At 73.4% G+C, this 57671-nt stretch carries 39 protein-coding genes and 1 pseudogene (1 of these 40 running past the window's edge); 14 read left to right on the forward strand and 26 right to left on the reverse strand.

Translation table 11 applies throughout. The features are described from left to right. Positions 1-231: 231 nt before the first annotated feature. The 6 genes from ACWDRR_RS28605 to ACWDRR_RS28630 all read right to left on the reverse strand — a co-directional run bounded on the left by ACWDRR_RS28605 (position 232) and on the right by ACWDRR_RS28630 (position 8974). Positions 232-1593 (reverse strand): DUF2252 domain-containing protein, encoded by a 1362-nt coding sequence (locus ACWDRR_RS28605; RefSeq protein ID WP_449775134.1) that lies wholly within the window; start codon positions 1591-1593, stop codon positions 232-234. A 225-nt stretch (positions 1594-1818) separates the two neighbouring features. Beyond that, positions 1819-3462, reverse strand: coding sequence for a multicopper oxidase family protein (locus ACWDRR_RS28610; protein WP_449775135.1), 1644 nt, complete (start codon positions 3460-3462; stop codon positions 1819-1821). Beyond that, positions 3459-3941: a hypothetical protein gene (locus ACWDRR_RS28615; RefSeq protein ID WP_449775136.1), complete on the reverse strand. Its 483-nt coding sequence runs from the start codon at positions 3939-3941 to the stop codon at positions 3459-3461. The genes ACWDRR_RS28610 and ACWDRR_RS28615 overlap by 4 nt, the downstream gene beginning before the upstream one ends. A gap of 378 nt (positions 3942-4319) precedes the next feature. Further along, a complete protein-coding gene (locus ACWDRR_RS28620; RefSeq protein WP_449775137.1) occupies positions 4320-6878 on the reverse strand; it encodes an FtsX-like permease family protein in 2559 nt (852 codons plus the stop codon). Further along, positions 6875-7669 carry an ABC transporter ATP-binding protein gene (locus tag ACWDRR_RS28625; RefSeq protein ID WP_449775138.1) on the reverse strand — a complete coding sequence of 265 codons (795 nt, stop codon included), beginning with the start codon at positions 7667-7669 and terminating at the stop codon, positions 6875-6877. Before ACWDRR_RS28625 ends, ACWDRR_RS28620 begins: the two co-directional genes overlap by 4 nt. Positions 7670-7816: 147 nt before the next feature. Beyond that, entirely contained in the window at positions 7817-8974 is a 1158-nt protein-coding gene (locus ACWDRR_RS28630) for a GNAT family N-acetyltransferase (RefSeq protein WP_449775139.1), read from the reverse strand. Positions 8975-9215: 241 nt separating this feature from the next. Between ACWDRR_RS28630 and ACWDRR_RS28635 the strand changes: the two genes are divergently transcribed. After that, positions 9216-10469: a hypothetical protein gene (locus ACWDRR_RS28635; protein WP_449775191.1), complete on the forward strand. Its 1254-nt coding sequence runs from the start codon at positions 9216-9218 to the stop codon at positions 10467-10469. Continuing rightward, positions 10454-11665: a glycosyltransferase family 4 protein gene (locus tag ACWDRR_RS28640; protein WP_449775140.1), complete on the forward strand. Its 1212-nt coding sequence runs from the start codon at positions 10454-10456 to the stop codon at positions 11663-11665. The genes ACWDRR_RS28635 and ACWDRR_RS28640 overlap by 16 nt, the downstream gene beginning before the upstream one ends. Here the strand turns inward: ACWDRR_RS28640 and ACWDRR_RS28645 are convergent. The 7 genes from ACWDRR_RS28645 to ACWDRR_RS28675 all read right to left on the reverse strand — a co-directional run bounded on the left by ACWDRR_RS28645 (position 11647) and on the right by ACWDRR_RS28675 (position 17713). Continuing rightward, on the reverse strand, positions 11647-12303 hold the full coding sequence (locus ACWDRR_RS28645; protein WP_449775141.1) for a response regulator: 657 nt from the start codon (positions 12301-12303) through the stop codon (positions 11647-11649). The genes ACWDRR_RS28640 and ACWDRR_RS28645 overlap by 19 nt on opposite strands. Then, entirely contained in the window at positions 12291-13607 is a 1317-nt protein-coding gene (locus tag ACWDRR_RS28650; RefSeq protein WP_449775142.1) for a sensor histidine kinase, read from the reverse strand. Before ACWDRR_RS28650 ends, ACWDRR_RS28645 begins: the two co-directional genes overlap by 13 nt. 127 nt (positions 13608-13734) lie before the next feature. Continuing rightward, on the reverse strand, positions 13735-14187 hold the full coding sequence (locus ACWDRR_RS28655; protein WP_449775143.1) for a S26 family signal peptidase: 453 nt from the start codon (positions 14185-14187) through the stop codon (positions 13735-13737). Positions 14188-14205: 18 nt separating this feature from the next. Next, positions 14206-16215 carry an ABC transporter ATP-binding protein gene (locus ACWDRR_RS28660; protein WP_449775144.1) on the reverse strand — a complete coding sequence of 670 codons (2010 nt, stop codon included), beginning with the start codon at positions 16213-16215 and terminating at the stop codon, positions 14206-14208. Beyond that, positions 16212-16805 (reverse strand): TlpA family protein disulfide reductase, encoded by a 594-nt coding sequence (locus ACWDRR_RS28665; protein WP_449775145.1) that lies wholly within the window; start codon positions 16803-16805, stop codon positions 16212-16214. The genes ACWDRR_RS28660 and ACWDRR_RS28665 overlap by 4 nt, the downstream gene beginning before the upstream one ends. Positions 16806-16882: 77 nt before the next feature. Further along, positions 16883-17407, reverse strand: coding sequence for a MauE/DoxX family redox-associated membrane protein (locus ACWDRR_RS28670; RefSeq protein WP_449775146.1), 525 nt, complete (start codon positions 17405-17407; stop codon positions 16883-16885). A gap of 105 nt (positions 17408-17512) precedes the next feature. Then, on the reverse strand, positions 17513-17713 hold the full coding sequence (locus ACWDRR_RS28675; protein WP_380572169.1) for a hypothetical protein: 201 nt from the start codon (positions 17711-17713) through the stop codon (positions 17513-17515). A 556-nt stretch (positions 17714-18269) separates the two neighbouring features. On the opposite strand from ACWDRR_RS28675, the gene ACWDRR_RS28680 reads away from it, so the two are divergent. Next, on the forward strand, positions 18270-19475 hold the full coding sequence (locus tag ACWDRR_RS28680) for a carbohydrate-binding protein (protein ID WP_449775192.1): 1206 nt from the start codon (positions 18270-18272) through the stop codon (positions 19473-19475). A 54-nt stretch (positions 19476-19529) separates the two neighbouring features. On the opposite strand, the gene ACWDRR_RS28685 is transcribed toward ACWDRR_RS28680, so the two are convergent. The 4 genes from ACWDRR_RS28685 to ACWDRR_RS28700 all read right to left on the reverse strand — a co-directional run bounded on the left by ACWDRR_RS28685 (position 19530) and on the right by ACWDRR_RS28700 (position 26198). Next, a complete protein-coding gene (locus tag ACWDRR_RS28685) occupies positions 19530-22469 on the reverse strand; it encodes a hypothetical protein (RefSeq protein WP_449775147.1) in 2940 nt (979 codons plus the stop codon). 2 nt (positions 22470-22471) lie between these two features. Further along, a complete protein-coding gene (locus ACWDRR_RS28690; protein ID WP_449775148.1) occupies positions 22472-24361 on the reverse strand; it encodes an HSP90 family protein in 1890 nt (629 codons plus the stop codon). Positions 24362-24449: 88 nt separating this feature from the next. Beyond that, positions 24450-25472, reverse strand: coding sequence for a hypothetical protein (locus ACWDRR_RS28695; protein WP_449775149.1), 1023 nt, complete (start codon positions 25470-25472; stop codon positions 24450-24452). A 45-nt stretch (positions 25473-25517) separates the two neighbouring features. Continuing rightward, positions 25518-26198 (reverse strand): helix-turn-helix transcriptional regulator, encoded by a 681-nt coding sequence (locus ACWDRR_RS28700; RefSeq protein ID WP_449775150.1) that lies wholly within the window; start codon positions 26196-26198, stop codon positions 25518-25520. 120 nt (positions 26199-26318) lie between these two features. On the opposite strand from ACWDRR_RS28700, the gene ACWDRR_RS28705 reads away from it, so the two are divergent. From ACWDRR_RS28705 to ACWDRR_RS28715, 3 genes and pseudogenes are all read left to right on the forward strand, one after another. Continuing rightward, positions 26319-26645 carry a hypothetical protein gene (locus ACWDRR_RS28705; RefSeq protein ID WP_449775151.1) on the forward strand — a complete coding sequence of 109 codons (327 nt, stop codon included), beginning with the start codon at positions 26319-26321 and terminating at the stop codon, positions 26643-26645. A gap of 105 nt (positions 26646-26750) precedes the next feature. Beyond that, positions 26751-26906, forward strand: a pseudogene (locus ACWDRR_RS28710) (hypothetical protein); the annotation flags it as partial. 41 nt (positions 26907-26947) lie between these two features. Then, on the forward strand, positions 26948-27145 hold the full coding sequence (locus ACWDRR_RS28715) for a hypothetical protein (protein WP_449775196.1): 198 nt from the start codon (positions 26948-26950) through the stop codon (positions 27143-27145). 155 nt (positions 27146-27300) lie between these two features. Here ACWDRR_RS28715 and ACWDRR_RS28720 read toward each other — a convergent pair whose 3' ends face one another. The 7 genes from ACWDRR_RS28720 to ACWDRR_RS28750 form a co-directional block, all read right to left on the reverse strand. After that, a complete protein-coding gene (locus ACWDRR_RS28720; protein WP_449775152.1) occupies positions 27301-27969 on the reverse strand; it encodes an enoyl-CoA hydratase-related protein in 669 nt (222 codons plus the stop codon). A gap of 109 nt (positions 27970-28078) precedes the next feature. After that, positions 28079-29680, reverse strand: coding sequence for an AMP-binding protein (locus ACWDRR_RS28725; protein WP_449775153.1), 1602 nt, complete (start codon positions 29678-29680; stop codon positions 28079-28081). A gap of 70 nt (positions 29681-29750) precedes the next feature. Then, positions 29751-30146 carry an acyl-CoA thioesterase gene (locus ACWDRR_RS28730; protein WP_449775154.1) on the reverse strand — a complete coding sequence of 132 codons (396 nt, stop codon included), beginning with the start codon at positions 30144-30146 and terminating at the stop codon, positions 29751-29753. 168 nt (positions 30147-30314) lie between these two features. Next, the gene (locus ACWDRR_RS28735) at positions 30315-31262 is read right to left on the reverse strand and encodes an acyl-ACP desaturase (protein ID WP_449775155.1); all 948 of its coding nucleotides are present in this window, start codon (positions 31260-31262) and stop codon (positions 30315-30317) included. Beyond that, a complete protein-coding gene (locus ACWDRR_RS28740; protein WP_449775156.1) occupies positions 31259-31558 on the reverse strand; it encodes a hypothetical protein in 300 nt (99 codons plus the stop codon). Before ACWDRR_RS28740 ends, ACWDRR_RS28735 begins: the two co-directional genes overlap by 4 nt. 156 nt (positions 31559-31714) lie before the next feature. After that, entirely contained in the window at positions 31715-33157 is a 1443-nt protein-coding gene (locus ACWDRR_RS28745; RefSeq protein WP_449775157.1) for an MFS transporter, read from the reverse strand. Positions 33158-33743: 586 nt separating this feature from the next. Then, positions 33744-34430: a Tat pathway signal sequence domain protein gene (locus ACWDRR_RS28750; RefSeq protein WP_449775158.1), complete on the reverse strand. Its 687-nt coding sequence runs from the start codon at positions 34428-34430 to the stop codon at positions 33744-33746. 388 nt (positions 34431-34818) lie between these two features. On the opposite strand from ACWDRR_RS28750, the gene ACWDRR_RS28755 reads away from it, so the two are divergent. The 5 genes from ACWDRR_RS28755 (at position 34819) to ACWDRR_RS28775 (ending at position 46566) form a co-directional block, all read left to right on the forward strand. After that, positions 34819-35916 carry a serine/threonine-protein kinase gene (locus tag ACWDRR_RS28755; RefSeq protein WP_449775159.1) on the forward strand — a complete coding sequence of 366 codons (1098 nt, stop codon included), beginning with the start codon at positions 34819-34821 and terminating at the stop codon, positions 35914-35916. A gap of 168 nt (positions 35917-36084) precedes the next feature. After that, positions 36085-39186, forward strand: coding sequence for an SNF2-related protein (locus ACWDRR_RS28760; protein WP_449775160.1), 3102 nt, complete (start codon positions 36085-36087; stop codon positions 39184-39186). Continuing rightward, positions 39186-44639 (forward strand): hypothetical protein, encoded by a 5454-nt coding sequence (locus ACWDRR_RS28765; protein ID WP_449775161.1) that lies wholly within the window; start codon positions 39186-39188, stop codon positions 44637-44639. The genes ACWDRR_RS28760 and ACWDRR_RS28765 overlap by 1 nt, the downstream gene beginning before the upstream one ends. Beyond that, a complete protein-coding gene (locus ACWDRR_RS28770; protein WP_449775162.1) occupies positions 44636-45916 on the forward strand; it encodes an AAA family ATPase in 1281 nt (426 codons plus the stop codon). The genes ACWDRR_RS28765 and ACWDRR_RS28770 overlap by 4 nt, the downstream gene beginning before the upstream one ends. After that, complete coding sequence (locus ACWDRR_RS28775; protein WP_449775163.1) at positions 45913-46566, forward strand: hypothetical protein; 654 nt, start codon at positions 45913-45915, stop codon at positions 46564-46566. The genes ACWDRR_RS28770 and ACWDRR_RS28775 overlap by 4 nt, the downstream gene beginning before the upstream one ends. Before the next feature lie 73 nt (positions 46567-46639). On the opposite strand, the gene ACWDRR_RS28780 is transcribed toward ACWDRR_RS28775, so the two are convergent. Both ACWDRR_RS28780 and ACWDRR_RS28785 read right to left on the reverse strand, forming a co-directional pair. Then, on the reverse strand, positions 46640-46852 hold the full coding sequence (locus ACWDRR_RS28780) for a DUF397 domain-containing protein (protein ID WP_380572142.1): 213 nt from the start codon (positions 46850-46852) through the stop codon (positions 46640-46642). After that, entirely contained in the window at positions 46849-47730 is an 882-nt protein-coding gene (locus ACWDRR_RS28785; RefSeq protein WP_380572140.1) for a helix-turn-helix domain-containing protein, read from the reverse strand. Before ACWDRR_RS28785 ends, ACWDRR_RS28780 begins: the two co-directional genes overlap by 4 nt. Before the next feature lie 258 nt (positions 47731-47988). On the opposite strand from ACWDRR_RS28785, the gene ACWDRR_RS28790 reads away from it, so the two are divergent. The 3 genes from ACWDRR_RS28790 to ACWDRR_RS28800 form a co-directional block, all read left to right on the forward strand. After that, positions 47989-48486 carry an ATP-binding protein gene (locus tag ACWDRR_RS28790; protein ID WP_449775164.1) on the forward strand — a complete coding sequence of 166 codons (498 nt, stop codon included), beginning with the start codon at positions 47989-47991 and terminating at the stop codon, positions 48484-48486. 336 nt (positions 48487-48822) lie between these two features. Beyond that, positions 48823-55557: a DEAD/DEAH box helicase gene (locus ACWDRR_RS28795; protein ID WP_449775165.1), complete on the forward strand. Its 6735-nt coding sequence runs from the start codon at positions 48823-48825 to the stop codon at positions 55555-55557. After that, positions 55554-57671: the 5' portion of a UvrD-helicase domain-containing protein gene (locus ACWDRR_RS28800; RefSeq protein ID WP_449775166.1), read on the forward strand. It continues 204 nt past the right edge of the window; only the first 2118 of its 2322 coding nucleotides appear in the window; it begins with the start codon at positions 55554-55556; the stop codon falls past the right edge of the window. The genes ACWDRR_RS28795 and ACWDRR_RS28800 overlap by 4 nt, the downstream gene beginning before the upstream one ends.

The following is a 57671-nucleotide window of genomic DNA, read 5'->3' on the forward strand; positions in this document are numbered from 1 at the left end:
AGGCATGTCCAAGAAGGACATCACACGCTGCCTCAAGCGCTTCGTCGCACGCGAGATCTACAACGCACTGACCAGGCCACCAGCACCACAAACCAACAAAGCCGACCTTGCCCCCGCAGCTTGACGTCTATAGGAGCATCCCCGACCTGGCCTGGCCCTGAGCCGGTCTGACCCCGAGCCGGCCTGACCGCTCCGGGGCGACAGGGCCCGCCGGCGAGGCCGCGTCCCGGGTCAGATGCCCCGCTTCGCCGTGATCACCCGGTCGTCGATGGCGGCCAGCAGGGCGGCGTAGTCGGTCTCCGTCTGGTCGGCGTAGCGAACGGCGAAGTCGGCGATCGCCTCGGCGAAGGTGTCGGCCGTGCCCAGGTAGCCCGCGATGGCGAGCCGGTCGCCGGAGCGGGCGTGGGCGCGGGCCAGGGCGCGGCCGCAGAGGTCCGCGTAGGCGCGCAGGCCGGAGGTGGTCATGTCGGCGACCTCGGCCGAACCCTTCATGTCGCGCAGTTGGCGGCCGTAGAAGTGGCGGCCGGCCGGGCCGGTGGTCCAGCCGAGGAAGATGTCGCTGGCGGCCTGCATCAGGTGCTGGCCGACGACGACCCGGCGGCCGCCGTGGGCGGCGTTCACCTCGGCGTCGGCACGGTTGCCGGCGGGCAGGTGGTCCTCCAGCACGGACCGGGTGGCCTCCTTGATCTGCAGGAAGAGCGGGTCGCGGGCGTCTCGCCCCTCCAGCAGGAGGATGTAGCAGCGGGTGCCGACGCTGCCGACGCCGACCACCTTGCGCGCCGCGTCGACGAACTGGAAGCGGTCGAGGAGGACGCGGCGGTCCTCGCTGAGGGTGGCCCGGTAGTCGCTGAAGATCTGTCCGACGCTGCTGTACTCGTTCTTCGACAACGGCTGGATCAGCGGCGGATCACTGATGATGTGCCGCCCGCCGTCCCGCTCCTCGGTGAGCTTGCCGAACGCCTGCATGCTGGTGCGGCGCCGGGCGTGTGCCATGCCGGCCTCGACCCGCTTGCGGCGCTTGGCCTTGCCGATCAGCGGGAGGAGGTCCTCGGTGTCGATCCGGGCGTACCAGACGTCGAGTTCGCTCATCACCGCCAGCCGCCGCATCGCGGTGGCGTAGCCCAGCACCGCGGCGAGCGCGGCCCGGCGGACGTGCTCCTCGTCGTTTCCGTTGTCGCGGGCCGCGACGGCGACGCTGGCGGCGAGCCGTTTGACGTCCCACTCGAACGGGCCGGGGTAGGTCTCGTCGAAGTCGTTGAGGCCGAAGAGCAGCGCCCGCTCCGGCGAGGCGTACATGCCGAAGTTCACCAGGTGTGCGTCGCCGCAGAGTTGGACGGTGATGCCGGTGTCGGGGACGGCCGCGAGGTCGGCGGTCATCACGGCGGCCGCGCCGCGCAGGAAGGCGAAGGCGGAGTCGGCCATCCGGCCGTAGCGGATCGGCAGCAGCTCGGCGACCCGGTCCGCCCCCTGGCGTTCCAGCACCGCGATCGGGTCGGGCCGGTCGGCGGCGGGGATCCAGCGGCCGTGGGCGGAGCGCGAGACCCGCTCACGGGCGGCCCGGCCGCGCCGGCGGCGTTCGGCGGGACTGGTCATGCGCTCGCTCCTCGGTCGGACGACGGGGCTGGGGCGCCCTCATCGCGACGCTAGGTCAACTGCGGGGGCCCGGCATGTCGAAGCGCCGGCGGGCGTGGAGCACGCCCGCCGGCGCTCGGCCGTTCGGATGACGGACCGGGACCTCGGGAACGGACCGGGACCTCGGGAACGGACCCAGGCGGAGGGAGCGGACCGGGCGGAGGGGCGGGACCACGCCCGCGCGCCCTACTCCACGACGAAGTCCGCCATCATCGCCATGTCCTCGTGCTCCAGGTTGTGGCAGTGCAGCATGTACGTCCCCGGGTAGTCCGTGAAGCGGACCAGGAGCTCCACCGACTCCGCCGGCCGCAGGTCGACGGTGTCCTTCCAGCCGGCGTCGTAGCGGCCGGGCTCGGCGCCGTTGCGCGAGAGCACCTGGAAGGGGTCCAGGTGGAGGTGGACGGGGTGGTGGACGTCGGTGAAGAAGCGCCAGATCTCGGTGCTGCCGAGGGCGGTGCGGGCCAGTGAACGGCCGGGTTCGTAGGGCTGGTTGTTGATCGTCCAGCCGTCGTTGCGGCTGCGGCGGAAACCGAAGGTCCGGGTGGTCACGGCGGCGGCCGGGTCGAGCCGTTCGAGGGTGCAGAGCCGCTCGGGGACGGCCGAGTCGTCGGTGACGGTACGGGACGACACGTCGAACAGCATCACCTCGGCGGTCCGGTCGCTGCCGAACCGATTCATCAGGCGGACGGAGGTCCCCGGCGGGTAGCGGGAGAAGTCGACCACCAGGTCGAAGCGCTCGGCCGGGGCGATCTCGACCGCGTCGTGCGCGATCGGGGCCTCCAGCAGGCCGCCGTCGCTGCCGATCTGCACCAGCGCGTCGCCGCCGGAGGGCTGCGGATCGAGTTCGAGGCGGTAGAGGCGGGCGTTGGAGGCGTTCAGCAGGCGCAGCCGGTAACGGGCGCGGTCCACCGTGAGCCGGGGCCAGGGGGCGCCGTTGACCAGGATGACGTCGCCGAGGACGCCGTTCATGTAGTCGTCGGTGACGCCCGGGACGGCCAGCGTGGCGTCGACGGCGGGGTACTGGAAGGAGCCGTCCTCGGCGAAGGAGCGGTCGGCGAGCATCAGCGGGAGGTCGCGCTCGCCGCGCGGCAGCGGCAGCGCGTCCTCCTCGTCGTCGTGGACCAGGTGGAAGCCGGCCAGGCCGCGCCAGACGGCGGGGCCGGTGAAGCCCATCCGGTGGTCGTGGTACCAGAGGGTGGCGGCGCGCTGCCGGCCGGGATAGGTGTACGTGCGCTCGCCGTCGGTCGTGCGGCCGGCGGGACCGCCACCGTGGGCCATGCCCGCCATACCCGCCATCCCCGCCATCCCCGCCATCGCGTCCATGCCGGGCATCCCCGCCATCGCGTCCGTGCCGGGCATCGCCTGGGCGCCCCGGGCGCCGCCGGCGCCGACCGGCAGGAGCAGGTCGATCGGGTAGCCGTCGCTGTCGGCGGGGGTGTGGCCGCCGTGCAGGTGGACCACCGAGGGCACCGGCAGCTCGTTGCGGTGGCGCACCACGGTCTGCCGGCCGGCGCGCACGGCCAGGGTCGGGCCCGGGTAGCTGCCGCCGTACGTCCAGGCCTCGGTCCGCAGGCCGGGCAGGATCTCCAGCCGCGCGACCTGCTGGGTGATCTCGTAGTGGTCGGTGGTGCCGTCGCTGCGGACCGGCCGCAGCACGGGCGGCAGCGGGAGCGGCACCTGGAACGGCGGGGGCGGCTCCATCGCACTGAGCAGCAGCAGGCCCGGACGGCCCTCGGTCAGCAGCCGCGCGGCCGAGGGGAGGGCGAAGGCCCCCAGCGCGCCGGTGCCGACCACGGCGGCGCCGATCCCCAGGAACCGGCGGCGGTTCACTGGGCGACCTCCACGGGCCCGCCCGGCCGGGGAAGCCGGCCGGCGCCGTCGGGGGCGGCCGCGGCGGTGCCCGCACGAGGGGGCAGCGGCAGCCGCCAGGCCCCGACCAGGCCGAACAGGACGCCGCTGACCAGCAGCACGCCGAGCACCACGTGCAGACCGACCGCGCGGTGGTAGCCGGCGGCGATCTGCAGGGTCACCCCCGCCGCCAGCAGGGCGGCCAGCCCGAGCGGCCCGAGCGGTCCGCGGCGGTCCCGGCCGGCCAGGCGGACCAGCGCCCCGGCCACCAGCTGGCAGAACGCCGCGGTGGCCATGGCCGTCGCGGTGCTCTCGTGCAGCGCGAGCGACTCGTAGTGGCCGTTGAGGTAGCTGCCGGCCAGCAGGGTCTGCAGCAGGGCCAGGGCGGCCAGCGCGGTGGCGCTCGCCCGCAGCAGGATCAGCGGCCGGCGGGGCGCGGGGGCCACGGGAGGACTGCTCATGGGTGGGCTTCTCTCTGCTCGGCCGTGAGGCGGGAACGGGTGCAGGGGGCCGGTGGGCGGGGGAACGGGAAACGCCTCCGGAGGCGGCTCGGCCCCGGACGGCGCGGCCGAGAGCGTAACTGATCGGACATCACGATCAGCGGCACCGAACCGGGTTGAGGTCGATCACCACTCCGTTGCCCCGGCCGGGGCCGGGGCGGTCACCCGAACGGGCGGTGCGCCACCCTCGCGCACCGCCCGTCCTCCCGGGGACGCCCCGACCGTCTGGCTCGTCCCGACCGTCCTGCCCGTCCCGCTCGTCCCCGGCCGGGGACGCCCCGACCGTCTACCCGTCCCGCCCTCGTACCCGGAACCCCGGGCCCGGCGGCGGCTCCCCCGCTACTGCCGCCCGCCGCCGGCCGCCACCGGGTGGGCCCGGAGCAGCAGGCGGGCCGGCAGGCCGGTCGAGCCGAGGCAGAGCAGCACGGCTCCGGCGGCCAGCGGCAGAGCGAGGCCGGCCGGGACGTGCGGTGCGGAGCCGGCGATGCCGCGGGTGATCGGCATCAGGGTGATCCAGGCGATCACCGCGCCGACCGCCAGCCCGGTCGCGGCGACCAGCAGCGCCTCCCAGCGCAGCATGCCGCGCACCTGTCGGCGGGTCGTCCCGGCCAGGCGCAGCAGCGCCACCTCGCGACGGCGGTCCAGCACCGTCATCGCCAGGGTGTTGGCGGCGGTGACGGCGGCGAAGCCGCCCAGCACGCCGGCCATCACGGTGTTCGCCCAGGCGCCGATCTCCTGGGCCTTGTCGGCCTGGGCGACGAAGCCGGCCCGGTCGGTGACGGTGGTCGCGCCGGGGCCGGCGAGGCCGGTCAGCCCGGCGGCGACGGCGGTCCGGTCGGCGCCGGGGGCGTCGGCGACCAGCACCTGGCTGTCGTAGCCGGCGGAGACGTGCTCCGCGACGGCCGCCCGGGGCAGCAGCGCCCGGCCGAGGCCGAGGCCGCGCTCGTAGGTGGCGACCACGGTCGGCTTGACCGGGGTGCCGTCGCCGAGCCAGAGCGGGGCGCGGTCGCCGACCTTGACGCCGAGGGCCTCGGCGAGGCCGGCGTCCAGGGCGACGGTGTCGGCGGAGCGGCCGAGTTCGGCCAGCGAGCCGCTCTTCACACCGAGGTCGAGCACCCGGGGCAGCTTCGCCGGGTCGCCGCTGATGCCCAGCGTGTTGGCGGTGCCGAGCACGCTGCCGTCGCGGTAGACGGTGCTGGTGCGCAGCACGCCGACGGCGGCGTCCACGCCCGGCACCTTGGCGGCGCGCTCGACGCTGCCGGCGGGCAGGCCGGGGCCGGTCGGGCCGACCACGTGGTCGGCGGTGATGCCGGTGCGCACCTGCTCGCCGGTGACGTGGGTGATGGTGCTCTGCATGAAGAGCAGGGTGCCGCAGAAGGCGGTGACCATGACGATCGGCGTGATCGCGGAGGCCAGCCGGCGGGCGTTGGCCCGGGTGTTGTCGGCGGCCAGCGAGCCGGGGGCGCCGGCGCCGGCCCGCAGCGGGACGCCGAGCAGCCCGGCGGCGAGGCCGGCCACCCAGGGGCCGAGCAGGGCGACGGCCATCAGGAAGCACATCACCACGCCGAGCGCGGTGTTGGCGGCGTTCGAGCCGTCGAGTCCGGCGGCGACGGCGGCCAGCGCGACACCGCCGGCGGCGAAGAGCAGCCCGACGACGGTCCGCACCACGCCGGGGCGGCCGGCCTCGACCGCGGCCGCGCCGAGGGCCTGGCTGGGCCGCAGCCGGGACGGGCGGCGGGAGGCGAAGAAGCCGGCGGTCAGCGCGGCCAGCGTGCAGGTGCCGACGGCGGCGAGCATCGGGATCGGCCCGACGTCCAGCGACAGGGCCTCGGGGACGGCGCCGCGGTCCGCCAGCTCGCCGAACCACCAGCGGGCCAGGGCCAGTCCGGGGAGGATGCCGAGCGCGCCGGCGACGGGCGCCACCAGCATCGCCTCGGTGGCGATGGTGCGGCGGATCTGGCGCGGGGTGGCACCGATGGCGCGCAGCAGGGCGAACTCCCGGGCGCGCTGGCCGGTGGCCAGGGCGACGGTGCTCATCACCACGAAGACCGCGGTCATGGTGGCGATGCCGCCGAAGGAGCCGCCGAGGGCGGTGAGCATGGTCCGGCTCTCGGCGAGCGCGGGCTGCTCGACGCCGCCGCGGGCGCTGCCGGTGAGCACCTCGGCCTCGCCGCCGACGGCCTGGCGGACCTGTGCGGCGAGGGTCTTGGTGTCGACGCCGTCGCGGGGGGCCACGGCGATCGCGTCGACCCGGCCCGGGTGGCCGGAGATCCGGTCGGCGACGGGGTCGGCGAACCAGGCGGTGGCGGCCGGCTGCTGCGGGCCCGCCGCCGGGGAGGCGGCGAGGCCGGAGATCCGGTAGGTGCCGGCGCCGCCGGGGGCGGTCAGCGCGACGGTGGCGCCGGGCGCGAGGTGGGCGGCGTGCGCGGTGTCGACGTCCAGGACGACCTCGCCGGTGCCGGGCGCCCGGCCCTCGACCAGCTTCTCGCCCGGTCCGGCGATGCCGAGCGCGGCGATGCCCCGGCCGGTCAGACCGGGCAGTCCGGCGGCGGAGCCGGCCGGGATCGGGAAGGCGGTGTCCGGACGGGCGGCCGCGACACCGGGCTGGGCGGCGATCCGCCCGGCCAGCGCCGCGTCGACCCGGGCCCGCTCGGGGACGGGCAGCGACTGGGTGTCGACCTCCTCGCCGGTCTTGACGGTGATCTTGACGGTGGCGTCGGCCGCGACCACCACCGGGGCGCCGGCGTACCGGGCCGGCGGCACGCTCGCGGTGATCCCGGTCTGCAGCAGCGTGCCGCAGGCCGTCACCACGGCCGCGCCGAGCAGCAGGGCGAGGAAGGTGCCGACGAAGGAGGCGGGCCTGAAGCGCACCGAGGCGCGTGCGAGTCCGTTGCTCATGCCGCCGCTCCGACCGGGCGCGCCGCCAGCGTGACCATGCGGTCGGCGACGGCCTTCGGGTCCGGGTGGTACAGCTCGCCGGCGAGCGCGCCGTCGGCCAGGAAGACGGCGCGGTCCGCGAACGAGGCCGCCACCGGGTCGTGGGTGACCATGACGACGGTCGCGCCCATGGTGTCCACGGCGCGGCGCAGCAGGCCGAGCACCTCGTGGGCGGTGCGGGTGTCCAGTGCGCCGGTCGGCTCGTCGGCGAAGACCACGTCCGGGTCGGTGATCAGCGCGCGGGCGATCGCCACGCGCTGCTGCTGACCGCCGGAGAGCTGCCCGGGCCGCCGGCCGCCGTGCTCACCGAGGCCGACCTGGGCCAGCAACTCCCGTGCCCGGGCGCGGTCCTGGCGCTCGCCGGCGAGGCGCTGCGGGAGCAGCACGTTCTGCTGCACCGTCAGCGAGGGCAGCAGGTTGAAGGACTGGAAGATGAAGCCGATCCGGCTGCGGCGCAGCTTGGTGAGCCGGTTCTCGCTCAGCCGGGTGATCTCCTCGCCGCCGAGGCGGACCTCGCCGCTGTCCGGGCGGTCCAGGCCGGCCGCGCACTGCAGGAAGGTGCTCTTGCCGGAGCCGGACGGGCCCATGACCGCGGTGAAGCTGCCCCGGTCGAGCGACAGGTCGATGCCCCGCAGGGCGTGCACGGTCTCGCCGCCACGGCCGTAGCTGCGCCGCACCGCCCGCAGCTCGATCGCTGCATGGGCGGCGGGCTGCCCGTACGGCTCGGTCCGGACGTGCTGGCGGCGTGCCATGGTGGGCCTTCCTTAGGGGATCGTCGCTGGTCGTCGACGTGTTCCAGCCTAGGAACGGCGTGCGGGCCGGACCATGGAGGCCGCTGGCGGACGGAGCGGGGGGTTATCCCCACCCCGTTCCTGGGCCCGGCCCCCGGCTCGGTCCGCTCAGATCCCGTCGCCCTCGATCCGCTCGGACGCGGCGAGCCGCCCGGGGTCGGCGGGCGCACCGGCGCCGCCGGCCACGGGCACCCCCGGCGTCGGCGGGCCGCCCGGCACGGTGGGCACGGGGCCGGGCGGGGTGGCGGGGGCCGGGCGGGACCGGAGCGGAGCCGGCACCTGCGGGGCCGGGGCGGGCACCTGGGAGGCCGGGGCGGGCACCTGGGAGGCCGGCCCGGGAGCCGCCGGCTCCGGCCCGACGCCGACCGGCCGGTAGGGGGTGACGACGCCGCGGCCGGCCTCACGGGCGAGCTGCTCGAAGTGCTCGATCTTGTACGCGAGGCCCTCCGGCTCACCGATGTCGGCCCAGCGCCAGGCCTCCGCCCACCGTTGCGGACCGCGCACCAGCGGCCGTCCGGCGAGCGCGAGGTGCAGGGCGAGCGTCGGGCGGGCGAGGTCGTGCACCCACCCGTCGCTCTGCCGGTAGGCGGCCGTCTCGTCCAGGCGCAGCCAGCGGCCCTCGCGCCCGGCGGCGAGCAGTGGCACCCAGCCGTGCCGGCCGTCGGCGACCAGCAGGAGCAGCCGCCCGTCGTCCTCGCGCACCCGGTACGGGGGCAGTTGCGGCATCCGGGTCAGGCCGAGGGCGTGCTTCCAGGAGACCACCCAGAGCCCGCGCCGCAGGTAGTAGCGGACGGCGTGCTGCCAGGTCCAGTGCGCCTCCAGGCGGTAGCCGGGCAGCCCCTCGGCGGCCGCCGCCCGGTACACCTCGTCGAGCACGGCGGCGGCGAGGCCGCGGCCGCGCGCGGAGGGGCGCAGGTAGAGCGAGGAGACGAACAGCTGGCCCCGTCCCCTGGTCCAGTTGTCGACCGCCACCGTCCCGGCCGGCGGACCGTCCCGGCCGTCCGGGCCGAGCACCCAGTAGCGGCGGCGGTAGAGCCCGTCGTCCGGCCACTCCCGGCCGCTCCCGCCGAGCCGCTCGCGCAGCCGGCGCTCGCCCCCCGGTGTCAGCGCGTCCGGGTCCACCCGTTCGCCGAGCTCTCCCTCGGCCCGGGACGCCAGGTCCCAGAGCTCGAACCGCCGGCCGGCCCAGCCGTCCGCCACCCGCAGCCGGGGCGCCGCCGCCAGCCGCTCCTGTGCCCGCTCCACCGCGGCATCCCACGACCTCACCACAGGACAACGATAGCGAGCGTTCACCACCGAACGTGACTTCGCAGACACCGAACGTCAGCACGAGCGGCCCGGACGGCGATGGTAGGGAAAACCCGACCCCAGGTCTCGACCTGGCCGTCATGACCCCGTTGAACCCCGCCGCTGGAATGAAGGGGTGCTGAATCACCGAGGCCGTCCCGACCGCCGCGACCAGGAAGACCCCAGGTCGCTCCACAGCCAACTCCCTTACAGGTCAAGGCTGTTCGACCGCCGGGCGGCGTGGTGCGCCGGCTGGACGGTCGCCGCCGGGTGGGCGGCGGCGTTCCCGCTCGTCTCCGGGCTCGGGCCGCACCGCAGTTGGGGCGTGATCGCCGCAACCGGGTATCTGGCGGCGGCCGTTGCCGTGCTCGCACTGCCGTGGCGGCGGGCGCGCTCCTGGTCCGTGGCGGTGGCGCTCGCCGGGGCCCTCGTGGCGCCGCTGCTCTGGCTGGTGCTGACCGGTCAGGGGCAGAGCGAGGTCGCCGTGATCGAGCGGTCCGGCGAGTTGCTGCTCCGGCACGGCACGCCCTACCTGGCGGAGCCGCGCACCGTGCCCGAGTACACGCCGTACCTGCCGGGCATGGCGCTGTTCGGGCTGCCGCGCGCGGTGCTGGGGGCGCAGGAGTGGCCGGCCCGGCTGCTCGGCGATGCCCGGCTCTGGTGCGCCGCCGTGTTCCTGGGCTGCCTGCTCGCCGCCCGCCGCCCGCACCGGACGGGGCTCGCGGCGCTCACCGCCTCGCCGCTGGTCGCGCTGCCGCTCTGTGTGAGCGGGGTCGACCTGCCGATGACCGGGCTCTGCTGCCTGGCCCTCGCCCTGGCCGCCCGGGCCCGCCCCGGCGGCGCCGGGCTGGCGCTCGCCGCGGCCTGCGCGCTCAAGTGGACGGCCTGGCCGGCGGTCGCGGTCGTCGCGGCGCTGCTGGCCGTCACGGCGGGCCGGCGGGCGGCGCTGCGCGCCACGGCGGTCGCGGTGGCGGGCACGGCCGTCCTCGTCCTGCCGGCGGCGCTGCGCTCGCCCGGACCGATGTTCCACCAGGTGTTCGCCTTCCCCACCGGGCGCGGCACGCTGCCCACCCCGGCCGGCAGCCCGCTGCCCGGCCGGCTGCTCGCGGACCTCGGCCCGGCCGGCTGGTACGCGGCGGTGGCGCTGCTGCTGCTCGGCGGGCTGGCCGTCGCCGCCTCGCTGGTGCTGCGCCCGCCCCGGGACGCCGTCGGCGCCGCCGACCGGCTCGCGCTCGGGCTCTGCCTGGCCTTCCTGCTCGCACCGGCCGGGCGGTTCGGCTACCTCGCGCTGCCGCTCGTGCTCGTCCTCTGGGCCCGGTTGCAGACCCGCCCCGGCCACGGCGGCGCCGCGCGCACCGATCCGCGCACCGATCCGCGCGCCGGTACCCGCACCACCCCGCCCACCCCCGCACGCACCACCGTACGCACCGATCCCCGAACCGAGGTTGCACCGACCCCATGGCCAGCACACTGATCGTCACCAACGACTTCCCGCCCCGGCAGGGCGGCATCGAAACCTTCGTCCACGCCATGGCCACCCGCCTGCCCGCCGCCGAGGTCGTCGTCCTCACCTCGGACGAGCCCGGCGCGGCCGCTCACGACGCGACCCTCCCCTTCCCGGTGATCCGCGACCGGTCCCGGCTGCTGCTGCCCACCGGCCGGGTCACCCGGCGGGCCGCCGAGATCGCCCGCGCGCACGGCTGCGACCGGGTCTGGTTCGGCGCCGCCGCCCCGCTCGCCGCGATGGCGCCCGGACTGCGGCGGCAGGCGCCCGGGATCGCCCGGACGGTCGCCACCACGCACGGCCACGAGATCTGGTGGGCCCGGACGCCCGGGGCCCGCCGGCTGCTGCGGCGGATCGGCGACGGCGTCGACGTGGTCACCTACCTCGGCGAGTACACCCGGGCCCGGATCGCCCCGGCGCTCGGGCCCCGGGCCCGGCTGGAGCGGCTCGTCCCGGGCGTGGACACGGAGCTGTTCCGCCCGGCCGGCGCGGACGAGGCGGCCCCGGACGAGGCGGCCGGGGTGAACGAGGCGACCGGGGCGACCGGGGCGACCGGCCCGGTGATCCTGTGCGTGGCCCGGCTCGTCCCCCGCAAGGGCCAGGACGCCCTGATCCGGGCCCTCCCCCTGATCCGCCGGACCGCCCCCGGGGCCGTCCTGGTGCTGGTCGGCCGGGGCCCGGACGAGCGGCGGCTGCGCGCGCTCGCCCGGCGCCACACCGAGCCCGGCTCGGTGGTCTTCGCCGGCGGCCGCGAACACGCGGCCACCCCCGCGTACTACGCGGCGGCGGACGTCTTCGCCATGCCCTGCCGCACCCGGCGGGCCGGTCTGGAGGCGGAGGGCCTCGGCATCGTCTTCCTGGAGGCCGCGGCCGCCGGGCTGCCGGTGGTCGCGGGCCGCTCCGGCGGCGCGCCCGACGCCGTCCTCGACGGGGTCACCGGCGCGGTCGTCGACGGCCGGAGCCCGGCCGCCGTCGCGGCGGCGGTCGGCCGCATCCTCGGTGCCCCGGCGGCCGACCGCGCCCGGATGGGGGCGGCGGGGCGGCGCTGGGTCCGGGAGGAGTGGTCCTGGGAGGCCTCCGCCCGCCGCCTCGCGGAGCTGCTCGACCCGGCGGGGGCCGGCGCCGGGGGCACCACGGCCCCGGCGGTCTACTCCCCCCGCAGGTGAGCCAGCACCGCGAGCACCCGGCGGTTGCCCTCGGCCGGGTCGAGGTCCAGCTTCATGAAGATGTTGCCGCAGTGCTTGACCACCGAGGCCTCGGTGATGCTCAGCCGCCCGGCGACGGCCTGGTTGTTCAGCCCCTCCGCCATCAGCCCCAGCACCTCCCGCTCGCGCGGGGTCAGCCGGGCCAGCGGCCGGTCCGCCGCCTGCTGGCGGAGCAGCACCCGGACCACCTCCGGATCGATCACGGTCTGACCGGCCGCCACCCGGCCGAGCGCGTCCAGGAAGTCCGCCACCTCGCCGACCCGGTCCTTCAGCAGGTAGCCGAGCCCGGCCGGCTGCGCGCCCGCCGCGCCGAGCAGCCGGGTGGCGTACGGGGTGGCCACGTACTGGGAGAGCACCAGCACCGGCAGACCCGGGTGGCGTTCGCGCAGGTCCAGGGCGGCGCGCAGGCCCTCGTCGTGGAAGCCCGGCGGCATCCGGACGTCGGTGACCACGATGTCGGGCCGGTCCGCGTCCACGGCGGCGGCCAGCGCGTCGCCGTCGCCGACGGCCGCGACCACCCGGTGGCCGCCGCGGGTGAGCAGTTCGACCAGCCCGGCCCGGAGCAGCACGGCGTCCTCGGCGATCACTACCCGGAGCACGGCACCTCCACCCGGAGCCTGGTCGGCCCGCCGATCGGACTGGTCACCATCAGCCTTCCTCTCAGAATCGCGATCCGGTCCGCGAGCCCCTGCAGCCCGGCCCCGGCGGCCGGATCGGCCCCGCCGCGCCCGTCGTCCGTCACCTGGAGCACCAGGCGGCCGTCCGCGATCCGGCCGCGGACGGTGATCGCGGTCGCGCCGCTGTGCTTGGCGGCATTGGTGAGCGCCTCGGTGACGGTGAAGTAGGCCGTCGTCTCGACCGGTCCGGGCAGCCGCTGCGGCAGCTCGATGTCCACCTCGACCGGGATCGGGTGGCGCAGCGCGACCTCGGCCACGGCGGCGGCCAGCCCGTGGTCGGTGAGCACCTGGGGGTGGATGCCCCGGACGAGGTCCCGCAGCTGTTCGAGCGCCTGGCGGGCCTCGCCGCGCGCCCGGTCGACCAGCGCGAGCGCCGGGTCGTCGCCCTCGCGCCCGCGCAGCTCGTAGGCGGCCAGCCCGAGCGTCATGCTGAGCGCGACCAGCTGCTGCTGGGCGCCGTCGTGCAGATCGCGTTCGATCCGCCGGCGCTCGGCCTCGAAGGCGTCGACCAGGCGGGCCCGGGAGCGGGTGAGTTCGAGGACCTGACGGCCGAGGCCCTCCGGCCGGGGACCGAGCAGGCCGCGGACGAGCCGGACCCGGACGGTGGTCAGCAGCGCGCCCGCGTACGCGCAGACCAGCAGGCCGGCCAGCCCGACGGCGCTCGCGGGCAGCGCCGCGACGGGGCCGGAGACCGCCCGGCCGGGGATCAGCATCACGGTCTCGGGGGCCAGCGCCCAGACCACCACCGGGCTGACGACCAGCGTCCCGCAGAACGCCAGCAGCGCCGTGAAGGCGAGATCGACGGCGCTCAGCACCAGGGCGAACAGGGCGGTGTAGCCGAGCTCGCGCCAGGTCGCGCGCTCCCGCAGCCTGGTCCGCAGCCGCGCCCGGCGGCCGACCCCGGGCAGCGCGCGGTGCGGGTCGGGCACGGGCACCGGCTCGACCAGTCGCAGCCGGCGGCGCTCCAGCGCACCGACCGGGAGGCCGGCGAGGGCGACCCCCAGCAGGACCGGCAGACCGACCCCGACGACGGACAGACCGAGGCCGACCAGCAGCAGGGCGGCGAGCACGACCAGCAGCAGCGGCCCGAGGACCGCGCCGCCGAGCAGATGGCCCCAGCAGCGCCAGGGGGCCGGGGTGAGCGGAAACCGCAGCGGGTGCGCCCGCAGGGCCGCCCCGACCGCAACGGTCTGCCGCCCCTCGTCCGCCCCCCGCTCCCCGTCCACCCGGCCACCCTAACCGACCGGCCCCGACCCGCCCCGACCTCCCTGACCTGCCCGTCCACACCTGTGCCGCCCTCAGGGCACCCCCCGGCCCACGGGCTGACGAGCCGTCCGGCCCGGTCCGGCGGGGTCAGCTCCGTAGGGTGACGCCGTCCAGGACCACGCCCACCACGCTCGTGGCCGGGACGGCGCCCCACAGGCGGGAGTCGGTGCTGTAGGCGGGGTTGTCGCCGAGCAGGACCACCCGGCCGCCGGGGACGACGGGGGCGCCGACGGCGGCGCGCGCGGGATCGGGCACCGGGTCGCCCGGGAGGGCGGCGAGGCGCTTCACCAGGAGCCGCTGCGGGCGCCGGCCGGCCGGGTCGGCGGGGAGGTCCAGGGCCGCCGGGGAGACCACGACGATCCGGCCCGGCCGCAGCCGCGCCCAGCCCCGGCGCAGGACCAGGACCCGCTGCCCCGGCCGCAGGGCCGGGGCCATGCTCGGCCCGGCGACCACCACGACCGACAGCGCGGCGCGGGCCAGCACGGCGGCGGCCACCGACAGGGCGGCGAGCGTGCCGCCGACGGCGAGGAGCAGCTGCATGACGGGGACTCTCCTCCGCTAGTGGGCCGACGGCCCGGGCACGGGTACCCGGGCCGGGCCGGCCGTCGGATCGGGCGCCGCGTCCGGGTGGCCCGGCTGGTAGCCCTCGGCCTGCAGGGTGAACAGTTCGGCGTAGCGCCCGCCGAGGGCCATCAGCGTCGCGTGGGTGCCCTCCTCGGCCACCCGCCCGTCGGCGAGGACGACGATCCGGTCGGCGTCGCGGACGGCGGCGAGCCGGTGCGACACGATGATGCTGGTCGCCCCCCGGCGCAGTTCGCGCAGGCTGTCGTGGACCTCCTTCTCCGCGGCCGCGTCCAGCCCGGCACTGGGCTCGTCGAGGATCATCAGGTCGGCGTCCCGCCGCATGAACGCCCTTGCCACGGCGAGCCGTTGCCACTCACCGCCGGAGAGCGAGTGACCCCAGCCGGTGCCCGCGCCCTCCGGCAGGAAGATCCGGCTGAGCAGCGCGTCGTAGCCGCCCTCCAGGCGGTCGATCCGCTTGTGCACCCCGGCCGCCCGGGCGGCCCCGGCGATCCGGTCGGCGTCCTGGAGGTGGTCGAGCCGGCCCAGGCCGATGTTCTCGCCCGCGGTCAGGTCGTAGCGGCAGTAGTCCTGGAAGACCGCGCCGATCCGCTCCCGGTAGGCCTCCGGCGTGAACTCCCGGATGTCGACGCCGTCCCAGAGGATCCGGCCGCGCCCGGGGTCGTAGAGCCGGCAGAGCAGTTTGACCAGGGTGCTCTTGCCCGCGCCGTTGAGGCCGATCAGCGCGGTCACCGAGCCGGCCGGGACGGTCAGGTCGACGCCGCGCAGCGTCCACGGCGCGTCCTCGTGGTAGCGGAACCAGACGTCCCGGAACTCGATCGTCCCGCCGAGCGGGCCGGGCGCCGACGGCACCGCGGGCAGGGCGAGGTCCGGTTCGGCGGTGCCCAGGGCGCGGTAGTGGGCGAAGGTGATGGCCGCCTGGTACGCGGCCGCGCCGGTGCTCGCGAGCTGTCCGACGCCGGCCTGGATGCCGGCGACGGCCGCCACGCAGACCGAGACCTGCCCGATCGACAACTCGCCGGCACCGGCGGCCCGGACGGCCCAGACCAGGCCGAGCCCGTACACCGCGACCCCGAGCAGCAGGGCCGGCAGCCGGTGGGCGAGGTTCTGCCGGTCGGTCCGGTTCTCCGCCTCGGCGACCGCGACGAGTTCGGTCCGCGCCCGCTGCTTGAAGAAGTCCTGCAGGCCGAAGAGCCGGATCTCCTTCACCGCGTCCACGTCGGCGATCAGGCTGCCGTAGAACATCTGCCGGCGGTTGCGCGGCATGGTCTCGCGCAGCACGGCCGCCCGGCGGCGCCCGGCGGCGAGCTGGACGCGGATCAGCGGCAGCGTCAGCACCAGGGTGAGCGCGCCGAGGGCCGGATTCACGACGAACAGGGTGCCGAGGAAGCCGGCCACCGTCAGCAGCGCCTGCAGGCTGCTGAACGCCGAGCCGACCAGCAGGTCGGGGGCGATGCCACCGGCCTGCTGGGCCAGCCGCAGCTCGTCCTGGAAGTGCGGGTCCTCGAAGCGCCGCAGACCGGGCAGCCGGTTGACGGCGTCGAACAGCTCCTCCTGCACCCGCAGTCGGACGGCCCGGCTGCTGCGGGCCCGGGTGAACTCGCCGAACGCGGGGGCGAGCGCCAGGCCGAGGCTCGCCACGATCAGCAGCACGCAGGTGCGGACCGGCACACCGGCCGGGGCGCCCCCGCCGGCGGGGGCGGTGAGGGCGTCGAACAGGTCGCTGACCAGCAGCGCCGTACCGGCCGGCAGCAGGCCGCCGACCAGGCTGCTGAGCAGCGAGAGCAGCAGGGCGGAGGGGCTCGCGCGCCAGGCGAGGGCGCAGGCGGCGGCGCCCGAGCGGAGCGCCCGCCGCCCCTCCGCCGGGACGGCGGGCCGGTGGCCGGCCGGAGGTCCGCCAGGAGGTCCGAGGGGCGGCCCGGGAGGCGGCCCGAGGGGAACTGCGGGCGGCGCCTGCGCCGGTGGCGCGGCCTTGGGTCCGGTCACAGCGAGGCGGGTGCGACGACGAGTTCGGCCGGAAGGAGGCGGTTGGTGATCCGCCCCGCCGCGTCGATGTCCACATAGCTCGGCCAGCGGACCACGCCGAACGCCTCGGCCACCGAGCCCTCGCCGACGCCGGCGGGCTCGACCACCACGCGCGCCACCGGTTCGAGGATCGCGACGAGGTTGTCGCCCACCGGGCCGGTGCCCTTGACGACGGCCACCACCCGCTCCCGCCCACCGGGGTAGCCCGTGACGGCCTTGACGAAGTCCGGGGCCTGTTCGAGACACGATCCGCAGGTGGTGGAGAAGAATCCGACGACCGCCCGGTCACCGGTCAGGTCATTCCCGGATATCGGACCGTCGGAATGCGAGACCGTCCGGAAATCGGGCATCGGGGCACCGTCCGGCAGCCTGTTGTCCGGAATCGAGACACCCGTCAGGACACTCCCGGCGGCACCGCCGTGGGAGGCGCCGTGGGAATTCCCGTGTGCGCCGCCGTGGGACAACTGGGTGATTTTCCTGGCCAATGCCAGGGTCAGCAGCAGATTGAATACCGAAAGACAGCCGACCAGAATGACGGAGACCGTGGTCATGGTTATCTGTTCCTCGTTCCAGCGCGCGGTCGTACGAACGGATGCAGGGGTGGCGAAAAGGGCCGGGAGAACAGCGGTCAGCGGGCGGCCGAGAAGAGTTCGACCAGCGTGTCGGTGGCGATGATCAGGATGCTGGCGAAGACCGCCACCAGCAGGGCGACCACCGCCCCGGTGACTCCGAGGCCGCCGGGATCGGCGGCGGTGCTCGCCGACAGGCCCGCTCCGGCGATGCCGAGCAGGACCAGGTTGCGGCCCACATGGGCCCGGCTCACCGGCACTCCGGACGCGCCGAAGCACGAGCAGGAGACGTCGAGCCCGCGCCGCAGGACCGAGACCAGGACGGCCGCGAAGACCGCGAACATGACGCCGGAGAGCACGAAACCCCAGGTGGCGAAGGGCTTCGGCGCCCACACCAGGAGGCCGGCGGCGACCTCCGCCACCGGGACGGCGGCCGCCGTCGCACCGGTCAGGCGCCCGGGCACGACGGCCATCGCGCGCAGCGCGGAGGCGAACTCGCGCGGCGCCCGGAACTTGGCCAGGGCGGAGACGGCGAACACGGCCGCGAGGACGCAGCGGCCGCAGAGCAGCAGGTATGCAGTCATGGCTCCCCCGTCACCGGTGCCCCCGCCCGGGTGGGCGGGGGCACCGGCGGACTCGTGTGTCAGTCGACCGATTTCGTCAGGGCGAATGGTTCGCCGGGACGGGGATCAGCAACCGCCGATGATGCCGTACGTCTCACAGGACGGGGCGACGGCGCAGTTCCAGGAGCAGCACGTGCGGACGTACAGGATCTCGTTCGAGCACCACGAGCTGGTGCCCGCGGGGCACTGGCAGTACGCGTCCGCGGCCTCTTCCTTGAGGCCCCGGGAGAAGGTGCGGTCCACCAGGTTGAGAATCGCCTGAACCATTTGTTCCTCCACGCTGCGGTAGATGGATACGAGCGGCTGTGCACTTACTGACGAGATCTCGCGTCGGGAAACGTAACCGAAACATGAACAGCTTGTCTAGACCAACTTCGATCATCCTCGGAACCGAATTCGGAACAGGAGAGTCCGCTTCCGAAAGGACTGGGAATCGAAAGGGGCAAAAGGGAATCGGGAGGGGGGAAATGAATGATCCGGCATTTCGGGTCACCCCGGGCGAACGGCCCGGCGGCCGGCCCGGCCGGCCCCGGCGCCGCCGCGGGAGCCCCGCCGAGGCTTGACCGTCCCATTGGTTGACGGCGGTTTCCGGACAGGTCTATACCAGTGGAGGCCGTCCGCACGCTCCTCCCGCGGTACGGCCGTCGAGCCCCGCGCGTCACCCCCACATCGACGCGGGCGGGCCTTCCCCTGCCGTTTCCTGGAGAGGTTTCCGATGGAACGTGCTCTTCCCCCACAGCAGTTCGCCCGGCCGACCGGACCGCAGCACCGCAAGCCCCGAGCCCGCCGGGCCGCGGTGGCGGTGGCCGGGGCCCTCGGGCTGGTGGCCGGCGCGGCGGCCGCGCTGGCCGGCGGCGGCGCCGCCGCCGCCGACGTCACGGCCCCGGCCGCGGGCCTGGGCAGCAACTGGTACGCCTCGGCGCCGTACCTGATGCCCGAGGACAACAGCCCGCCGGACGCCGCGGCGGTGATGGACGCGACCGGTCAGAAGGCCTTCCAGCTGGCGTTCATCCTGGACAAGGGCGGCTGTTCCCCGGCCTGGGGCGGCACCTCGTCGATCGACACCGACACCACCATGCCCGCGGTGATCCAGACCATCCGGGCCAAGGGCGGGGACGTCTCGGTCTCGGTCGGCGGCTACGGCGGCAACAAGCTCGGCCAGGGCTGCGGAACGCCGGAGGCCACCGCGGCCGGCTACCAGAAGGTGATCACCAAGTACCAGCTGAAGGCGATCGACTTCGACCTGGAGGAGCCGGAGTACGAGAACACCGCGGCCATCCACAACGAGATCGGGGCGGCCCGGATCCTCCAGCAGAACAACCCCGGGCTCTACGTCTCGATCACCACCGCCGGGACCGGGGCGGGCACCGGGTGGTTCGGGCAGCAGATGCTCAACGAGGCCAAGGCGCAGGGCTTCACCCCGGACAACTACTCGATCATGCCGTTCGACGGCGGGTTCAACGGCGCGGCCGCGCAGACCGACGCCCTGGTCAAGTTCAACGGGATCCTGCGGACCACGTTCGGCTGGACGGAGGCCCAGGCCTACGCGCACGAGGGCGTCTCGCTGATGAACGGGCGCACGGACGCCGCCGAGTACTTCCGGCAGGCGGACTTCCAGACCGTGCTGGACTTCGCCCTCGCCCACAAGCTGGCGCGGTACACCTACTGGTCGGTCAACCGCGACCGCCAGTGCCCGGGCCCGGTCGACCCGGGGCTGTCCGGGTCGTGCTCCAGCGTGGCCCAGAACGACTGGGACTTCACCAAGTTCACGGTCCGGTTCGCGGGCGCGACCCCGCCCACCACGCCGCCCACCACTCCCCCGAGCAGCCAGCCGCCGACCAGCCAGCCCCCGACCAGCCAGCCCCCGGGGGCCTGCACCGACCCGGCGTGGAGCGCCACCACCACCTACACCAACGGCAACAAGGTGTCCTACGGCGGCCACAAGTACCACGCCAAGTGGTGGACGCTGAACGAGAACCCGTCCGCGAGCGGGCAGTGGGGCGTCTGGTCCGACGACGGCCCCTGCTGACCGCGACCGCCCCGCGGTGGGCCCGCCGCCGCGCGTGCGGCGGCGGGCCCACCGTCACTGCTCCTGCCGCCCGATCCGCTCCCGCAGACCGTCCAGGACGGCGGCCGCCTCGTGCAGTCCGAAGCCCCGGCAGCGCTCGGCGGCGGCGGCGAGCCGGGCGCGGGCCGCCGCCGTCCGCCCGAGGTCGGTGCCCTCGATCAGCCCGGCCAGCCGGACGGCCTCGGCGCGCGGCGTCTCGGCCGGCTCGCCGCCCGCCTCGTAGGCGGTGATCGCCAGCTCGGCCTCGGCCAGCGCCGACTCGTACCGCCCGGCCACCGCGTACACCCGGGCCCGCTCGTAGTGGGCGGCGCCGCGCAGGTACCACGGGGCGTGCGGCTCGCCGTCCCGCTCGGCGGCCTCGCGGACGGCGTCCGCCTCGGCCAGCCGCTCCAGCGCCGCGTCCAGCCCGTCCGGGCCCTGCGCGTGCATGGTGAGCCGGGCGAACTCCCGGAGCATGCCCGCGATCTGGTCCGGCCGGGGTGCCCCGGCGTGGGAGGCGAGAGCGCGCTCGCGGGCCGCGTGGGCGGCCTCCCAGCGGCCGGCCTCGGCCAGCGCGAGGACGGCCTCGCCGGCGACCACGGTGTGGGTGTGCTGCTCCTCCCAGCCGGCCACCTCGTCGGCCAGCCGCAGGTACTCCTCCGCCGAGTCGCGGAACTCCTCCAGCGCGAACAGTCCGCGCGCGAGGTCCAGCCGGGCCTGCGCGAGCAGCCGCACGTCCAGATCGGGTGCGGCCGGGTCGAGCAGCACCGACTCCAGGACGGCGACCGCGTCGGCCGCCCGGCCGGCGTCCCGCAGCAGGTCGGCGAGCTGGAGCCGGACCTGGGCGGCCTCCTCGGCGCCCGCCGGGCCCTTCCGGTCGAACCGCGCGGCGGCCTGGGAGAGCGCCCGGACGGCCGCGCCGTTGTCCCCGAGGTGGGCGCAGGCGTGACCGAGCATCAGGTACGTCGCCCCGAACGGGTACGAGTCGTCCGCCCAGCGGGTGGCCTCGGCCAGCGCCCGGTGGAGGACCTGGACGGCCTCGGCCTGCTCGCCGCCCTGCAGCAGCACCTGGCCGAGCAGCCCGAGCACCCGCGGTGTGTGCCAGGGCAGCTCGGCGGCGTCCAACTGCTCCAGGGAGCCGCGCAGTTCGGCCACCGCCTCGGCGGTGCGCCCCTGCCGGGCCGCGATGTCGGCGGCGTACTGGCGGGCGGTGGCCGAGCGGCGGAGCGATCCCCGCTCGGTGCTCTCCCGCCGGTAGGCGGTGACGGCGCTCTCGAAGCGCTCGGCCGTGCCGGCCGGGGGCTCGGGCAGCGCCCGGACGAGGTCGTGGTGGGCCGCGAAGGCGCGGCACTGCAGGACGATCAGGTAGTCGTCCGTCGTGAGAGCCGCCCCGCCACCGGCCGGCCCGGCGGCGAGCAGCGCCTCGGCCCCGGCCAGCGCCGCGTCCAGCGCCGGCCAGTCCGACGTCGCACCCTCGACGTCACCGAGCTCGACCACCAGCGCGCGGGTGCGCACCACCAGGGCCTGCCCGGCCAGCCCCTCCCGCTCGAACAGCTCGCCCGCCTCCAGCAGCGCGACCCGGCCGCCCGACCAGTCGTCCCGGTCGAGCGCCAGATGGGCCCGCTGCTCGGCGAGTTCGGCCCGCAGCCGCCCGGCGCTGCCGGCCCCGGTGCCCTCGGCGTGGACGTAGTCCGCGGCGGTGAAGCGCTCGGCGACGCGCTGCCAGAGGCCGTCCGCGTCCGGGTGGCCCAGCAGGTCCAGCTCGCGGGCCCGGACGACCAGCGCGGCGAAGTCCGCCGGCTCCGGCTCGGCCGCGCGCAGCGGCACCGGCGGGGTGGCCGACCCGGCCGCCAGCTCCGGGGCGGCCGCGGCCCGCACCCCGAGCGCGAGCGGCTCGGCGAGCAGCGGCCGGCGCTCCAGCCGGACCCGGCGGCGTGCGCTCACCGCGTCGGTGCCGTTGCGGGCGTCGAAGCGGGCGGCCAGTGCGTCCGCCTCGGTGCGCAGGTGGGCGAGGAGGGAGTCCACCGTCCAGGTCGTGCCGGGCGGGCCGCTGACGGCGAGCCCGCCGTGGCCGCCCCGGGCCAGCGCGGCGATCAGCACCTCGACGCCGGTGAGGAAGTCGAGCCGGCCGACCGGGTCGCCGGTGACGGCGAACAGGTCGCGGTTCTCGGCGAGGATCTCCAGGCCGCGCGGCTCGTTCCCGGAGAGCGCGCAGAACTCCACGTGCAGGCCGACGGCCCGGGCCATCCCGGACTTGCCGCGGGCGAAGCGGTAGCCGACCAGGTGGCTGGAGCGCGCCTCGTCCGGCCTGCCCTCGCGCAACAGCGGCAGCAGGGCGTGGGCGTGGCTGAGGTAGGGCTCCTCGGCGCAGGTGCTCTCGCCCGCGAAGACCGGCCGCCAGGCCTCCAGCGCGCGCCGGTCGTCCCCGGCCCGCACGTGGTGGCCCGCCTGGGCGCGTATCTCGCAGGCCCGGCAGTCGCTCAGCTCGCTGCGCGGGCGGGCCGCCCACAGCTCGAAGGCGTTCTCGGTGTCGACCCCGGTGTGCGCGGCCAGGTGGTACCGCTGCGCGTAGTACGGCTGCAGGCCGTGGCCGGCGGCGCGGTAGCGGTCGTGCATCTCGGTGTGCCAGCGGCGCACGGCGTCCAGCGGGACGTCGGGCGTGCCGAGCAGTGCGGTGGCCACCCACTTGAACCGCCAGAACACCTGCTGGGCGGCCCACTCGCCGAAGCCGTCCCGGTCGGTGTCCCAGAGCCTCAGCACCCGGGCGAAGACCACCGGGGCCTTGCTCCGCTCACCGTCGTACTCGTAGGCCTCCATCAGCTCCAGCAGGGCCATCGCACGGACCCCGGTGTCGTCGAACTGCTCGGCGGCGTCGACGAGTTCCTCGGCGGTCACGGTCCGCTGCCGGCCGTACGGGCGGGCGTCGTTCTCGCGCAGCGCGGCCATCACCGCGTCGACACTGTCCAGCACGTCCACGGTCAGGACTCCTTCTGCGGGTCGGCCGCGTCACGGCCGGCGGACGGCCGCCCGGCCGACTCGTGGCCGAGCATGGCGTGGTCGAGCAGGCTGATGAACGACCGGTTGAGCAGGGCGCTCTCGCTGGACTTCAGCGGGCGGCGGGTGAGCAGGACGGCCTGGCCGTACAGCGCCTCGACGGCGGTGACGGCCAGTTCGCGGTCACCGATCGAGGCGGCCCGGCGGACCAGCGGGTTGAGGTGGTTGAGCACCAGCTGGGCGCGGGGCACCTCGGCGCGCAGCGAGCCGAGGATGTCGGCCCACAGGCCGTCGGCCTCGTCGGCCAGCTGGGCTCGGGTGCGCTCGTGCCGGGCCTCCCGGTTGTCCAGCAGCAGCGCGGGCGCGCTGGTGGGGTGGAAGCTGCGCAGGGCGACGTCGCAGTCGAACCGGCCGACCACCTCGCGCGCGACGGTGAGGAACGCCGACGCGGCCAGCTCGGCCGCCGGGTCGACGGTGTCCAGGTGGGCGGTGACAGTGCCCGGGTCGAGGTCGGCCACCGACGTGCCGGGGCGGATCTCCGGCAGCCGGTGGACGAGGTCCCGGTCGTAGGTGTAGCCGCCGTTGACGACGCCGAGGCCGGCAGCGGCCGCGATCGGGGCGACCTGGCGGAACTCCTCGACCGTGCGCGTCACCAGGACGACCGGGTGGGCGCGGGCGAACTCGTCCAGGGTGACATTGCCGTCGGTGGTCTCGAACGGCAGCCAGGGCAGCAGCATCCGCAGCAACTCGTCGTCGTAGCGGGCGAGTTCCTTGACGGCGAGGTGGTGCACCGAGATGAAGCGGTGCAGCAGGGCCGGGTCGCTGGCGGAGAGCCCGGTGAGCCAGTCGCGGATCCGCGCGCCGAGCGCGTCCCGGACGGCGGCGAGCGTCTCGTCCGCGTACAGGCCCTCGCGGGAGGCGGTGGGGCGCAGGCTGTCGGTGTCGACCACGCAGCGGACGAAGAACGCCCAGTCCGGCAGGAGTTCGTCGGCCTGCTCGGAGAGCAGCATGCCCTTGAGGTGGACCCGGTGACCGGAGCGGCGGGACGGCGGCACGGCGTCCGGCAGGACGTAGGCGACGCCGCGCAGGCCCACCACCGGCAGGTCCAGCTCGATGGTGTCCAGCGGGGTGAAGTCGAAGGTGGTGCGGCAGTACGCGGCCAGCGCCTCGCGGCGGGCCAGCGGGGAGCCGTGCCGCTCGGCCCACGGCGGCGTGCGGTTGACCCGGGTGGCGGTGCCCCGGCCGTCGACCACCGTCACCTCGTGGCGCAGCAGGCTGCCGAAGTCGCGGGCGAGCGAGAGGACGCGGTCGGCGCGGGTCCACTCGGCGGCGTCGGCGCGCGGCGCCAGCCGGACGGTGGTGCCGGGCTCGGGCTTGGCCTCCGCCGGCAGGGTGCGGATGGTGTAGCGGCCGTCGGAGCCGCCGCGCCACTCGATGACCGGCGCGTCCGGGGTGGCGGCGGAGCGGGTGACGACGGTGATCTCGTCGGCCACCACGAAGCAGGCCAGCAGCCCGATGCCGAACTGGCCGATGAAGTCCCCGCGGGCGCGGGCCAGGCCGGCGCCGTCGATCCGGCCGTCGGCGTCGCGCTTGGAGCTGCGGCCGATGGTGGCGAGGAAGGTGTGGACGTCGGCCTCGGTGAGGCCGATGCCGGTGTCGGTGACGGTGAGGTCCTCGTCGGCGTGCACGGTGATCCGGGCCGGCGCGGACGGGTCGAGCGCCTGCCGGGCGGAGATCGCGTCCACCGCGTTCTGGAGCAGCTCGCGCAGGTAGACCCGGGGGCTGGAGTAGAGGTGGTGGGAGAGCAGGTCCACCAGGCCGCGCAGGTCCACCTGGAAGGTGTGCGCACTCGTCGGGTTCTCGGAAGGGGACACCGCAGGCTCTTTCGATCGCGTCGGGTGTGGCGGGAGTTCTGGTGCGCCGGCCGGGGCCGGCGGGGCTGTCTGCGCCGGCGGGCCGGGCCTAGCGGGCGCAGCGGTCGCGGTGGACGCGGAAGATCTCGACCGGGTCCCCGGCCAGGTAGTTCCACGGCGACTCGGTGACGGCGCCGTCGAGGGCCTCGAACAGGAGGTGGGCCGTCCGCGGCTGGTCGGCCAGCGAGAAGGCCATCGCGAAGGTGTTGAAGGCGCCCTGCCAGCCGCGCGGCCGTGCGTAGTCGGCGTGCAGGACGGACCGCCGCAGCGCCTCCTGCAGCTCGGCCAGCACGGCGGGGCTGGTGAGGTAGGCGTGGTCCTCGCCGTCCGGGAGGTCCAGCCAGTGCTCCAGGTGCGCGAGGGCGACCAGCTCGCCCAGCGGGCTGCCCTCGGGGGCGGCCAGCATCGCGGCGCGGGCGAAGGCGTGCATCTCCTCGTGCGAGCCGCCCCACTTGGCGCAGAGCTGCTGGAGGCGCTGCCGGTGCGAGCCGGGGTGGCCGGGGTCGCGGCGCAGCGCGGCCTCGAAGCGGTGCCGGGCGATGTCCGGGCCGAGCGAGGCGCCACGGCCGCTGATCTGCAGGAAGTACCAGGGGGCGAGCCACTGCGGCTCGCGCTCGGCCACCGCGAACAGCTGCTCCTCGGCGGTGTCCAGCCGCTGGTGGAAGAGCTGCCACTGCTCCTCGGTGACGTCCTTGGCCCGCCGGCCGGTGCGCGCCTCCCAGGCCCAGGAGACGTGCCGGGCGCCGGAGAGCAGCAGCGCCAGTGCGTCCTCGGGCCGGTCGGCGGCGGCCTCGGCCGCCCATTCCTCCACCCCGGCGACATCGGCGAGCGCCACCAGCAGCCGGGTGAGGTCGGCCCCGTCCGGGACGGCGGCCAGCGCCGGGCGCAGCGCCACCCAGTCCCCCGCGGCCGCCCGGGCGAGCAGCAGTCGCAGCTCCTCGTCGCCGCCGGCCGGGTCGAGCACCGGCGGCACGCCCGCGCGCACCGCGGGGCGCCGGCCGAAGCCGAACCCCCGGCGGCCGTCGGCGCCGCCCGCGGCACCCTCGCCGGAACGGCGTCGGAAGAACGACATGGTGTGGCCCCCTAGGAACAGCGTCGGCATCTTTCGTACGGCCGTTCACCGGCCGCCCCAGACGCAGTACATATCACGCGCGGCTGACATCCCGTCTGCCAGCCCGGCCTCGAACCCCAGGTCATAGCGGGTGGGCATACCCCGATGCGGTATCGAGACGGAGCACGGCGGGCGCGCGGGCCGGGCGCAGTGCGCGGGCCGGACGCGGTGCGCGGGCCGGGCGCGGTGCGACGCCGTTCGACCGAGCGGCGCCCTCACCGCGGTCCCGCACGCCCAGCGCGAGGTGGTCCCCCCGAGCCGGCCGAGCGCGGCGACCTGGATGCCGGCCCGGAACCGGCTGCGGGCGTCCATCCGGACCATCAGATCGGCCGTCATCCGGCGGACGGTGCGCAGCGAGACCCCGAGCCGCTGCCCGGCCCGCTCGTCGGTGAGCCCCTCGGCGAGCAGGCGCAGCAGCTCGCGCTCCTGGGAGCCGAGGCCGTGCGGGTCGCGCCGGCCGCTCCCGCCGAGCGGGTGGGCCTGCTCCCGGATCTGCTCGAAGAGCGCGCGCAGGGCGGCGATCACCCCGGGGCTGGGCAGCAGGCCGGCGCCCTCGCGCGCGTCCTCCGGGATGATCGGGACGATCGGGACGATCGCGGTGGCGTTGTCAGAACGCTTCTGCGGACGAATATGTCGGCCCGGCGCGTGAACGGTGAAGGGGGTCGGCCCGATCGGCCGCGCGACCACCGCGGCGGAACCGGAGCGCGGCGGAGGTGCCCCGCACGACGGTGACATGTTGCTGCCAGTCAGAAGTGTGCCACCGGCACGCCCGGCCAAGGGAACTGTCGAGCCGTCACGCTGTCGTAGGTGTACGTGATACGCGTCCAGCTGGAGGCGCCGGGCGGTCGACCGCCCGCCGGACCGGTGGAGGCGGCCGCCGTGCGGGACGGCCTGGAGCGCGCGCTCCGGGAGCCGGCCCGGCTCGACCACGCCCGGTTCCGGGCGACGGCGGGAGCACCGGACGGCGTGGCCTTCGTGTCGGCCCCCGGCCTGCTGGAGGCCGAAGCCGGGCTGCGCGCCGCCTGCGCGGAACTGGTCCGCCCGCAGGGCCCGTTGGCGGGCTGGCTGGTGCGACACTGCGAGGCCGACCCCTGGCTGGCACTCGGCCTGCACGAGCAGCCGACGTACCGCTGAGCCCGCCCGCCGACCGGCGTCACCGCCGCCGGGCTGCCCACCGTCCTCGGCGCGGCGCCGCAGGTCGACGACGCCCCGGCGCCCGCCGACCCGCTGCTCCTGGCGGTGCCCCTGCTCGCCGACTTCCTGCTCTTCGCACTGCTCGCGGCCGCCCTGTCCGGTCTCACCCCGAGCGCCGAGGCCGCCCCGATGGTCGCCACGCCCGTGCTGCTGCTCTCGATGTTCGCCGGTGGCGTGGCCACCCCGCTGAACTCCCTGCCCGACTGGTTGCGGGGCCCGCGCACGCCCTCCCGCTCACCCCGGTGGTCGAGACCCTCCGCACCGCCTGGTTCGGCCGCGCGTTCGGCGGCGAGGGCTGGTCCGGGCCGCCGCTGCCCCCGCTCGGCCTGCTGGACACCTGGCCGCACGCCGCGCCCGCCCTGCTGGTGTCGGCCGCCGGGACGGCCGCCGCCGTGATGCTCACCCGCCGCCTCTTCCGCCGGGAGCCCCGCCACGCCTGAGAGCGGCCTCCCGCGGTGCACCGAAGCCCCGGACCGGGCGGTCCGGGGCTCGGGGGCGGCCGGTGTGACGGCCGGTCGCACGCGGACCGGTCACCCCGCGGCGCGGGTCACGGGCCGCTCGGGTCACGGGCCGCTCGGGCCACCCGCCGCCCGGGTCACGCGACCGTCGGCGTGCGGAGCGAGGCGAGCGTCTCCGAGTACAGCATCTCCTTGATCTGCCCCCGGACCGGCCGGGTCTTGCCGGCCAGCGCCCGGGCCCGCTCGACGGCGAGCCCGAGCAGCCCGTCCAGGTCCGCGATCTCGTCGACGATCCAGGCATCGAGCGCCTCGCCGCCGCCGTAGCGACGGCCCGTGGTCATCGCCTCGTGCGCGACCTGCGGCGCCAGCCGGGCCCGGATCAGATCCGACATGCCGCGCTGGAAGGGCAGGTCGAGATCCACCTCGGGCAGGCAGAAGTACCCGCGGTCGGCCCGCATCACCCGGACGTCGTGGGCCAGCGCCCACATCGCCCCGGCCGCGAAGGTGTGCCCGTTGAGCGCGGCGACGGTGACCACCGGCGAGGCCAGCGTCCGGGCGAGCAGCGCGTGCACCCGGTCCAGGTAGCCGGCGTACTGGTCGCCGTGGTCCAGCAGCCAGGCGAGGTCCAGGCCGTTCGACCAGAACTTGCCGCTGCCCACCGTGACCAGCGCGCGGGGCCCCTGCGCGCCCTCCACCTCGTCGAGCGCCGCCTCCAGCACGGCGAGCCGGTCCGGATGGAACAGGTTCTCGTCGTCGGGGTCGAGCTGCAGGACGAAGACCTCGCCGTCCCGCTCCAGCTTCGGCATGCGTCGCTCCTTCGCGTAGTGGCGGCCCCGACCGCGGGCGCGGGCGGGGCTCCGATGACCGCGGCCGGCCGGACGCCGACCCAGGTGGCCCGAGGGCCCGGCCGCCCGGTCAGCTCCCGGGCGGCCCGGCCAGCGTCAGCCCTTCGAGCCGCCCCTGCTCGTACGCGGCCACGATCGCGCGCCGCTGCAGCTTGCCGCTGCTGGTGCGCGGCAGCTGCCCGGGCTTCAGGTAGTGCACGTCCTCCGCGCGCACGGTGACGCCGATCGCCCGCACCAGGTGCTCGACGATCCGCGCCCGGCTGCCCGGGACGTCCTCGCGGGCCTCGCGGTCCACCTCGGTCAGCACCACGATGTCCGTCCCGATCTGCGCGACCGCGGTGCGGCCCTCGCGAACGAACGGGAGCTGCTCGACCGCCTGCTCGAAGTCGGCGGCGAACAGGCTGCGGCCGCCGACCTTGATCCGGTCGCTGATCCGGCCGGTGATGAAGAGCTCACCGGCGTCCAGGAAGCCGATGTCCCCGGTGGCGTAGTAGCCGTCCGGCCCCCCGATCGGGCCCGGCCGGTCGAAGTAGGCCCCGGCGAGGCTGCCGCCGGCCAGCTCGATCTCGCCCAGCTCGTTCTCCCCGCAGACCCGCCCGTCCTCGCCGCGCAGCCGGACGGTGAACTCCGCCATCGGCGGACCGACCGAGATCGCCGGGACGCCGGACGGCGAGGTCGCCACCCGGATCTCGCTGCCCACCGGGCGGCTGGCCACCAGCAGGACGGCCTCGGCCATGCCGTAGCAGGGCATGAAGACCTCGCGCCGCAGGCCCGCGGGCGCCATCAGGTCGAGGAACGCCTCCAGGTTGGGCAGGTTGATCGGCTCGCTGCCGAGGTAGATCGACCGCATCCCGGCGAGGTCGAGCTCGGCGATCTCCTCGGGGTCGAGGTCCTGCATCAGCTTGAGCGAGTAGTCGACGGCGAAGTTCGGGATGACCGTGCCGATGGCCCGCTCCCGGCCCATGTGCTCCCACCAGCCGCGCGCGTCGAACAGGAAGGTCACCGGCTCGGCGAGCAGCAGGTCGCAGCCGACCGCGAAGCAGGACAGCATGCCGCCGACCAGCCCCATGTCGTGGTAGAGCGGCAGCCAGCTGCTGACCCGCTCCTCGGGCCGGCGGCCGTCGGTGCGGGTGATCATGGTCAGGTTTTCCCGGAGCCGGCCGTGCGTCACCGGGACGCCCTTGGGGAAGGACGTCGACCCGGAGGAGAACTGCACGAAGGCCAGTTCCTCGTCCCCGGGCGTGCGCAGCCGGGCGCCGGCCCGGCGCAGGCCCGCCGGGGGCAGCGCGAGCACCTCGACCGGCAGGTCGACGGCGGCCAGCGTGGGGACGTCGAGGATCCGGGCGGCGTCGAAGTCCGCCGCGACCCGGGCCAGGAACTCCTGGTAGCCGTCCTTCGGCGTGTTCAGCACGAACGGCTTGACCGAGAGCGGCACCGCGCCGATCTCCATCAGCGCCAGGAACGCGAAGACCACCGGGACGGACGTCTCGAACGGGAAGACCACCCGGGTGCCCGGTCCGATCCCCTGGTCGCGGAAGAAGTCCGCGCAGGCGGCGATCTGCTCGGGGAAGTCCCGGTAGGAGGTGAACTCCGCCGGGTCGCCGTACTTCTCGTACAGGTGGAGCCCCCGCTCGGGCGGGCACTCCTGGTTGCGCTGGATGTGTTCGAGCACCGGACCCCTCCTACTCGTTCATTGTCTGATACCCGCACTGCACCTGCCGGCCAACGGTCCTGACGGACCGTCAGGCAGGCGTGGAGGCGGCCAGGAAGTCCTGGAGGGAGACCAGGCAGCGCTGCCGCGCGTCCAGGAAGGCCACCGTCACCAGGGCGTCCACCGCCGGCCGGTCCACCTCCGGCAGGTGGATGCGCTGGCGGAACCTGGCCCGGAAGGTGATGCCCTCCTCGTCCCACTCCTCCTCCGAGGGGGACGCGAGTTCGGTCCGCACCTCGACGAGGCCGCGCGGGAGCTCCGCCAGGTAGTCGATCTCGGTGCGGGCGACCACCGCGATCAGCCGGTCGCCGTGGACGAGCCCCTGGCGGCCGAGCCAGTCCCACCGCCCGGCCTCCAGGTACTCCAGTGCGACCGCGTTGTTGACGTGCCCCAGCGCGTCGAGGTCGTTGGGGCGCACCGGGAGCATGAGGCGTGATTCGCCGAAGAACACGTCGGACCGTCCGTTGTGATCGTGCCGAAAGGACCGGCCGGGGGCCGGGAAGCGTACGGGTGGGCCTGGGCTGGGCCGCCGTACCGGCGCCCCGGGGGCGCGTTCCGCGCGGGGCGCCGGACCGGGCCCTCGCCGGGCCGGGCGTCAGCTGTCGAGGAGGTCCATCCAGGTGTCCTCGACCTCCTCGCGCGAGTGCACCTCGATCCCGGTGATCTTCTTCAGAGCGCCGCAGACCAGCTGCTCCTTCTTCTCGATCGCCTCGGGGCGGTAGCCGGTTTCGGCCGTGTCCAGGTGGTCCCACCAGTTGACGTGGGTGCCCCGGTCCTCCTTCTGGTCCCGGGCGCTGCCCAGGAGTTCGCCGTCCTCGCGGAGGAAGAGGTGGGCCACCGCGAAGGCGTCCTTGGCGTGGTACTCACCGCTGTCCACCAGCGCCTTGGCGAAGGAGACGAAGTAGTTGCGGTGCTGGATCTCGTCGGCCGCGACCTGCTTGAAGATCCGGCGCAGGCCCTCGTCCTGGATCACGTGCTGGCACTGGCCGTAGTTGACGGCGGCCGTGATCTCGGAGATCGCGAGCAGCACCAGGGTGCGCAGCATGTCGTCGTCCGGGAAGACCTTGCGGAACGCGAGGAAGGTCTCGTCGTCGATCGGCTCCATCCCGCTGACGTCCGCCAGCCGGTTGAAGACCGTCTCGTGGTGGGCCTCCTCCTCGTTCCAGTAGCGGCTCCAGGTGCCGCACGCCTCCATGACCGCCGCCAGCGCCGGGTTGCTCTTCTCCCAGCGGCGCACCTCGGCCTCGGCCTGCCGCTCCAGGCGGTCGGCGCCCGGCTTGGTGGTCAGCTCGGCCCGGCCGGCGTTCCAGACCAGGTTGCGGTCCAGCGGGGTGAGGCTGTCCAGGTCGACGGCGGACAGCATCTCGACGACGCTCCACCGGCGGGACTCGTGCAGCCGCTGCTGCTCCCAGGTGACGTCCACGAGGGACATCCGGCGCACCGTCAGCGCGTCCCAGAGGTCGGTGATGATGGCCGGCGGCTCGGCGGGGACGACCGCCTTCCGGATGACCGGGACGGCGAGGTCCGTCTCGACGATGCTCACGCGGCCGCCTCCTTCGCCTTCTGCTTCTCGAACTCCTCCAGGAACACCTTCAGCACCATCGGCGTGGGGGTGTCGAGGGGCAGCGCGGGCAGCCGCACCCGCACGCCGTAGTCCTTGCGTAGGCCATTGGCGGTCCTGGCGAACGCCTCCATGAGGTCAATGCTGTTGGTCATTGTGGGGCTGCGGCCGATCACCTCGGCCAGCGTCACGTCGTCGGCGAAAACCTCCTCGTCCGCGAGGCCGGCGTGCTCGCCGAATTTCTGCCGGATGTAGGACTCAACTTCGGGCGTCACCATGGCTCAGAATCATACAAGTTGTCGATTAAGCAGGCCAAGCGATCGCAGTTACATGGAAGTTAACGAATCGTCAGATCTGATTCGTGCCAACACCGATGAGCCCCCTGCCGGAACAGGGGGTCGGGTGTCGGGATTGGCTGCGGAATTCGGCCGAAATTACCGGACACCTGGTATGTCGACGGGCGCCGCCGCGGCCGGAATCCGGCGGATCGTCACCGCGGCGAGCAGGGCGACCGCGAGTGCGAAGCCGATCGCCAGGTACCAGGTGTCACGCGCCGCGCCGAGCGCGTCGGCCGCCGAGGCGGTCACCACGGAGACCGCGAGGGCCGTCCCGAGCACCGCGCCGAGCTGCCGGAAGGCCGCGTTCGCCGCACTCGCGGTGGCCAGCCGGGCCGGTTCGACCCCGGCCAGCGCGACCGCGCCCAGCACCGGCCAGACCAGTCCGGCCCCGGTGCCCATCACCACTGCGCCGGGCAGCCAGTGGGTGACGAAGTCGGGCCCCCGGCCACCGCCCTGGAGCAGCAGCAGCGTCCCGCAGGCGTAGATCAGGCAGCCGGCGATCACCACCGGGCGGTCCCCGAACCGCTCCGCGAGCCGGCTCGCCGGGCGGGCGACCAGCGCGGTGGCGATCGGCGGCGGCGTGGTGGCCAGCCCGGCCGTGATCAGCGACCAGTGCCAATGCCCGGTCAGGAAGAGGATGTTGTTGAGGATGACCATGTAGAAGGTCACCGAGAAGAGCATCGACCCGAGATTGCCGCCGATGGCGCTGCGCGAGCGCAGCAGGTCCAGCGCGATGACCGGCGCCGGGTGGCGGGCGCTGCGCAGCACCGCCGCCACCGCCAGCAGCAGGCCGCCGGCCAGCGCACCGAGGGTGCCGGGGCTCGTCCACTCCCAGTCCGGGCCCTTGACCAGGCCCAGTGCGAGCAGGCCGAGCGCGCCGCCGAGCAGCGCCGCGCCCGGCACGTCCGGGGTCGGACCGCCGCGCTCGCGCTGTTCGGTGAGGGACCTGGAGGCCCACACGGCCACGACCCCGATCGGGATGTTCACCAGGAAGACCGCCCGCCACGACCAGTGCTCGGCCAGCAGCCCGCCGAGACCGGGCCCGATGCCGGCGGCCAGCGCCGCCGCCGCGCCCCAGACGGTGATCGCGATCAACCGCCGGGCCATCGGGAACATCGGCATCAGCAGGGCGAGCGAGGTCGGCACCAGGATCGCGGCGCCCACCGCCTGCACCAGCCGGGCCGCGATCAACACCGCCGCCGAACCGGCGACCCCGCAGACCACCGAGGCCAGGGTGAAGACCGTGAGGCCGACCGCGAACGACCGCCGGCAGCCGAGCCGGTCGGCAGCCCGGCCGGCCGGCATCAGGAAGGCCGCGATCACCACGTTGTAGCCGTTGAGCACCCAGGAGAGCGTCGGCAGGTCGGAGTCGTCGAAGGTCTTGGCGATGTTGGGGAACGCCACGTTCACGATGGTGCTGTCCAGGAAGGCCACGAAGGCCCCGAGACAGCAGAGCAGCACCGCCCCGACGGGCGGCCCGGCGGGCGGACTCGCCACGGCGGCCTGTCCCTCGGCGGGCGCGACGGGCAGATCGGCCATGCGGGCGTCCTTCCTGGGCGACGGGGCGAGCGGTCGGTGCGCCGTCGGGGCACCGCGCCGCAGCGGGCCGGCTCCTTCCGGAGCGCGCCCGCACACCGCCGTCGAGTCGCCGGCCCCCCGGCCCGCGTCTCTCCCCCTCGGGGCGCGCCTGCTCGGCACGCCCTCCACCGCACACCCCGGGGGCGTGTGCGGACACGCGGAACCGGCAGTCCCCCCGCCTGTGAGCCGAGTGCGCGACGCCACAACTCGTCGCACCGCGAACCGCATTGGCAGCGGCACGGGCCGCACTCGACCCCCGCACACGCCGGTGGGCCTGATCAGATTGCGCGTTGTTACCCGCCAGTGTCAATCCCCTCCCGCCCACCGGACACGGCCGGGCGAGGCCTCCCTGACCGTCTGTCAGCAACGCTCCACCCGCCCCCACCGGCCAGGACGCCGACCGGTGCCGCCCCGGCGGGCGGGCTCGGCCGCGGGCGCTTCGCCCACGCCCGGCCGGCGGACCGGCCCCGCCCGCAACGACCGCGGCCCCGCAGGAGACTGCGGGGCCGGTCGTCCGCGCCGGGCCGTCGAGCGGCCCCGGCCCGGATCAGTTGACGAGGACCGCCGGGCCGCCGGGCTGGGTGGTGTCGGTGACCGGCCCGTAGGTGGCGGAGAAGTAGCCGTCCGCCGGGCAGAGCGAGGATCCACCGCTCTTGGCGAAGTGCTCGTTGCGGAAGGCCATGCTGTGGGCGGCGTTGTCGGCGTTGCCGGTGAACGCGCCGCTGAGCTGGTAGGTACAGGTGAGGGTGCCGAACCAGCTGTTGAGCACGGCGGTGGCCTGGATCGGCCCGGCGCTACCGCCGGTGAGGGTGACCGGCAGGCCCGGGCCGTCGTCGACGGCGATGACGTGCGGGAGGTTGCCGACGGTCAGGCTGCGGACGGAGGTGACCCCGGTGACGTTGCTGGTGCAGGAGCCGAAGGTCAGCCCGGTCAGCGACTCGGTCGCCGTACCGGGCGCCGCCGGGTTGGTCAGCACCTTGGCGGCGAGCTGGGAGGTGGCGCAGGTGACACCGGTCGTGCTGGTCGCGGTCGAGTAGAAGGTGGCGCGGGTGCTCGCGGCGAGCGGCGCGGCGAGCGCGTCGCCCGCCGCGACGGCGACGCCGCCGGCGGTCAGCACCGGGGTGGCGGCGGCGGGGCCCGGTGCCGCGGACGCGGGGGCGGCGCCCAGCGCGAGGGCGGCGGTGGCGGCGAAGGTGGCGGTGACGATGGCGGCACGGTGACGGCGAAGGCGCATGGGAAAGCCTCTTCCTCGGTGAGGGGGAATCGAGAAGACGAACTTTCGCTGCTCCCCGGCGGTGGGGGATCGGGGAGCTGACTACGTTGTAGAGCCGTGTCCATGCACCGTCAAGGCATGGCGGGGAACTTGCTGACTTTTCGTCAGCAAGAGCGGAGGCGGCATCCGGCGTCACGCGTCGGGAGAGAGTCCTCCTTCACGACCGCGAACCTGTGGCCCCCGAGCAGCGTCACGGCCCGTCGTGGTCGCCTCGTCTGCGATGGAGGGGCCAGCACCGGTTCACGCCCTCCGTACACGACAGGTGTGCGGTACCACTAATCTGGCCGACGGCGTCCGCGGTGTTCGGAGATGCCATGGAGATACGAGAGGGCGTGTGATCATGCCGGGAATGCCCGAGCGGATCGGCCGGTACACGGTGGCGGACACCCTCGGGTCCGGTGGCATGGGGGAGGTCTTCCTGGCCTTCTCCCCGGCCGGCGACCCGGTCGCCGTGAAGCTGATCCGCGCGGACCGGCTGGATCCGGTGACCCGGGCGCGGTTCGAGCGGGAGGCGCGGGCCGCGCGGAAGGTGGTCGGCACCGGCCGGGTGGCGCGCTTCCTGGACGCCGACCCGTACGCGGACCGTCCCTGGATGGCCATGGACTACGTGCCGGGCCGCACTCTGCTCGAGGAGATCGACGCCCGCGGTCCGCTGCCCGCGGTACAGGTCGCAAGCCTGGGGGCACTGTTGGCGGAAGGTCTCGCCGCGGTGCACGCCGCTGACCTCCTGCACCGCGACATGAAGCCGCAGAACGTCATCATGGGTGACTACGGTCCCGTGATCATCGACTTCGGACTGGCCGCCTTCACCGACGCGACGCACGAATCCCTCTCGCACAGCGGCATGATCGTCGGGACGGTGCGGTGCATGCCGCCCGAGCAGGCCGCGGGCCACCCACACGTCACGGCAGCGGCCGACGTGTACGCCCTCGGCACCGTCCTGCTCTACGCGGCGGCCGGCCACTACCCGTACGACGGCACCCGGTGGGAATCGATCGTCGCGCAGGTTGCCAACCCGGACCAGGCTCCGGACCTGAGCAGCGTGCCGGAGACACTGCTCCCGCTCGTCTCGTCCATGTTCGCGCACGAGCCTCAGGACCGACCGACCATCGAGCAGGTCGCGGACGCGTGCGGCGCCGTAATGTCCGCGTTCGGCATCCCCCCAGCCTCGGCGCGGCAGGCGCTGATCGCGCGCACGGGCAGCGGTTCCGAAGGCGCGGACCGGCTCACCATCGAGGTCGAGGACCGCCTCCCGACGGTCCCCGCGCCGACCCCCGGTGCGATCGAAGGCCCGGCGGAGTCCACCGCGGCGGCCGATCTTCCCGAGGCCCCGGAGGCCGAGCCGGCCCCGGTCGGACCTTCCGCACCGGCCCGTCCCCGCGTGCCGGCCTCGCAGCGGGTCGCCGAGGAGCTGCGCAAGGCTTACGCATCCATGCCCGCGCTGTAGGACGCCCCGGGTCGATCGTTCAAACGGTGCCGGTCCGGGCCCCGGCCTGGTTGGATAGCACGGTGGCGTCGGCTGCGCTCCGCGTGTGTGCGGCGCAGCGGTGCACAGCAGACGGCGAGTGCAAGTGAGTGGGAGTGCGGCGTGGCGGTCGACGCGGAGTCCGGCGGCATGACAGCGACCGAATCAGCGGGAACCGCGCCGGCAGAGGCCGGGTGGACGGCCTGGGAGCCGGAACCGGAGCCCGCTCCCGGTGTCGGCGCCCCGGCCACCGGGCCGGGATTCGCTCCCGGCTCGCAGGTCCTCGTCCGGGACGAGCAGTGGCTGGTCCGCAAGGTCACCTTGACCACTCACGACCGTTACATGGTCGAGGTCACAGGGGTCTCGTCGTTCGTCCGGGGCACCGAGGCGGTCTTCTACAGCCGGCTGGACGACATCCAGGTCCTCGACCCGCACGAGACGACGCTGGTGGCGGACGACTCCCCCAACCACCGCCGCGCCCGGCTGTACCTGGAGGCGGTGGTCCGCAAGTCCTTCCTGCCGCAGACCGAGCACGGCCTCGGTCTGGCCGACAACTTCCTCATGGACGCGCAGACCCACCAGCTGCGCCCCGCCGAGCTGGCCCTGTCGATGGCCAATCCGCAGCCGCGCCTGCTGATCGCGGACGTGGTCGGCCTCGGCAAGACGCTGGAGATCGGCCTGGTGCTGGCGGAGCTGATCCGCCGGGGCCGCGGTGAGCGGATCCTGGTGGTCACGCCGCAGCACGTGCTGGAGCAGTTCCAGCGGGAGCTGTGGACGCGTTTCGCGATCCCGCTGGTGCGGCTGGACTCGACCGGTATCCAGCGGATCCAGCAGGAGATCCCCTCGGGCCGTAATCCCTTCGCCTACTTCAAGCGCGTGATCGTCTCCGTCGACACCCTGAAGCGCGACGGACAGTACGCCCACCACCTGGACAGGACGGAGTGGGACGCGGTGGTGATCGACGAGTCCCACCGCCTGGTCAACCGGGGGACGGACACCAACGCGCTGGCCCAGCTGCTCGCCCGGCAGACCGACGCGCTGATCCTCGCCTCGGCGACCCCGCACAACGGTGACGCCCGCTCCTTCGCCGAGCTGATCAAGCTGCTGGACCCGGCGGCGATCGTCGACCCCGACCGCTACGAGGTGGCCGATCTGGAGCACCTCTACATCCGCCGGACCAAGACCACGCCCGAGGTCCGTGACTCGCTCAAGGGCGCCTGGGCGGACCGCGGACCGTCGGTGCCGGTGCACGCCGCCGCTAGCGAGGCCGAACTCGCCGTCTTCGAGGAGCTGGCCACCCGCTGGATCCCCCGCGAGGGCGCCGACGCGTCGGCGGCCTTCAGCCAGCTCGACGCCTACAACTTGCTCAAGTCGTTCCTCTCCTCGCACCGCGCTCTCCTCCAGACCATCGGCACCCGCAAGAAGACCCTGGGCGCGGCCGCCGATCCATCAGCAGAACCCGGGCAGGAGGCCCCCAAGGCCGGGCGCCGCAGGCGCACCGCCGAGGAGACCGCGAGCGAGCTCGCCGCCCTGACCGAGCTGGAGCGGCTGGCCCGCCAGGTGGGCGACGACGACTCGGCGAAGCTCCGGGCGCTGGTCGCCGAGCTGCGCGAGCTGGGTGTCGGCCCCGGCTCGGACGTTCGGGTGGTGGTCTTCTCCGAGCGCATCCCGACCCTGAAGTGGCTGGCCGAGGCGGTGCCGGCGGCGCTGGGCTTCTCCAAGGGCCCGAGCCCGGACGACCGGAAGCCCTGGCTCGCCTACGGCCACGGCCGCGGCGGCACGCACGCGGTGCAGGTGATGCACGGCGAGGCGACCAGCGACCAGGAGCAGATGAAGATCATCGAGGCCTTCGGGCTGCGGGACGACCCCGTCCGGCTGCTCTTCACCGGCGACGTCGCGTCCGAGGGCGTCAACCTGCACCAGCAGTGCCACCTGCTGATCCACTACGACCTGCCCTGGTCGCTGATCCGGATCGAGCAGCGCAACGGCCGCATCGACCGGTACGGGCAGAAGCGCCCCCCGCAGTTCCGCGCGCTGGTGCTGACCAGCGACCTGACCTGGCGCACCGATCCGGTCACCGGCGAGCCCCGCACCCTGGACGACCGCCTGGTCGGCGAGAAGCTGCTGCGGCGCGAGGAGGAGGCCCACAAGATCGACGGCTCCGCCGAGGCCGCCACCGGCCTCTACCGCGCCCAGGAGGAGGAGAACCGCCTCACCAAGGACCTCATCGCCGGGCGCACCGTCGAGCAGTCGATCAAGGCCTCCCGCCAGGCCGGCGGCGGCATGCTCGCCGGACTGCTGGCCCAGGTCGGTGCCGCCCCCACCCGCCACGAGGTGCCGCGCGCCCAGATCCTGCGGCTGTTCCCCGACACCGCCGCCTACTTCGAGACGGCGCTGCGGCAGATCTGCCGCACCAACCCGGAGGACGAGCTGTCGCTGCGCCGGGACCCGGACGGCACCATCGCCTTCGAGCCGCCGCGTGACCTCGCCTACCGGTTCCGGGCGCTACCGAAGTCCTATCTGGACGAGCAGCGGATCCTTCCGCGCCGCGACGAGCCCGGACGCCTGCGGGTGACCTTCTCGAAGGACCTGGCCGGCCGCCGCCTGGAGGTCGCCCGCGACTCCTCGGAGTCGCTGTGGCCGAACGTCTCGTACCTCACGGACATCCACCCGGTGATGGACTGGCTCACCGACAAGGTGCTGGTCGAGATCGGCCGCCACGAGGCGCCGGTACTCGCCGCCGCCGTCCCCGCCCCGGTCTTCCTCGTCCAGGGCATCTACTCCAACGCACTCGGCCGGCCGACCGTCGTCGAGTGGATGGCCGTCTCCGGACTGCCCGGCGACCCGGCGGTGGAACCGCTCGACAACGCCTTCCTCACCCGGGCCGGCGTGGACCCCGCCATGCCGGGCCGGGCCGCGCCACGGGACCTGCCCGGCCTCCAACAACTGGTACCGGCCGCGATCGACGCCGCTACCGGCTACCTGGAATCCCGCGAGGGCGCCTACCGCGAGCAGGTCGACGCCACCCTCGCCCCCTACCGCAAGCGGCTGACCCACTGGAAGCAGGAGGCGCTGTTCACCGGTGGCACCGCCGGCAAGCAGCAGGCCGCACTGACCGCGAGCCGCCGCTTCGACCTGGTCAAGTCGCTGGAGACGGCCGGCGCGCCGATGCTGCGCCTGCTGGCCGTCCTGGAGCCCACGGACAACGGCACCGCACCGGCCGGGCCCTCGCACCTGGAGACCTCGCACTGATGAGCACCGTCCACGACTCCTTCGGCAACCGCGGCGAGTACTTCGCCGCCCACTACTTCGCCGAGCAGCTCCCGGCCGACCTCAAGAAGCATCTGTTCGACACCTGGACGCTGCGCGAGGGCGACGAGCACGACCGCCGGACCACGGCCCGCGAGCGGGTCCGGACCTTGCGCGCCGCGTACTTCGGCGACGACCTGCGCCCGTACTTCGCCGAGGCCGACCGCGCGGACGCCGAGGACGCTTACGTCCGCCGCACCTACGGCAACATCGACTGGACGAAGCGGGTCGCGGAGTGGCACCAGGAGGTGCTGCGCGCCCTCGGGTTCGACGACGGCGGCCCCACCGAGCTGACCGTCCACCGGGCGGGCAAGGACCACGCCGTCCAGGTGGCTTACCACGGGCACGGCGTCGTCGCCCTGGACTGCGGGTGGGCCGCGGAGAACGACGCCGCGCTCGACGCGGCCGGCCCCGGCCGACTGCTGGCACCCCTGCGGGTGAGCGCCGCCGAGAGCTACACGGACGGCGCCGCACTCGCCTCCTGGCTCTTCGCCGGCAAGATCGGCGGGCCCGAGGGAAGCCCGCCGCGGTTCGTGCTGCTGCTGATCGGCGGCGTGCTCGTCCTGGCCGACCGCAACAGCTGGGGCGAGGGCCGGTACCTGGCCGTCAACCTGGATGCGGCACTGGAACGCAACGACCGTAGGCAGGGCGGCGAACTCGCCATGCTGGCAGCCCTGTTCGGGCAGGAGATGTTGCGCCCCGGCGACAACGGCGCCGAGCCGCTGCTCGACACCCTCCTCAAGGCCTCCGCCACCAACGCGGTCGGCGTCAGCGGCGAACTGCGCAGCGGGCTCCAGCGCTCGGTGGAGATCATCGCCCAGGAGGTGCTGGACCGGCTCGCCGACACCGGGCTGACCCCGGCGGACCTGGAGGACGGCCGCACCCCGTTCGCCAAGCGGCTCACCCGCGAGACCCTGCGCTACCTGTACCGGATCCTCTTCCTGCTCTACGCCGAAGCCCGGCCGGAACTCGGCATCCTCCCCGCCGACGACGGCAGCTACGAGGCCGGGTACTCGATGGCGCGTCTGCGCGAACTCGTCGCCCGCGACGAGGAGCTGGTCGAGCCCGCCGCGCGGGAGGGGTACCACCTGTACGCGTCGCTGGACGTCCTGTTCCACAAGGTCAACCACGGCCACCGCCGCTACGGCAGCGAGCCCGACGACGACCTCCCCGGCGACGACGAGGACACCAGGAAGGCCAAGGCCGCCCGCCGCAGCGAGGACCGCGGCCTGCGCTTCGAGCCCCTGCACAGCACGCTCTTCGAGGACCGCTCGGTCACCCTGATCGGCGGCAACACCCTGGACCCGCGCGCCGACGACGACTGCCCGGCCTGGCTGGACCTGCGGCTGCGCAACGCCGCCCTGCACGAGGTGCTGCGGCTGCTGACCATGAAGAACGCCAAGCGCGGTGAGCGCGGCGGCTTCATCTCGTACCGCAACCTGGGCATCAACCAGCTCGGTGCGGTCTACGAAGGCCTGATGTCGTACACCGGCTTCATCGCCGACCAGGAGCTGCGCGAGGTCGCCAAGGGCGGCGACCCGAAGGACGGCTCCTGGATGATCCCGGCCGACTGCCAGGGCGAGTACCCGGACGACGTCTTCGTCGAGTACGACGAGCGGGATGCCCGGAAGGGCCTGCGCGGGCGGAAGGTCTACTCGGAGGGTTCGTTCGTCTATCGGTTGGCGGGGAGGGAGCGGCAGACCACTGCCTCGTACTACACGCCGGAGTCGCTGACGAAGGTCACGGTCGAGCTGACGCTCAAGCACCGGCTCGACCAGGAGAAGGACGAGAACGGGCAGGCGATCCCGACGCGGGCGTCCGAGCTGCTCAAGTACCGGATCTGCGAACCGGCCCTCGGGTCGGGAGCCTTCCTGAACGAGGCGATCAACCAGGTGGCGAAGGAGTACCTGCGCCGCCGCCAGGACGAGCTGGGCGTCTCGATCCCCACCAGCCGGGCGCTGGAGGAGGAGCAGCGGGCCAAGGCGTACATCGCCCTGCACAACGCCTACGGCGTGGACCTCAACGCGACCGGCGTGGAGCTGGCCGAGGTCTCGCTCTGGCTCAACACCATGCACCCCGGCATGCAGGCCCCCTGGTTCGGCCTACACCTGCGGCGTGGCAACTCGCTGATCGGCGGGCGGCGCGCGGTGTTCAGCGGGGAGGACGTCGGGGCGAAGGAGAAGCTCTGGCTGAAGAGCAAGGGAGCGCTGGGGCCGACGCCGCTGCCGTTCCTGGGCGAGGACGGCGTCACGCGGCAGGAGCTGCCGGAGGGTGCAGTGCACCAGTTCCTGCTGCCGGCGCCGGGGTGGGCGGCTGTCGCGGGCGAGAAGGAAGCCCGGGCGCTGGCTCCGGAGGAGGCGAGGCAGCTCGGGGCGTGGAAGAAGGGCATCCTCAAGCCGCCGACGGTGAAGGCGGCGCGGGGGCAGAAGCTCTCGCAGCTGGCCCGGCTCCAGGCGGTGGCCCGGCGGGCGGAGTTCCTGTGGGAGGTGGTCGTCCGGCGGATGGAGGAGTCCGAGAAGGAGATCTCCCGCCGGATAGACCTGTGGGGCGCGGAGCCTACGGGCGGCGAAGACCCGCAGGAGTATGACTTCCTGCGTCGCCCCAAGGGTGCGGTGCCGAAGGAGAAGGTGTTCCGGGACCTCTTCGAGAATCCCGGTTCTCCGTACTGGCGGCTCAAGACCATGATGGACGCTTGGTGCGCCCTCTGGTTCTGGCCGGTGGAGCACGCCGGACTGCTGGACGGCAGTTCGGCGGTGTACGAGGCGCACGACGACGAGCTTGCGAGGGCTGCGCTGGCGGCCCTGCCCCAGGTGGGCAGCGAGGAGCCTGCCGTGGTCGACAGTGCGCCGACGCTCGGACTGGGCATCGCGGAGCAGGCTTCCCTGTTCAGCATCGGCAACGAGCAGGAATCCCTGCTGTCGGCACTCACCGACGCCGCGCCCGCAGCAGTGGCCCGCAAGGCTCCGACCGGGACACGGCGGCGTATCCCGGCACCCGTACGTCGGCCGGTCATCGCGCTGGCGGACTTCGCGGACTGGCTGGACTTCGCCGAGGCGTTGCTCGGCACCTACGACCAGCCCGAGGGCACCATTGTCGCCGACCTCGGATCGCTCGACACGATCGAGGGATACGAGCAGGGGCTTCCGGGCTTCATGGGCATGGACTCGGTACCCAAGCTCGACGAACGCTTCCCCTGGCTCGCCGTCGCCCAGGAGATCGCGGAGCGCCAGGGCTTCCTGCACTGGGAGCTCGACTTCGGTGCGGTCTTCGCACGCCACGGTGGCTTCGACCTCCAGGTGGGCAACCCGCCGTGGGTACGGCCTCGTTGGGACGAGCCGGCGGTGTTGGCGGAGCATGAGCCGTGGTTCATGCTCACAGAGAAGGCGTCCACGACGGAGAAGCAGCGCCGGAAGGGCGAGTTGCTGCGGTCGGCAGAGGTTCAGCGTTACGTGCTGGACGAGTTGACTTCCACCAGCGCCCAGGTCGAGATCTTCGGCTCGGAGCAGGTGTATCCGCTGCTGACAGGCACGCAGCCGGACTTGTACCGGGCGTTCATGAGCCAGGTATGGGCGCACAGCTCGGCTACGGGGACAGCAGGGCTGGTACATCCTGACACCCATTTCTCCGGCGACAAGGAGCGGGAGCTCCGGGAACGGGCCTACCAGCGACTGCGGGTGCACGGGGATTTCGTTAATGCAGGCCAGCGCTTCTTCCCTGAGCCCGTCGGGCACACCACACACTTCGGCGTTCACGTCTATGGTTCAACCAAGGAGATCGGCTTCGACCACCTCTCCTGGCTCGTCTCCGCCGACGCCCTGCTTCGTTCGGCAGGCCACGACGGGTCCGGCGACGCCCCGGGGGTCCGCTATCGCAACGGGGAGTTCGACGAGCGCCCACATCTCTCCCGGGTGGTTCGCGTTGATCACAAACAACTCGCGATCTGGCAACGGCTACTGGGCGAGAAAGGCTCACCTGTAGAACAAGCACCGCTGCTATTCCCCGTCAGTACAGCAGAGGCCGCAGCGATTGAGGCCCTAGCGAACTACCCGCTACGCCTGGGCTCTCTCCATCCACAGATCTCACCCGGCTACCACGAGACCGGAGCAAAGTCTGCAGGACTGATCGATTACAATAGATCCGAGGGTCCGGAAGGAGTTTCCCAACAGCCGAATCGCTGGCGCCAGGTGATCCTCAAGGGAACTCAACTGAGTATCGCCACACCCATCTTCAAACGCCATGACGCCAACAGCAATGACGCATTCGGGGTCGATCTCCTCGCGCTCGACGATGACTTCGTCCCCGACACCGCCTATGTGCGAGTGAGAGGGAATAATTCGCAGTACTTGTCAGCCCAGGACAGATGGATCGACTACAAGTCACTTTCTCGCCTTCGTTCCGATGGGGTAGCAGCATCGGCCGCCCGAAAGGCCGTGGCGGCGCGCGAGCAGATTGCCGAGGAAAGAGTTACAGCGGAGCAGGTTGACGCTGCACTCATCGCCCGATCTCGCCGACGCTACGCGATCTTCCACCGGCTGGCATGGCGTCGCCAGGTCGCACCGAACACGGAGCGGGCACTATACGCAGCACTTATTCCTCCTGGCACCACACACATTCACACAATGTACGACCTCGCCATGCCCGACACACGGCTTACCGCACTCGTTGCTGGCTTCTGGGCTTCGTTGCCCTTGGACTACTTCCTCCGAGCCACTGGTCGCAGCGACCTCGTGGTGAAGGGTGCCAAGGCCATGCCCGCCCCCTCCGCCGACCATCCCCTCGCTTCTGCCCTCCTCCTCCGCACCCTGCGCCTGAACTGCCTCACCAACGCCTACGCCGACCTATGGTCCGAGCTGTACGACCACACCTGGCCCGCCTACGAGCCGTGGGCTTGCGACTGGCCTGGCCTCCAACCGCTGCAGGACGTCACGCCCGAATGGCACTCCGGCACCCCGCTGCGTTCCGAGCGAGCACGCCGGTCCGCGCTCGTGGAGATCGATGCGCTCGTCGCGGTCTGGCTCGGCATGGACGCGGACGCGCTGATCGCCGCCTATCGCGGGCGGTTCCCCGTCCTGCAGAAGTACGAGGCTGTCACCTGGTTCGACGCTAACGGGTGGAAGCTCGCCGGCAACGCACGCACCTCAGGGCAGCGTCAGTCCAAGGAGAGCTTCGCCCAGCTCACCGCGCACCTGGCGGACTCGGACACCGCCCCCGTCCCCACCGGTTACACCGCCCCGTTCTACAAGGCCGACCGCGAACGCGAGATGCGGGAGGCGCACGCCGTGTTCCAGGCGCGCCTGGACGCAGAGGTCGCCCGCGGCAGGTGGGATCCGGTCCGCCAGGAGGTTCCGGGCGCCTCTGCCGGGGCCGCTGACGACGACAGTAGGGTCGGGCCATGACAGACCGCCGGCTTCTTCGACTCGAGGTGGAGAACTTCCGCAGCCTTCAGCGGATCTCCCTACCCCTCGGCGACCTGACCGTGCTGGTCGGGCCCAACGGCGTGGGCAAGTCGAACGTCCTCCAGGTGTTCCGTTTCCTCTCGGACATCATCAACTCCGACCTCGACCCGGCTCTCTCCTCTCGGGGTGGCTTCGACGAGTTGGCGTTCTGGGGCGGGGAGCGGCCGCCGACGACGATGCGGATCGGCTTGCAGGCACGCTGGACCTCGCACGCGTCCGCCGCCGCACCCGACGAGTACGAGCTGACCATCCGGCGGCGGAGCGACAAGCGTGTGGCTGAGGGCTTCACCATCTCGCGCAGTGAGTCGTTCCGGTTCAAGCGGACGAAGGGGCGCGGGCGCCGCATCACGGTTTCCGGCGAGGAAGCTCTGGTCACCGACATCGCAGCCGACAGCCAAGGTCGGCTCGACGACTCGGGCGAGCGAAGCTTGGGCATCAGCAAGCTCAGCAGCGGCCTGTCAACACTCCCCCGATTGGCCGCCGCGGAGGGCGGCGAGGAAGTGGCCACCATGGCCCGGGGCCTGTCGTCCTTCCGTGTGTTCGATGTCGATGTCACTGCCGCCCGACGTCCGAATAGAGTGGCCCGCATCCTGGTCAATAGGGATACCGGTCGGGAGATCAGGATCCGGACCTCCCCTCGCGGTCGACCGGTCGAACTCGCCGACGACGCAGGAAATCTGGCATTGTTCCTGGTCGACCTGTCCTCGGACCTAGTCATCTGGGAACGGCTCATCGACGATGCCCGGACAGTGCTGCCCAATCTGGAGGACATCCAATTCACCTCGTTCGGTGGCGCTGCCCAGTACGTCTCGGTTGATCTGATCGAACGGGGCCTGCGTCGCCCGACGCCGCTCGCCGATGCCTCTTTCGGCACCGTGCGTCTCCTCAGTCTGCTCGCCATGCTCTACGACCCGGCGCCGCCGGCGCTGACCTGTGTGGAGGAGTTGGACCACGGCTTGCACCCGCAGGCGCTCGAACTGCTGGTGGAGCGGCTGCGCGAGGCGAGTGAGCGGAGCCAGTTCATCGTCACGACGCACTCCCCCGCCCTGGTGGACCGGCTCGAACCGGAGGAGTTCGTGGTCTGCGAACGCGACCAGAACGGCGCCTCGCTGATCCCGTCGCTGAGCACCGAGGAGGTCCACAGCATCCGGGCGGCGAGCGAGGGACTTCCACTCGGCGAGCTGTGGTTCACGGGGGCTCTCGGCGGCGGCCTGTGAGCAAGCCGTCCAAGGGGGCAAAGGGCGGCGGAAGCACGGCCCGGATCATCGTCGTAGCGGGCGAGAGCTCAAACGACCGGGAGGCGCTCACCCACCTTGTCAGAGCCCAGCTGAGCACCTTCACCGGCAAGGTCGCCTCCATCAACGACCCGGTCGCCTTGAAGGACGCCACGGGAACGAACCTCTCCTCGCGGGTCACCAGGCTGGTCCAGAAGGCCAAGGCGGTGGCGGCCAAGGAGAAGGCCGACCTACACGGTCTCGCGATGCACCTCGACCTCGACGAGGTGTCGCGCGACCGCTACGACGCCGTACGGGCCAAGCTCCGAAAGGAGTTCGCCGACCGCTGCCCCGTCCCGCTCGCCCTCGCGTTGGCGACCTGGGAGACCGAGGGCTGGCTGTTGCTCTTTCCCGACGCGTTCCCCAAGGTCCACTCGGCCTGGAAGGTGCCGCAGCAGCTCCGGAACCGGGACACGGCACAGATACGCAACCCGAAGGAGGAGTTGCAGCGCCGGCTCGGCGCACCGCGCTACCGGGAGAGCGACAGTCAGACGGTGGTCAAGGCCGCCGTCAGGCTCGGCCACGCACCGGCGAAGCCCACCGGCAGCAACCACTCGTACCGCGACTTCCTCGACGATCTGGGTGCTTGGTAGGACCGGGCTCACAGACAGCTGTGCGGGCCGTGATCATCCACGGCCCGCACGGACGATTTCATGCCGCCGGAACTCAGGCGAGCGGGAACTCCCCCGCCCTGAGGGCAGTGACGAACTCCGCCCAGGCGTCACCGGCGAAACGGAGGACAGGCCCGGCGGGATCCTTCGAGTCGCGGACCGGTATGACACCGGGCAGGCCGTCGGCAACCTCTACGCACTCGTTGTCGGGCCCGCTGTAGGTGCTCTTGCGCCACACGACAGCGGCAGCGTCAGAGATTGAGGTCATGTACCGAACTCCTTGATCGAGTTGATCAGCTCCAGCGATTCCACCGGAGACAGTGCCTTCGTCCGTACGTCGTCCCAGAGGTCCGAGTAGGTCGCGATCTCCGGCGGCCGTTCCAGCCACATCGAACCCGATGGATTGTCGAGCAGCACGACGTCCATCGCGCTGGTGGACGGGAAGCTCAGGATCACATAGGGGCCGACCATGCTGGCATGTGCCCCGACTCTGAACGGGACCACCTGCACGGTGACGTTCGGGCGAGCCGACATCTCGGCCAGATGGGCAAGCTGGTCCCGCATGACGACGGGTCCGCCGACCTGCTGCCGCAACGCACCCTCCGCGAGTACCGCCCACACCGACAGCGGCTCCTCGTCCGTCAGCCGATGCTGCCGCAGGAGTCGGACCGAGACGAACTGCTCGATCTCCTCGGGCCGGGACCAACGCCGGCTCGCGACCGACAGAGCACGCGCATAGTCGGGCGTCTGGAGCAGAGCGGGGACTATCTGACTCTGGTACGTGCGGACCGACGACGCAACGGCTTCCAGCGCGATGAAGTCGCGGTAGGTGTCGGCCAGGACGCCACCGTACTCGTTCCACCACCCACCGCGGCGGCGCTTGTTGGCCGCACGTGCGAGCTCGGCAAGGCGTTCTGCCGTGGCGGGGTCGTCCTGGCCGTAGAAGCGGAGCATCGCGGTGAGGTCGGGCGCACGAAGTGGCGAACGACCGTTCTCGATCCGGGAGATCTTTCCCTTGGTGCAGTCCAGCTCGGCGGCAACGTCAGCAGTGGTCATGCCTGCTCGCTCCCGCATGGCGCGCAGCTCGTCTCCCAGCTGACGTCCCAGCACGGTTGACGGTGCGTTGGGCGTCTTCTCCTCTGGCACCAAACCTCCTTGAGTCGGCTTCAGTCTGCTATCCGGCGGATGCGCCGAGCAACAGAGTAGGCGTCGTCAACGTTTCGCCAGGAAACGTTGCACAGATCCCTCGCCCTGGAGCAGACTACATCCAGTAGTCGCTCGATCGACGCAAAGTGATCACGGCGATCTACTGCCGGGCATCCCCATGCCCGATCCACGGCGCAACGGCCGATCTCCGGCCGCCCGGTCGTCACCACCACTCGCACCACCGAAGGGCGATCAGCCATGCCCGAAGCCTGCAACGGCCTGCCCCCGGCCGCCGGCCCGTACCAGCAGTCGACCTGGCTCCCCAAGCACCGCCGCTCGGCCGGGACCGTCCGCCTCCTCCTCCGCGAGTTCCTCCGCCGGCGACCCGACCTCGCCGAACGCTTCTCCGACGTCGGCGAGCTGCTGCTCAGTGAGCTGGTCGCCAACGCCGTGCAGCACCCCCGGGTACCCGCCGACCGCCTCCTCCTCGTGCACTTCGTGCTCTCCCCCGCCGAGCTGCGCATCGAGGTCCACGACGCCGGCGACGACCTCCCCACCCGTCCCGCGGCCGCTGCCGCCCTGCCCGACCACGATGCCGAGGCCGGGCGCGGACTCTTCCTCGTCCAGCACCTCTCCCGAAGCTGGGGCTGCTTCCCCCGGCCCGGCGGCATCGGCAAGGCCGTCTGGTGCGCCATCGCCCCCGACGACGCCCCCGACCCCGTCCGCTCCCCCGCCGGTGCGAGCGAAGCCGCGTGACCGGCCCCGCCCTCCCCTGCCACCAGTAGGGCGCCGCCCGTCCTGCCCGCGCCCGGGAAGAGGCTCGGGCAGGAGGCGCGCTACGAGCGGGCCCACGGGGAAGAGCAGCCGCCCACCCGGCGGCCGAGCCACCCCGACCGGCACGAACGATCGGTTCCGGTTCCGCAACAACCCCGTCCCGCCGTCCCACCGCCGCAGTAGGCTCGGGGCCCGGCAGGTGCCCCTTCGGCGCCCCCGGGCCCGGCCGCGACGACTGTCCGTGTCCGACCGTAAACTTCACTCCGCGATCACCACCCGAACACCGGCGGGGAAGAACACGAGGGGGACCGTCACACCGTGAGGCCGACGCTGGAGGCGCGGGCGCTCAAGGAGAGCCTGCTGCAGTACCTCTCGACCACCTACGCGCTGACGGACGAGGGTGCACGGCTCGCGCTGCACAGCTTCCTCGGCGACGAGACCACCGGCATGTTCCGGGGCCCGTTCCTGCGGATCCGCACCCCCTTCCTCCAGGCCGGTCCGGGCTGGCGCGACTGCCTCGACTGGGCACCCGGCGACGGCTGGACGCCGTACGCGCACCAGGCCGAGGCCTTCACTCGCCTGTCCTCCGCGCACGGGCACGTGCCGCAGCCGACCATGGTGACCACCGGCACCGGCTCCGGAAAGACCGAGTCCTTCCTGATCCCCGTCCTCGACCACTGCCGCCGTGAGAAGGCCGCCAGCCGCCGCGGGGTGAAGGCCGTCCTGCTGTACCCGATGAACGCGCTGGCCACTGACCAGGCGCTGCGCATCAACGACTACCTCCGCGAGAACGACGAGGCCCTCGGCGGCGTGACCGCCGGCCTCTACATCGGGGACGTCTCGAAGACCCGCTACGAGCGGGTGGAGACCAACCGGGGGAACATGCAGATCTCCCCGCCCGATATCCTGATCACCAACTACAAGATGCTCGACCTGCTGCTCCAGCGCAGCGACGACGCCCCGCTCTGGAAGGAAGCGGACCTGCGGTACGTCGTGGTCGACGAGTTCCACACCTTCGACGGCGCGCAGGGCACCGACGTGGCGATGCTGCTGCGCCGACTCGCCTCCGCGCTCGGCGTCTCCGAGCGGGACCGCCCGCTGGGCCCGATCTGCCCGGTGGCCACCTCGGCAACCCTCTCCTCCGATGCCGGACCGAACAGTGCGGACGAGATGCTGCGCGTCGCCGGCGAGGTGTTCGGCACGCCGTTCACGGCGGACGCAGTGGTCGGCGAGCAGCGGCTCACTCCGGAGGAGTTCATCCCCTCCGAGACGATCGACCTGCTGCCGGTGCCGACCCCTGAGAAGCTGGCCGCGATGGCCGACCCGGCGCTGAGCGAGGAGGCGTTCGAGGCCCTGGTGGAGGCGTTCACCGGCGAGCGCGGGCTCGACGCGTTCGCGCTCGGGGCGAAGCTCAAGGTGCACATCCTCACCCAGGCGGTGATGCTGGCGCTCGGCGGCGAGCTGAAGTCTGTCGACGAGATCCTCGCGGTGCTGTGGCGGGCGGGCGCGTACTCCTGGGGCCAGGCGATCACCCGCCAGCCGGAGCTGGCCGCCGAGGCGCTGGCCCGGTTCGTCGCCCTGCTGTCGGCCGCGCGCGCACCGGAATCACGGGACACGAAGCCCCGGCCGCTGGTCCAGATCGAGGTGCACCAGTGGGCGCGTTCGGTGTCCCGGGTGCTGCGCGGGGTGCTGCCCTGGCCGAAGGCCCAGTTCCAGTGGGACGCGGGCGACGCACCTCAGGAAGGCGGACCGGAGAGCGTACGCAGCGCCCCGGTGACGACCGCCACCGGTGGGGAGGCGGCCAACCTCTTCCTGCCGGCCGTCTACTGCCGTGACTGCGGCCGCTCGGGCTGGGCGGTCTTCACCCCGGAGAGCGACGACCTGGAGGTGGAGGTCAACCCGGCGAAGATCCGGCGGGCCTCCACCAGCCAGGACCGGATCCGGGTCCGCAACCTGATCGCCGCGACCGACGAGGAGGCCCGGCGCGCCTCTGCCACGGCGCCGGTGCCGGCCTCCGCCAGGGACTCCCGGGGCGGGCAGCTGCACGGCGCGGGCGGCGACCTGATGGTGCTGGACGGCACCCGGCACCGACTGCGCCTGCCGGACCCGGTGAAGGACTTCGACCCCGCCACCGGCGAACCGCGGATCGGTGTGCCCGACTCCGCCTTCGTCCTGGTCAACCAGGGTGCCACGGCCAACACCGCAGCCAAGGAGGACTGGTGCCCGGCCTGCGGTGAACGCAACGCCATCCGCTACTTGGGCACCGGCCAGGCCGCCCTCGCCGCCGCGTCCATCACCCGGCTGTTCACCGGCGGCGAGCTGGACGAGGACACCGGCGAGTGCAAGACGCTGATGTTCAACGACTCGGTGCAGGACGCCGCGCACCGGGCCGGGTTCGTCGCCAACCGCTCGTACACCTTCTCTCTGCGCGCCCTGCTGGTCGCGCACCTGTCGGAGAAGCGCCCCACCGCGCTCAACGACCTGATCGCCGAGGTGATCGCGAACAGCACCGGGGCCCGGACGCTGGCCGCCGTCGTCCCGCCGGACCTGCACGACCTGCGAGGGGTCGCCCGCCTGCTGTCCGGAAAGTCCCGCGGCGGCGACCGGGCCACCTGGGAGCTGATCGGCGAACGGCTGGCGTTCCAGACGCTGCTGGAGTTCGGCCTGCGCGCCCGGCAGGGCCGCACCCTGGAGCTGACCCGCACCGCCGCCGCGCACGTCCGCCTCGCCGACCCCGCGGCCGCCGTCGCGCTCGTCCGGAAGGCGCACCTGGAGAGCGTGCGGGGAGACATGCTGGAGCCGGTCGAGGACGCGCGCTACCTGGCGTTCCTGCGGATCTTCCTGGAGCGGCTGCGCTGGCGCGGCGCGATCAAGCACCGCTGGCTGGAGAAGTACCTCTCCGAGACCGGCACCAGCCGCTACTTCATCTGGGGACAGCGCCCGTCCGGGATGCCCGCGTTCCCCAAGGGCGTCGCGGCCCCGGTCTTCCTGCTGTCCAGCCCGAAGGAGGGCAGCGAGTTCGACGCGGTGACCGGCCGGCTGGCCTGGCACGAGCGCTGGGCCGGACGCACCCTCGGCCTGCCGCGCGAGCAGTCACCCGAGTTCTGGAGCCGGCTGCTGCCTGCGCTCCACGACGCGAGGCTGCTCTCCGCACGCACCGCGAAGGACGGCGCCACCCGCATTCACGGCCTCCAGCCCGGGGCGATCGACGCGCTGTTGCTCTCCGACGAGGACGTGGAGACCGCGTACGTGCGCTGCCGTGTCTGCTTCTGGGAGCAGACCGTTCACCCCTCCCTGCTGGAGCAGTGGCACGACGCGCCCTGCCCGTCCTACCGCTGCACCTCCGGGCGGCTGGTCGCCGGCACCCACGCCCGGGAGTCGGACGTCCACGCCCGGGACCGGCAGTACCGGGACGACTACTACCGCCGGCTGTACCACCGCGCGGGCCCCTACCAGGTGGTGACGGCCGAGCACACCAGCCTGCTGGACCGCGAGCGGCGCGAGTCGGTCGAGGCGGCCTTCCGCCGGGCACCCGGCGAGGGCCGGGCCTTCAACGACCCGAACGTGCTGTCCTGCACGCCCACCCTGGAACTGGGCATCGACATCGGCGACCTGTCCGCCGTGGTGCTCGCCTCCCTGCCCCGCAACGCCGCGAGCTACGCCCAACGGGTCGGCCGGGCCGGGCGCCGGACCGGCAACGCCTTCCTGCTCACCATCCCCGAGCGCCGCAAGCGGGACCTCTACTACCTGGACCGGCCCAAGGACCTGATCGCCGGGCCGATCACCCCGCCGGGCTGCCACCTCTCGGCGGTCGCGATCCTGCGCCGCCAGTACCTGGCCCACCTGCTGGACCTCGCCGCCCGCGGGCGGCTGACCGGTGCCGGGGGGCGCGTGCTCCCCGCCCTGCCCCGGAAGGCCAAGGACGTCTTCGGGCCGGAGGGCTACCTGACCGACCTCGTCGAAGCGGCCCTCGCCCACGGCGGGGCGGCCGTCTCCGCGTTTCTGGAGCTCTTCCCCACCGGTGTGAGCGAGCAGTCCGCCGACGACCTGCGGGCCTACGCCACCGCCGGTCTGCAGGGCACGGTCGAGCAGGCCGAACGGGAGTGGGCGGCACGCGAGGACACCCTGCGCGCCCGGATCCGCCACATCAACGCCGCCGTCGGCGAACTGCACGACGCGGACCCGGAGGAGGCCCGGCAGAAGGCCGAGTTGGAGGCCGAGCGGCGCGGTGTCGGACGGCAGCTGACCAAGCTGCTGGAGGAGACCCCGGGACAGGGCGCCCTCGTCGAGCTCGGGCTGCTGCCCAACTACGCGCTGGTGGACGCCACCACCGTGCTGGAGGCCACGCTCTACTGGCCCGAGGAGCGGGTGGCGGGCGAGCGGCCCCGGTACGACTCAGAGCTGCGCCCGTACGAGCGCCCCCAGCGCCTCGCCCTGAGCGAGCTGGCGCCGGGCAACACCTTCTACGTCAACCGGTACCGGCACGAGATCACGGGCATCGACATCGGCACGGCCTCGCAGCCCGGCTGGCAGACCTGGCGGGTCTGCCCCCAGTGCGGCTACGTCCGGACCGCCGACGCCGAGAACGACCGCAGCGCCTGCCCGCGCTGCCGCACCAGCGCGATAGCGGACGACGGGTCCTGCCTGTTCAGGATCGTCCAGCCGCGCCTGGTGACCGCCCGGGACAAGCGCGACGACGCCAGGATCCGCGACGACCGGGACGAACGCGACCACCGCTCCTACGAGATCGTCCACGCGGTCGACATCCCGGAGGAGTCCCTGGAGCGCGGCTCCTGGCGCCACGGAACCGAGACCTTCGGCGTGGACTTCTCCCGCACCGCCGTGATCCGCACCGTCAACGTCGGGCCGGCCCGGTACGACAGCCCGGCCACCGACGAGTTCGCCGGGCACACCGTCCGGCTCAACCCGTTCCACGTCTGCACGGGCTGCGGCGCGGCGACCGCGGACGGCCGGCCGGTGTTCGACCACGACACGGACGAACTGAGTGCCTCCGCCGCCCGCGACCCACGCCTCAAGCACCACCGGCCGTGGTGCCCGGTGCGGCGCGGGAAGGCCGCGGAGGCCGATCAACTCCCCGTCCTGCTGGCGCACGAGCTGCGAACTGAGGCGCTGCGCATCCTGCTGCCCGCCGCGACGGTCCTGGTCGAGGAGAAGATCCACTCCTTCCGAGCGGCGCTGCGCCTCGGCGTCGACAAGCAGTTCGGCGGCGACCCCCAGCACCTGGAACACACCCTCACCTCGAAGCCGGACGCCAGGGCGGGCGAACGGCGGTGGTACCTGGTGCTGTTCGACGGTCTGCCCGGCGGCACCGGCTACCTGCACCGGCTGACCGACCCCGACGTTTTCAAGGCCACCCTCCTCAAGGCCCGCGAGGCGCTGCTGGACTGCCCCTGCAAGGACGAGGAGCACCGGCGCGCCTGCCACCGCTGCCTCTACCGGTACACCGCCGAGCGGTACCAGTCCAAGGTCTCCCGTGCCCAGGCCCTGGCCCTGCTGGAGTCGCTGCTCTACAACCGGGAGGGTGCCGACGCGTGGGAGACCACCGAGGTGTCCTCCACCGCCCTGATCGGGCTGGACAAGCAGATCGAGTCCGACCTGGAGGCCCGCTTCCTCGCTGCCCTGCGGACCTGGAGCGAGCAGAGCGAGGACGCCGTCCTGGAGGAGGACGGCCGCGCCAGTGGACAACTGAAGATCAGCGGCGGCGAGGAGCGGCTCCACTGGCGGCTCACCGCCCAGCAGAGGCTCGTCGGCACCCGCACCGACTTCACCTTCACCCGGGTCGGCGGACCCTCCGGGACGGTGAAGGTGTACATGGACGGGCGCCGCAACCACGCGAGCGACGACCGCAACCGCCTCGCCGAGGATGCCGCCATCCGCAACGGGCTGCGCGCCGACGGCGCGATCGCCTTCCAACTGACCTGGGACGACATCGACCTCTTCGAGAAGCGGCCCACCCGCAACGCCCCCGTCTGGCCGCCCTACGCATGGGCCGCCCAGGAGGCGGCCAAGAACGTCTACGAGGAACTGGGCGGCAGCCGGCACCAGCTGGTGGGCACGATGTTCGCCAACCCGGTCGAAACGCTGATCGGCTACCTGCGCGACCCCTCACCCGAGCTGTGGGCGCGCCGTGCCACCGCGCTGGTCAGCGGCCTGACCGCACACCCCCGCACCGCCCTCGCCGGATCGGCCGACCGACGCGGCCCGCTCCTGCACACCCTCCGGACAGCGCTCGGCGCACCGGCGTCAATGCCGGACGATGACGACACGCCGATCCTTCCGGTGCACGTCCTGCGCAGCACCGACGACAACGGCCTGGAGCTGGTGCTCGCGGTGCGCGACGACGGACAGGAGGCCCCAGCCTGGACGGTGCTGGCCTGCCTGGACGACGACACCGCGGCGCTCGGCACCGAGGAGCACCGGCTGCGCTGGCGCGCCTGGCTGTACTGGTCCAACCTGCTCCAGTTCCTGCCCCGAACCACGGGCGACGCGGTCCAGCTGACGACCGGCCTGGCCGACGGCTACCCACTCGAAGCGCTCACCGTGTGCAGCGGCGCCGCACAGCCGTCCGACTCCCCGTTCGAGGAGCACATCGCCGGCCTGCTGCGGGACAGCACCTGGGACAGCGACTTCCTGCCCGAGATCGACGCCGGCGAGGAAGCCGCCCTGCTCGACCTGGCGACCCGGATCGCCGACCACGGCAAGCAGGCACCGACGGAGTTCGGGTACGAGCTCGGCAACAGCCGCTGGCCCGCGGACCTCGTCTGGGCCGATGAGGCCGTCAAGGTCGCCGTCCTGCCCGTCCCGGCGGCCGTGCCCGACGGCAACGACGGAACCGCCGACGCCGACGAGGCCGGCGGGGCCGGCCAAGCCGCACACGACGAGACCGAACGCGCCCTCGCCGCGTACCGGGCCGAGGGCTGGACCGCCCGTACCGCCGTCGACTGGCTCGACCACCTGGACACCCTCATCTCCCTGCTCCCCGACGCACCGTCGACCGGTACGCCGCACGACCTGGAAGGCTCCTCCCGATGACCGCCCGGCTCAGCCTGTACCAGAAGGCCGAACAGGAGCTCTACAAGCTCGATCACCAGGTGAAGGGAGCGTTCTACGACTTCAGTCGCGCCTTCCGGCAGGACCCTTGGCTCGCCAAGCTCCGGCTCAAGCCGCTGAAGGGCGACGGCCGGATCTTCTCCGCCCGCCTCAACGCCTCTTACCGGGTCCTGCTCACCCGCACCGGCATCGGCGCCGACGGCGAGGAGAGCTGGCTGGCCATCGCCGTCCGGCACCGCCGTGACGTCTACGAGCAGTTGTCCGTCGCGGTCAACCGGGTCACCGGCGAGATCGAGTTCGTCGACCTCTCGGTGGTCGGCGAGAGCGCGCTGCGCCGCGCCGGCATCGAACTGACACCTGCCGAGCCCGAGCCGGAGCCGGACGAGGTCCCGCCCCCCGCCGTTCCTGCAGCCACCCCGGCCGCTGCCTCGGCGGAGCAGGCCCCGCCGCTGCTGGCCGCCTACGACGCCGAGCTGCTTCGCGAGCTGGGCGTCACCGGGGCCCTGATCGAGCTGGCCCTGCTCGTCACCACCAGCGAAGAGCTCGACCAGCTCGTCCAGGGCGCCCCGCTGCTCACCAAGGACGTGCTCTACGGCCTCGCCGCCGGTATCCCGCTGGACGACGTCCGCCGCGAGATCACCGCGCCGGTACAGCTGGACCAGCGACCCAACCCCGAGGACTTCGACGCGGCCCTGGCCCGCACCACCGTCACCGTGGTCACCTCGGACGATGTCCTGCGCGCCGCGATCGAGGAGGGCGACTTCCGCGCCTGGCGGGTCTTCCTCCACCCCACCCAGGCCCGCCTGGTCGACCGGGTCTACAGCGGCGCGGCCAGGGTCTCGGGTGGACCGGGCACCGGCAAGACCGTCGTCGCCCTCCACCGTGTCGCCCACCTCGCCGCAAAACTGCCGCCCGGCCAGGACAAGCCGATCCTGCTCACCACCTTCACCAAGAACCTCACCACCGACCTACGGGCCCGGCTCACCTCCCTGCTGGAACCCGAGCAGCTCGCCCGTGTCGAGGTCGCCCACATCGACCAGCTCACCGCACGGGTGCTGGCCGAGAACAGCCTCTCCGGCCGCACGCGCAACCGCGTGGACAACCAGGTCGCGCTGCGGGAGCTGCGGGACCTCCTCATGGAGATCGACGAACGCACCTGGGAACCCGAGTTCCTGCTGGAGGAGTGGGAGCAGGTCGTACTCGGCCAGGCGGTGCCGACCCGCACCGCCTATCTCCAGGCCCGCCGGGCCGGACGCGGCCGGCCGCTGAACCGCGCGGAGCGCAGCGCCGTCTGGAAGCTGCTGGAGCACTACACCGCCCGTCTCGACAAGCTGAACCTGGAGACCTGGAGCCAGGCCGCCGAACGCGCGGCCCGCTTCGAGATCGGGCGTGCCACCAAGATCCGTGCCCGCGCCGAGTACAAGGACGAGATCGGCGCCCAGGACCTCATCCACCGCGACGCCGGATCGGGCATGCAGTACCTGCGCCACCGCTTCCGTCACATCGTCGTCGACGAGGCGCAGGACCTCAGCCCCGCGCACTGGAAGATGCTGCGCGCGATGGTCGCCGAGGGCCCCGACGATCTCTTCATCGCCGGTGACACTCACCAGCGGATCTACGACAACCAGGTCTCTCTCGGCGCGGTCGGGATCCACATCCGGGGCCGTGCCAGCCGACTGACCCTCAGCTACCGCACCACTAAGGAGATCCTCAACAAGGCCATCACTGTCGTCACCGGACGGGACGTCGAGTTCGACGACCTCGACGACGGCAAGGACAACCTCGCGGGCTTCCGCTCGGTCCTCAGCGGGCCCGAGCCCATCCTGAGCGGACACCCGACCTGGGCCGAGGAACTCTCTGCCCTGGCCGAGACCCTCCAGGCCTGGCGCACCGAGCTGACCACAGACAGCACCGGCCGCACCACACGCGATGCCCGTGGGCTGATCGCCGTCTGCGTCGCGGACCGCAACAAGGTCAATGAGGTCATGTACTACCTGACCACCACCGCCGGCATCACCTGCGCCGAGCTCACCAAGGACGGCGCCCGCGGCGAAGGCGAAGTCCACGTCGGGACCATGCACCGTTTCAAGGGCCTC

It is taken from the genome of Kitasatospora sp. NPDC003701 (assembly GCF_053587085.1).

Bases quoted from the DNA above. Each gene is read 5' to 3' on its own strand.
- ACWDRR_RS28730 (WP_449775154.1), bottom strand. From the start codon at position 30,146: ATGCTCCCGGTGCGCCCCAACGACCTCGACGCGCTGGGGCACGTCAAC.
- ACWDRR_RS28670 (WP_449775146.1), bottom strand. From the start codon at position 17,407: ATGACTGCATACCTGCTGCTCTGCGGCCGCTGCGTCCTCGCGGCCGTG.
- ACWDRR_RS28615 (WP_449775136.1), bottom strand. From the start codon at position 3,941: ATGAGCAGTCCTCCCGTGGCCCCCGCGCCCCGCCGGCCGCTGATCCTG.
- ACWDRR_RS28740 (WP_449775156.1), bottom strand. From the start codon at position 31,558: ATGGTGACGCCCGAAGTTGAGTCCTACATCCGGCAGAAATTCGGCGAG.
- ACWDRR_RS28625 (WP_449775138.1), bottom strand. From the start codon at position 7,669: ATGGCACGCCGCCAGCACGTCCGGACCGAGCCGTACGGGCAGCCCGCC.
- ACWDRR_RS28640 (WP_449775140.1), top strand. From the start codon at position 10,454: ATGGCCAGCACACTGATCGTCACCAACGACTTCCCGCCCCGGCAGGGC.
- ACWDRR_RS28755 (WP_449775159.1), top strand. From the start codon at position 34,819: ATGCCCGAGCGGATCGGCCGGTACACGGTGGCGGACACCCTCGGGTCC.
- ACWDRR_RS28665 (WP_449775145.1), bottom strand. From the start codon at position 16,805: ATGACCACGGTCTCCGTCATTCTGGTCGGCTGTCTTTCGGTATTCAAT.
- ACWDRR_RS28745 (WP_449775157.1), bottom strand. From the start codon at position 33,157: ATGGCCGATCTGCCCGTCGCGCCCGCCGAGGGACAGGCCGCCGTGGCG.
- ACWDRR_RS28780 (WP_380572142.1), bottom strand. From the start codon at position 46,852: ATGACCTCAATCTCTGACGCTGCCGCTGTCGTGTGGCGCAAGAGCACC.
- ACWDRR_RS28675 (WP_380572169.1), bottom strand. From the start codon at position 17,713: ATGGTTCAGGCGATTCTCAACCTGGTGGACCGCACCTTCTCCCGGGGC.
- ACWDRR_RS28790 (WP_449775164.1), top strand. From the start codon at position 47,989: ATGCCCGAAGCCTGCAACGGCCTGCCCCCGGCCGCCGGCCCGTACCAG.
- ACWDRR_RS28765 (WP_449775161.1), top strand. From the start codon at position 39,186: ATGAGCACCGTCCACGACTCCTTCGGCAACCGCGGCGAGTACTTCGCC.
- ACWDRR_RS28750 (WP_449775158.1), bottom strand. From the start codon at position 34,430: ATGCGCCTTCGCCGTCACCGTGCCGCCATCGTCACCGCCACCTTCGCC.
- ACWDRR_RS28720 (WP_449775152.1), bottom strand. From the start codon at position 27,969: ATGCCGAAGCTGGAGCGGGACGGCGAGGTCTTCGTCCTGCAGCTCGAC.
- ACWDRR_RS28620 (WP_449775137.1), bottom strand. From the start codon at position 6,878: ATGAGCAACGGACTCGCACGCGCCTCGGTGCGCTTCAGGCCCGCCTCC.
- ACWDRR_RS28760 (WP_449775160.1), top strand. From the start codon at position 36,085: ATGACAGCGACCGAATCAGCGGGAACCGCGCCGGCAGAGGCCGGGTGG.
- ACWDRR_RS28605 (WP_449775134.1), bottom strand. From the start codon at position 1,593: ATGACCAGTCCCGCCGAACGCCGCCGGCGCGGCCGGGCCGCCCGTGAG.
- ACWDRR_RS28770 (WP_449775162.1), top strand. From the start codon at position 44,636: ATGACAGACCGCCGGCTTCTTCGACTCGAGGTGGAGAACTTCCGCAGC.
- ACWDRR_RS28695 (WP_449775149.1), bottom strand. From the start codon at position 25,472: ATGTCGTTCTTCCGACGCCGTTCCGGCGAGGGTGCCGCGGGCGGCGCC.
- ACWDRR_RS28655 (WP_449775143.1), bottom strand. From the start codon at position 14,187: ATGCAGCTGCTCCTCGCCGTCGGCGGCACGCTCGCCGCCCTGTCGGTG.